General features: G+C 72.9%; 35 protein-coding genes (1 of these 35 running past the window's edge). 17 read left to right on the plus strand and 18 right to left on the minus strand.

The features are described 5' to 3' along the window. The 12 genes from ACFYV1_RS31235 to ahcY form a co-directional block, all read left to right on the plus strand. Positions 1-2499: SDR family NAD(P)-dependent oxidoreductase (locus tag ACFYV1_RS31235; protein ID WP_389398992.1), on the plus strand; the 2499-nt coding region annotated here is incomplete at its 5' end. A gap of 3 nt (positions 2500-2502) precedes the next feature. Then, positions 2503-14364 (plus strand): SDR family NAD(P)-dependent oxidoreductase, encoded by an 11862-nt coding sequence (locus ACFYV1_RS31240; RefSeq protein WP_389398993.1) that lies wholly within the window; start codon positions 2503-2505, stop codon positions 14362-14364. Positions 14365-14366: 2 nt separating this feature from the next. Further along, positions 14367-15857, plus strand: coding sequence for an MFS transporter (locus ACFYV1_RS31245; RefSeq protein ID WP_389398994.1), 1491 nt, complete (start codon positions 14367-14369; stop codon positions 15855-15857). 142 nt (positions 15858-15999) lie between these two features. Further along, positions 16000-16188: a DUF5302 domain-containing protein gene (locus tag ACFYV1_RS31250; RefSeq protein WP_389398995.1), complete on the plus strand. Its 189-nt coding sequence runs from the start codon at positions 16000-16002 to the stop codon at positions 16186-16188. A gap of 296 nt (positions 16189-16484) precedes the next feature. Next, the gene (locus ACFYV1_RS31255) at positions 16485-18335 is read left to right on the plus strand and encodes an acyl-CoA dehydrogenase (RefSeq protein WP_389398996.1); all 1851 of its coding nucleotides are present in this window, start codon (positions 16485-16487) and stop codon (positions 18333-18335) included. Between the two features lie 38 nt (positions 18336-18373). Continuing rightward, positions 18374-19204 carry a 4'-phosphopantetheinyl transferase family protein gene (locus ACFYV1_RS31260; RefSeq protein ID WP_389398997.1) on the plus strand — a complete coding sequence of 277 codons (831 nt, stop codon included), beginning with the start codon at positions 18374-18376 and terminating at the stop codon, positions 19202-19204. 673 nt (positions 19205-19877) lie between these two features. Then, positions 19878-22016, plus strand: a complete 2139-nt coding sequence (locus ACFYV1_RS31265; RefSeq protein ID WP_389398998.1) for a condensation domain-containing protein — start codon at positions 19878-19880, stop codon at positions 22014-22016. A gap of 62 nt (positions 22017-22078) precedes the next feature. Further along, positions 22079-23287, plus strand: coding sequence for a methionine adenosyltransferase (gene metK / locus ACFYV1_RS31270; RefSeq protein WP_389398999.1), 1209 nt, complete (start codon positions 22079-22081; stop codon positions 23285-23287). 30 nt (positions 23288-23317) lie between these two features. Next, a complete protein-coding gene (locus ACFYV1_RS31275) occupies positions 23318-24304 on the plus strand; it encodes a carbohydrate kinase family protein (protein WP_389399000.1) in 987 nt (328 codons plus the stop codon). Then, the gene (gene metH, locus ACFYV1_RS31280) at positions 24301-27804 is read left to right on the plus strand and encodes a methionine synthase (RefSeq protein ID WP_389399001.1); all 3504 of its coding nucleotides are present in this window, start codon (positions 24301-24303) and stop codon (positions 27802-27804) included. Before ACFYV1_RS31275 ends, metH begins: the two co-directional genes overlap by 4 nt. Then, positions 27801-28703, plus strand: a complete 903-nt coding sequence (gene metF / locus ACFYV1_RS31285) for a methylenetetrahydrofolate reductase [NAD(P)H] (RefSeq protein WP_389399002.1) — start codon at positions 27801-27803, stop codon at positions 28701-28703. The genes metH and metF overlap by 4 nt, the downstream gene beginning before the upstream one ends. Further along, complete coding sequence (gene ahcY, locus ACFYV1_RS31290; protein WP_389399003.1) at positions 28681-30099, plus strand: adenosylhomocysteinase; 1419 nt, start codon at positions 28681-28683, stop codon at positions 30097-30099. The genes metF and ahcY overlap by 23 nt, the downstream gene beginning before the upstream one ends. 269 nt (positions 30100-30368) lie before the next feature. On the opposite strand, the gene ACFYV1_RS31295 is transcribed toward ahcY, so the two are convergent. Continuing rightward, on the minus strand, positions 30369-30905 hold the full coding sequence (locus tag ACFYV1_RS31295) for a hypothetical protein (RefSeq protein ID WP_389399004.1): 537 nt from the start codon (positions 30903-30905) through the stop codon (positions 30369-30371). Between the two features lie 86 nt (positions 30906-30991). On the opposite strand from ACFYV1_RS31295, the gene ACFYV1_RS31300 reads away from it, so the two are divergent. Next, positions 30992-31669: a TetR/AcrR family transcriptional regulator gene (locus ACFYV1_RS31300; protein ID WP_389399005.1), complete on the plus strand. Its 678-nt coding sequence runs from the start codon at positions 30992-30994 to the stop codon at positions 31667-31669. A gap of 198 nt (positions 31670-31867) precedes the next feature. On the opposite strand, the gene ACFYV1_RS31305 is transcribed toward ACFYV1_RS31300, so the two are convergent. From ACFYV1_RS31305 to ACFYV1_RS31385, 17 genes are all read right to left on the minus strand, one after another. Beyond that, positions 31868-33481 carry an amino acid adenylation domain-containing protein gene (locus tag ACFYV1_RS31305; RefSeq protein WP_389399006.1) on the minus strand — a complete coding sequence of 538 codons (1614 nt, stop codon included), beginning with the start codon at positions 33479-33481 and terminating at the stop codon, positions 31868-31870. A 35-nt stretch (positions 33482-33516) separates the two neighbouring features. Continuing rightward, complete coding sequence (locus ACFYV1_RS31310) at positions 33517-34341, minus strand: OAM dimerization domain-containing protein (RefSeq protein WP_389399007.1); 825 nt, start codon at positions 34339-34341, stop codon at positions 33517-33519. After that, a complete protein-coding gene (locus ACFYV1_RS31315; RefSeq protein WP_389399008.1) occupies positions 34338-35957 on the minus strand; it encodes a lysine 5,6-aminomutase subunit alpha in 1620 nt (539 codons plus the stop codon). The genes ACFYV1_RS31310 and ACFYV1_RS31315 overlap by 4 nt, the downstream gene beginning before the upstream one ends. After that, positions 35954-37123, minus strand: a complete 1170-nt coding sequence (locus tag ACFYV1_RS31320; protein WP_389399009.1) for an L-erythro-3,5-diaminohexanoate dehydrogenase — start codon at positions 37121-37123, stop codon at positions 35954-35956. Before ACFYV1_RS31320 ends, ACFYV1_RS31315 begins: the two co-directional genes overlap by 4 nt. Then, the gene (locus ACFYV1_RS31325; RefSeq protein WP_389399010.1) at positions 37120-38532 is read right to left on the minus strand and encodes a KamA family radical SAM protein; all 1413 of its coding nucleotides are present in this window, start codon (positions 38530-38532) and stop codon (positions 37120-37122) included. Before ACFYV1_RS31325 ends, ACFYV1_RS31320 begins: the two co-directional genes overlap by 4 nt. A 61-nt stretch (positions 38533-38593) precedes the next feature. Continuing rightward, positions 38594-39283: a GNAT family N-acetyltransferase gene (locus tag ACFYV1_RS31330; RefSeq protein ID WP_389399011.1), complete on the minus strand. Its 690-nt coding sequence runs from the start codon at positions 39281-39283 to the stop codon at positions 38594-38596. Between the two features lie 41 nt (positions 39284-39324). Continuing rightward, positions 39325-40353, minus strand: a complete 1029-nt coding sequence (locus ACFYV1_RS31335) for a pyridoxal phosphate-dependent aminotransferase (protein ID WP_389399012.1) — start codon at positions 40351-40353, stop codon at positions 39325-39327. Then, positions 40350-40721, minus strand: coding sequence for a cupin domain-containing protein (locus ACFYV1_RS31340; protein WP_389399013.1), 372 nt, complete (start codon positions 40719-40721; stop codon positions 40350-40352). The genes ACFYV1_RS31335 and ACFYV1_RS31340 overlap by 4 nt, the downstream gene beginning before the upstream one ends. Positions 40722-40867: 146 nt before the next feature. Then, on the minus strand, positions 40868-42184 hold the full coding sequence (locus tag ACFYV1_RS31345) for an ATP-grasp domain-containing protein (RefSeq protein WP_389399014.1): 1317 nt from the start codon (positions 42182-42184) through the stop codon (positions 40868-40870). 79 nt (positions 42185-42263) lie between these two features. Next, positions 42264-43022 carry a GNAT family N-acetyltransferase gene (locus ACFYV1_RS31350; protein ID WP_389399015.1) on the minus strand — a complete coding sequence of 253 codons (759 nt, stop codon included), beginning with the start codon at positions 43020-43022 and terminating at the stop codon, positions 42264-42266. Between the two features lie 66 nt (positions 43023-43088). Then, positions 43089-44603, minus strand: a complete 1515-nt coding sequence (locus tag ACFYV1_RS31355) for an MFS transporter (RefSeq protein WP_389399016.1) — start codon at positions 44601-44603, stop codon at positions 43089-43091. Beyond that, the gene (locus ACFYV1_RS31360) at positions 44600-45670 is read right to left on the minus strand and encodes an SAM-dependent methyltransferase (RefSeq protein WP_389399017.1); all 1071 of its coding nucleotides are present in this window, start codon (positions 45668-45670) and stop codon (positions 44600-44602) included. The genes ACFYV1_RS31355 and ACFYV1_RS31360 overlap by 4 nt, the downstream gene beginning before the upstream one ends. A gap of 136 nt (positions 45671-45806) precedes the next feature. Further along, positions 45807-47345, minus strand: coding sequence for a hypothetical protein (locus ACFYV1_RS31365; RefSeq protein ID WP_389399018.1), 1539 nt, complete (start codon positions 47343-47345; stop codon positions 45807-45809). An 8-nt stretch (positions 47346-47353) separates the two neighbouring features. After that, entirely contained in the window at positions 47354-51997 is a 4644-nt protein-coding gene (locus tag ACFYV1_RS31370) for an amino acid adenylation domain-containing protein (RefSeq protein WP_389399019.1), read from the minus strand. Next, the gene (locus ACFYV1_RS31375; protein ID WP_389399020.1) at positions 51994-52320 is read right to left on the minus strand and encodes an acyl carrier protein; all 327 of its coding nucleotides are present in this window, start codon (positions 52318-52320) and stop codon (positions 51994-51996) included. The genes ACFYV1_RS31370 and ACFYV1_RS31375 overlap by 4 nt, the downstream gene beginning before the upstream one ends. Positions 52321-52342: 22 nt before the next feature. After that, positions 52343-53260 (minus strand): hypothetical protein, encoded by a 918-nt coding sequence (locus ACFYV1_RS31380; protein WP_389399021.1) that lies wholly within the window; start codon positions 53258-53260, stop codon positions 52343-52345. A gap of 32 nt (positions 53261-53292) precedes the next feature. After that, a complete protein-coding gene (locus ACFYV1_RS31385; protein WP_389399022.1) occupies positions 53293-54621 on the minus strand; it encodes a tryptophan 2,3-dioxygenase in 1329 nt (442 codons plus the stop codon). Between the two features lie 327 nt (positions 54622-54948). Here ACFYV1_RS31385 and ACFYV1_RS31390 point away from each other — a divergent pair, with 327 nt between their 5' ends. The 4 genes from ACFYV1_RS31390 to ACFYV1_RS31405 form a co-directional block, all read left to right on the plus strand. Then, positions 54949-55788 carry an NmrA family NAD(P)-binding protein gene (locus tag ACFYV1_RS31390; RefSeq protein ID WP_389399023.1) on the plus strand — a complete coding sequence of 280 codons (840 nt, stop codon included), beginning with the start codon at positions 54949-54951 and terminating at the stop codon, positions 55786-55788. A 106-nt stretch (positions 55789-55894) separates the two neighbouring features. Then, on the plus strand, positions 55895-56539 hold the full coding sequence (locus ACFYV1_RS31395; RefSeq protein ID WP_389399024.1) for a hemerythrin domain-containing protein: 645 nt from the start codon (positions 55895-55897) through the stop codon (positions 56537-56539). A 99-nt stretch (positions 56540-56638) separates the two neighbouring features. Then, entirely contained in the window at positions 56639-57127 is a 489-nt protein-coding gene (locus ACFYV1_RS31400; RefSeq protein ID WP_389399025.1) for a DUF1772 domain-containing protein, read from the plus strand. Positions 57128-57223: 96 nt separating this feature from the next. After that, positions 57224-57671, plus strand: partial view of an AraC family transcriptional regulator gene (locus tag ACFYV1_RS31405; protein ID WP_389399026.1) — the beginning only. 548 nt of this gene lie beyond the right edge of the window; 448 of the gene's 996 nt are visible here — the first part of the coding sequence; the start codon lies at positions 57224-57226; its stop codon lies off the right edge, out of view.

Raw genomic sequence — 57671 nt, forward strand, 5'->3', positions numbered from 1 at the left:
CTGGCCTTGTCTGCAGGCTATTTCGTGGGTGCGGGGCGGGTGGAGGAACTGACTCTCCTGGAGGCCCTGGTTGTTCCGGAGGAGGGCGAACTGCGGCTCCAGGCGACGGTGGGTGCACCCGCACCTGATGGGCGTCGTCCGTTTGCGCTCTACAGTCGGCGTGGTGATGACGGTGAGTGGACCCGGCATGCGGCCGGTGAGTTGAGCGAGGCACCGGTCCTCGCCTCGGACGGGTTCGAGGCGTTGGCGCAGTGGCCGGTGGCCGGCGCCCAACGGGTGGGCCTGGACGGCTTCTACGAGCGTCTGGACACCATCGGCATCGAATACGGGCCCGCGTTCCGGGGCCTGAGTGAACTGTGGCGTGACGGCGGCACCGCCTACGGTCTGGTTCATCTTCCCGAAGACGCCTCGACCGACGGTTACGGAATCCACCCCGCACTCCTCGACACCGCCCTGCACGTGATCAAGGCCTCCATGACGGAGTCGAGTCCTACGGACGGAGTGCTGCTGCCGTTCGAGTGGGCGGGGGTGAGCCTGGAGGCGGTGGCGGGCTCCGTGCTGCGGGTCCGGGCCGAGATGGACAGCGAGACCTCGACGGCCCGGATCCAGGTGGCCGACGAAGCCGGTGTCCCCGTCGCGGTGGTGGAAGGGCTGCTGCTGAGGAAAGCCACGGCGGAACAGATCCGCGCCGCCGCTTCGGTGTCCGTGGACCACCTGTATCGGCTGGAGTTCCAGCCGGTCACGGCCGGTTCGCCGCCGGCGCGTGACGCAGACCGGCTGGTCGTGGATGCACGGGGCTGGTCGGGTTCGGTGACGGAGGTCGCCGGACGGGGTCTGACCGAACTGCAGCAAGCCCTGTCCGGCGACACAGCCGAGATCGTGCTGGTGACGTGTGGTGCGGTCGGCGAGGACGCCACGAACGTGGGCCAGGCGTCGTTGTGGGGTCTGGTGCGTTCGGCGCGCAGTGAGCACCCGGAGCGGGTGATCCGCCTGATCGACACCGACACCGACACCGACGAGAGTCTGACGTCGGCCCTGTCCGTGGCGGACGAGCCCGAACTGATGGTCCGCGCAGGCCGCATCCTGGCCGCCCGCCTGGTCCGGGCATCCGCTGACGTCGACACACAGGCCCGTGCCCTCGATCCTGCCGGGACGGTACTCATCACGGGCGGTACGGGGGAGTTGGGCCAGGCCCTGGCCCGCCACCTGGTCCGTGTGCATGGCGTGCGGCGTCTCGTGCTGACGTCCCGCCGGGGTGCTGACGCTCCCGGTGTGTCCGACCTGGTGGGGGAGTTGACCGGGGCGGGTGCCGACAGTGTGGAGGTCGTCGCGTGTGATGTGGCCGACCGTGCGCAGGTCCGCGCCCTGCTCACCGGCGTGGACCCGGCCCACCCGTGGACGGGCTTGTTCCACCTCGCAGGAGTTCTGGACGACGGTCTCCTGCAAGGGCAGGACCCCGACCGTCTGACCGTTGTCCTCGCTCCCAAGACCGAGGGTGCGTTGCACCTGCACGATCTCACCCGTGAGCTCGGTTTTGATCTGGCGGCGTTCGTGTTGTTCTCGTCCGCGTCCGGTGTGCTGGGCACGGCCGGCCAGAGCACCTACGCTGCGGCGAACACGGCCCTGGACACGCTCGCCACCCACCGCCGCGGCCAGGGGCTTGCCGCCACCAGCCTGTCGTGGGGTTTGTGGCAGCAGGCCGGGATCGGGTTGACCGCGGCGTTGGGTCAGGCGGACGTGGCCCGGATGCGGCGTCAGGGTTTCGGGGCTCTGACCCAGCAGCAGGCGCTCGCCGCATTGGACGCGGCTCTGCTCCAGCCGCACGCCCACCTCGTGCCGATCCGGCTCGAGACGGCGCGGGTCGAGGACCCGCCCGCCCTGCTGCGGGCACTGGTGCGCAGGAAGCGCACCCGCCCCACTGCCGGTGCCGCCACCTCCGGCGGCCGGGCGACGGCGTTGCGTGAGCTGCTCGCGGGGATGCCGGAGGCGGAACGTCTTCCGCATCTGGTGCAGTTGGTGCGTGAGGAGGCGTCGGTCGTGCTGGGCGCGTCCAGTTCGGAGGGCGTCGGCGACCACCAGGCGTTCAAGGAGCTCGGCCTGGACTCGCTGATGGCGGTCGAACTGCGCCGTCGCCTGTCGGCCCGGACCGGCTCCGCCCTGCCCGCCACCCTCGCCTTCGACTACCCCACCCCCGCCGCCGTCGCCGGCCTCCTCCTCGACCGTCACACCTCCGAGGCGTCGGCGCAGGCCGCTGACGCCCGGACCGCCGCCTCCACGGCCGCTGGTTCACACGTCACGAAGACACAGATCGACAACCTGGTGGACCTCCTGCGTGCCGCGACTCCGCAACAACTCGAGAAGCAGGGACTGGTTTCCCGCCTCCTGGAGCTCAAGGACGGACTCGCACGGACCGTCGTCCCTGACGTGCCGGAGATCGAGATCGAAGCCGGCAGCACAGAAGACCTTCTCCAGTTCCTCGACCGCAAGCTTGGAGTGTGACGCATGACCGCGTCCGAAGTTGAGAAGCTCGAGTCCTACCTCCGTCGCGCCACCACTGCCCTGGTCGAGACCGAGAAGGAACTCAGCACGGAGCGTGCGGCGCGCACGGAGCCGATCGCCGTCGTGTCGATGGCGTGCCGTCTGCCGGGCGGCATCGACACCCCCGAAGGCTTCTGGGAGCTCCTCTCCTCGGGCGGCGACGCCATCGGCCCGTTCCCCTCCCGCTGGGAGAACCTGGATCTGTACGACCCGGACCCGGAAGCGGTCGGCAAGAGCTACGCCCGTGAGGGCGGATTCGTCGACGGGGTCGAGGACTTCGACGCCGCGTTCTTCGGCATCAGTCCGCGTGAGGCGCAGTCGATGGACCCGCAGCAGCGCCTGGTCCTGGAAGCGTCCTGGGAGGCGCTGGAGCGCGCCGGTATCCGCCCCGACTCGCTGCGGGAGAGCCGTACTGGTGTCTACCTCGGTGCGATGAGTGCCGACTACGGCAATCAGCAGGGCCATGATCTCGAGGCGCTCGACGGATACGTCAGCACCGGCAACGCGAGCAGTGTGGTGTCCGGCCGCGTGTCGTACGCGCTGGGCCTGCAGGGCCCGGCAGTCACCGTCGACACCGCCTGCTCCTCCTCCCTCGTCGCCCTGCACCTGGCGGCCACGGCGCTGCGACAGGGTGAGTGCGACCTCGCCCTCGTCGGCGGTGTCACCGTGATGTCGACGCCGTCGACCTTCGTGGAGTTCAGCCGCCTCAAGGGAGCTTCTGCCGACGGGCGTTCCAAGAGCTTCTCCGGCCAGGCCGACGGGACCGGGCTGTCCGAGGGTGCGGGCGTTCTGGTGCTGAAGCGGCTGTCGGCGGCCGAGCGGGACGGCGACCGTGTCCTGGCCGTCATTCGCGGCTCCGCGGTCAACCAGGACGGCGCCAGCAACGGACTGACCGCCCCCAACGGACCCTCCCAGCAGCGCGTCATCCACGACGCACTCGCGTTTTCCCAGCTCACCCCCGCCGACATCGACGCGATCGAGGCACACGGCACCGGCACATCCCTCGGCGACCCGATCGAGGCCGGCGCACTCGCCGAAGTCTTCGGCGAACACCGGGTGTTCCTCGGATCCGCCAAGTCGAACCTCGGCCACACCCAGGCTGCCGCCGGGGTCGTCGGCGTCATGAAGATGATCCTCGCCCTCCAGCACGAGACACTGCCCCGGACCCTGCACGCCGACGAACCCAGCCCCCACATCGACTGGGACAGCAGCGGCCTGACCCTCCTCCAACACGATCAGCCCTGGCACAAGGGCGAGCGCACCCGCCGCGCCGGCATCTCCTCCTTCGGCCTGAGCGGCACCAACGCCCACGTGGTGCTGGAGGAGGCTCCGGCGGTGGTACCCGCGGAGCCCTCGCAGAACCGGGACCGTCGGCTGCCCGCACTCCCGGTGGTGGTGTCGGGTCGTGACGAGGGTGCGTTGCGGGACAACGCTGCCCGCCTCGCCGACTGGCTGGAGTCCCGTGGCGGCGCGGAGCCGGATCTCGCCGATGTGGCGTTCTCCGCTGCGCGACGGACCCGTTTCGAACGCCGCGCGGGTGTGGTCGCCGCTTCGGTGGCAGAGACGGTCGCGGGGTTGCGGGCCGTGGGGGAGGGGCGCTCCGCCACGGGTGTGGTCACCGCTACCGCCACCCCCTCGACGGCCGGTGGCGTGGCGTTCCTGTTCCCCGGCCAGGGAAGCCAGAGGGCAGGGATGGGGCGGGAGTTGTACGACGCGTTTCGGGTGTTCGCCGAGGCGTTCGACCAGATCTGCGCCGTGGTGGACGGCCTTTTGGGCCGTTCGCTGAAGGACGTGGTGTTTGGCTCCGACGCGACCGCACTGGAACGGACGGAGTTCGCCCAGCCCGGGCTGTTCGCGTTCGAGGTGGCGCTGTTCCGGCTGTGGGAGTCCTGGGGACTGTCCGCATCCGTGGTGGCGGGACACTCGGTGGGAGAACTGGCGGCGGCACACGTCGCAGGCGTCCTGTCCCTCGAGGACGCTGCGCGTCTTGTCGTGGCACGCGGCAGGCTGATGCAGACCTGCGAACCAGGTGGTGTGATGGCCTCGGTGGAGGCCGCGGAAGCCGAGGTCGTGGCCGTCCTGCAGTCCGTGCCCGGACAGGTGTCGGTAGCAGGGGTCAACGGTCCGGCCCAGGTGGTGGTGAGCGGCGACGCCGCATCCGTGGAACAGGTGGAACAGCACTTCGCCGGCGAGGGGCGGCGCACACGGCGCCTCGAAGTGTCACACGCGTTCCACAGCGCACACATGGACACCATGCTGGACGAGTTCGCCGAGATCGCCACCGGATGCCGGTTCGCCGAACCCCGGATCCCTCTCGTGTCGTCGGTGACCGGCGCCTGGATGGGAAGGGACCTCGCGGCGAGCGAGGGCATGCGCTCGCCCGCCTACTGGGTGACCCAGGTACGTGAAGCGGTGCGCTTCTGGGACGCCGTACGCACCCTGGAGGACGCCGGACCGGGCCGCTACGTCGAATGCGGTCCGCGGGCCGTGCTGACGGCCATGGGCAGCGAGGGCGTGGCGGAAGAGTCCGCCGGCCGGTTCGTCGCCAGTGCCCGGCGGGGTGCGGGTGAGGTCGCCGGGGTGTTGAACGCACTGACGGAACTGCACGTACTCGGCCAGGACATCGACTGGACCCCCCTGTTCGAGGGAACCGGCGCCACCCGCATCGACCTGCCCACCTACGCCTTCCAACGCGAACGCTTCTGGCAGCAGGTGTCCACCTCGGGCGACGTCGCCTCGGTGGGGTTGGAGGCGGCGGGGCATCCGTGGCTGGGTGCGGTGACCGCGCTGGCCGACGGTGAGGGCCATGTGTTCAGTGGTCGTGTCTCGCTGCGTGTGTTTCCGTGGTTGGCCGATCATGCGGTGTTCGGCACGGTGATCGTTCCCGGCACCGCGTTGCTCGAACTCGCCCTGTCTGCAGGTTATTTCGTGGGTGCGGGCCGGGTGGAGGAACTGACTCTCCTGGAGGCCCTGGTCGTTCCGGAGGAGGGCGAACTGCGTCTCCAGGCGACGGTGGGTGCACCCGCACCTGATGGGCGTCGTCCGTTTGCGCTCTACAGTCGGCGTGGTGATGACGGTGAGTGGACCCGGCATGCGGCCGGTGAGTTGAGCGAGACACCGGTCCTCGCCTCGGACGGCTTCGAGGCGTTGGCGCAGTGGCCGGTGCCCGGTGCGCAGCGGGTGGACCTGGACGGTTTCTACGAGCGTCTGGACACCATCGGCATCGAATACGGGCTCGCGTTCCGGGGCCTGAGCGAACTGTGGCGTGACGGCGACACCGCCTACGGTCTGGTTCATCTTCCCGAAGACGTCTCCACCGACGGTTACGGCATCCACCCCGCACTCCTCGACACCGCCCTGCACACCCTCATCGCAGCGGCGGGCGAACAGAGCGCGGGAGACAGCGTGCTGCTGCCGTTCGAGTGGGCGGGGGTGAGCCTGGAGGCGGTGGCGGGCTCCGTGCTGCGGGTACGTGCCGAGATGGACAGCGAGACCTCGACGGCCCGGATCCAGGTGGCCGACGAGAACGGCAGCCCCGTCGCCCGGATCGAGGGCCTCCAGGTGCGGCAGGCCACGTCGGAGCAGATCCGCGCGGCTGCGACCTCGGTGGATCACCTGTATCGGGTGGAGTTCCGGCCGGTCACGGCCGGTTCGCCGCCGGCGCGTGACGCAGACCGGCTGGTGATCGACGCACGCGGCTGGTCGGGTTCGGTGACGGAGGTCGCCGGACGTGGCCTGGCCGAACTGCAGCAGGCGTTGGCTGATGAGGCCGTGTCCGAGATCGTGCTGGTGACGTGTGGCGCGGTCGGCGAGGACGCCACGAACGTGGGCCAGGCGTCGTTGTGGGGTCTGGTGCGTTCGGCACGCAGTGAGCACCCGGAGCGGATGATCCGCCTGATCGACACCGACACCGATGACCTGACAGCGGCCCTGCACATCGCGGACGAGCCCGAACTGGTCGTGCGCGACGGTCAGGTGCTGTCCGCCCGCCTGGTCCGGGCATCCGCTGACGCCGACACACAGGCCCGTGCCCTCGATCCTGCCGGGACGGTACTCATCACCGGCGGAACGGGGGAGTTGGGCCAGGCTCTGGCCCGCCACCTGGTCCGCGAGCACGGCGTGCGGCGTCTCGTGCTGACCTCCCGCCGGGGCGCTGACGCTCCCGGTGTGTCCGACCTGGTGGGGGAGTTGACCGCAGCGGGTGCCGACAGCGTGGAGGTCGTCGCGTGCGACGTGGCCGACCGTGCCCAGGTCCGCAACCTGCTCACCAGCACGGACACCGCTCACCCATGGACCGGCGTGTTCCACCTCGCCGCCGTCCTCGACGACGGACTCCTCGCCGACCAGAACCCCGACCGTCTCACCGGTGTCCTCGCCCCCAAGACCGAGAGCGCACTCCACCTCCACCACCTCACCCGTGAACTCGGCTTCGACCTTGCCGCGTTCGTCCTCTACTCCTCCGCCTCCGGCGTCCTCGGCAGCCCCGGCCAGAGCACCTACGCCGCCGCGAACACGGCCCTGGACACGCTCGCCACCCACCGCCGCGGCCAAGGGCTTGCCGCCACCAGCCTGTCGTGGGGTTTGTGGCAGCAGGCCGGGATCGGGTTGACCGCGGCGTTGGGGCAGGCGGACGTGGCCCGGATGCGGCGTCAGGGTTTCGGGGCGCTGACCCAGCAGCAGGCGCTCGCCGCGCTGGACGCGGCTCTGCTCCAGCCGCACGCCCACCTCGTCCCGATCAAGCTCGAGACGGCGCGGGTCGAGGACCCGCCCGCCCTGCTGCGGGCACTGGTGCGCAGGAAGCGCACCCGCCCCACCGCTGGTGCCGCCACCTCCGGCGGCCGGGCGACGGCGTTGCGTGACCTGCTGGTGGCGCTTCCGGAGGCGGAACGTCTTCCGCATCTGGTGCAGTTGGTGCGTGAGGAGGCGTCGGTCGTGCTGGGCGCGTCCAGTGCGGAGGGCGTCGGCGACCACCAGGCGTTCAAGGAGCTCGGCCTGGACTCGCTGATGGCGGTCGAACTGCGCCGCCGGCTGTCCGCGGCGACCGAGGTCGCCCTGCCCGCCACCCTCGCCTTCGACTACCCCACCCCCGCCGCCGTCGCCGGCCTCCTCCTCGACCGTCTCGACCTGGCCACCGTGACCGTGGCGGCGAGTCGCCCGTCGGCAACCCCCGCGCTCGGGCACGGCACGGCCGACGACCCGATCGCCGTCGTGTCGATGGCCTGCCGCCTGCCGGGCGGCATCGACACCCCCGAAGGCTTCTGGGACCTCCTCTCCTCGGGCGGCGACGCCATCGGCCCGTTCCCCTCCCGCTGGGAGAACCTGGATCTGTACGACCCGGACCCGGAAGCGGTCGGCAAGAGCTACACCCGAGAGGGCGGATTCCTCGACGGTGTCGAGGACTTCGACGCAGCGTTCTTCGGCATCAGCCCGCGTGAGGCGCAGTCGATGGACCCCCAGCAGCGCCTGGTCCTGGAAGCGTCCTGGGAGGCGCTGGAGCGCGCCGGTATCCGCCCCGACTCGCTACGGGAGAGCCGTACCGGCGTCTACCTCGGCGCGATGAGCTCGGACTACGACCGTCAGGGCCAGGGCCTCGACGCCCTCGACGGCTACATGAGCACCGGCAACGCCAGCAGTGTGATTTCCGGCCGTATCTCCTACGCGCTGGGCCTGCAGGGCCCGGCCGTCACCATCGACACCGCCTGCTCCTCCTCCCTCGTCGCCCTGCACCTGGCGGCGGGCGCCCTGCGGCAGGGTGAGTGCGATCTGGCCCTCGTCGGCGGTGTCACCGTGATGTCGACGCCGTCGACCTTCGTGGAGTTCAGCCGGTTGAAGGGGACGGCCAAGGACGGGCGGTGCAAGAGCTTCTCCGCCCGGGCCGACGGCGCCATCTGGGCCGAGGGTGCGGGCGTTCTGGTGCTGAAGCGGCTTTCGGCGGCCGAGCGGGACGGCGACCGTGTCCTGGCCGTCATTCGCGGCTCCTCGGTCAACCAGGACGGCGCCAGCAACGGACTGACCGCCCCGAACGGGCCCTCCCAGCAGCGCGTCATCCACGACGCACTCGCGGCCGCCCGCCTCGCCCCCGCCGACATCGACGCGATCGAGGCACACGGCACCGGCACCTCTCTCGGCGACCCGATCGAGGCCGGCGCACTCGCCGAAGTCTTCGGTGAACAGCGGGTGTTCCTCGGGTCGGCCAAGTCGAACCTCGGCCACACCCAGGCCGCCGCCGGGGTCGTCGGCGTCATGAAGATGATCCTCGCCCTCCAGCACGAGACACTGCCCCGGACCCTGCACGCCGACGAACCCAGCCCCCACATCGAATGGGACAGAAGCGGCCTGACCCTCCTCCAACACGATCAGCCCTGGCAGAAGAGCGAGCGCACCCGCCGCGCCGGCATCTCCTCCTTCGGCCTGAGCGGCACCAACGCCCACGTCCTCATCGAAGAAGCACCCACCGCCACACATGCCCCCGCGTCCGCCGCGACGGTCGAGCCCTCGGCGCCGGCGGTCGTGCCGCTGGTCGTGTCGGGCACCGACGAGGACGCGCTGCGGGCACAGGCCGGACGCTGGGCCGACTGGCTGATCGCCCACCCCGACACACCGCTGCGGGACGTCGCCGCCACCGCCGCCACCCGCCGCACCCACCTGGAGCACCGTGCGGGGGCCGTCGCGGAGACCGCCGCCGAGGCGGTCGCGGCCCTGCGAGCCCTGGTGGACGGCGTGTCGCATCCTCAGTTGGTGACCGGCACGGCGCGCGACCGGGGCAAGGCCGTCTTCGTCTTCCCCGGGCAGGGCAGCCAGTGGCGCGGGATGGGCCGGCAACTGCTCGTGCAGTCACCGGTGTTCCGCGAGGCGGTGGAGGAGTGCGACGCCGCTCTGCTGCCCTGGACGGGATGGTCCGTGCTGGCGCTGCTCGCGGCACCGGAGAGCGGCCTGTCGGACGATGCGCTGCCGCCGTTCGACCGGATCGACGTGCTGCAGCCCGCGCTCTTCACGGTCATGATCGGCCTGGCGGCCCAGTGGCGTGCCCTGGGTGTCGAGCCGGCCGCTGTGGTCGGCAGCAGCCAGGGCGAGGTTCCCGCCGCGGTGGTCGCCGGGGCGCTGTCCCTCGAGGACGGTGCCCGTCTGGTGGCGCTGCGCAGCCAGGCGCTGCTGCGGGAGTGCAGCGGGCGCGGTGCGATGGCGTTGCTGGAGCTGCCGGTCGCCGAGGTCGAGGAGCTGATCGCACCGTACGGGGACGCGCTGTCCGTCGCGGTGGTCAACACGGCCACCTCCACGGTGGTCTCCGGCGACGCCGACGCCGTGGAGCGCCTGCTGACCGAGATGGAGGGGCGCGAGGTGTTCTGCCGCCGGGTCCAGTCCGACGCGGCCGGGCACAGCGCGCACATGGACCCGATCCTTCCCGCTCTGGCGGCCGACCTGGCCGGTCTCCGTCCGCGTGCCTGGTCCGTTCCGTTCTGCTCGACGGTCACCGGCACGGTCGTGGACGGCGACACGCTGGACGCCGCCTACTGGTGCCGCAACCTGCGGGAGACCGTCCGCCTCGACCGGGCCCTGCAGAGCCTCTCCGCAGCCGGGTTCGGGGTGTTCGTCGAGATCAGCCCGCACCCGGTGCTGGGAATGCCGCTGACCGACGCCTGCGCCGCGGGCGGCGGTGTCGTGGTCGGCAGCCTGGCACGCGAACGGGGTGACATGGCGCAGCTGTTGCGCTCGCTCGCCGTTCTGCACAGCGAGGGCCACCCGGTGGACTTCCGCGCGTTCCTTCCCGAGGCCGCCACGCCGGTGGAGCTGCCCACCTACGCCTTCCAGCGGCAGCGTTACTGGCCCGAGCCGGCGGCGGGCAGGGCGGCGGGCGCGGGCGACGCCGGTTCCCTGGGCCTGGTCGCCTCCGGGCACTCCTGGCTGGGGGCGGCCACCACGGTCGCCGACGGCGACGGGCATCTGCTCACCGGGCGGATCTCCACACAGGACCAGCCCTGGCTGGCCGACCATGCGATCACCGGAACGGTCCTCGTGCCCGGCACCGGGCTGCTCGACATGGCGCTCGCCGCGGCGCGGGCGGTCGGCGCGGCGCGGGTCGGTGAACTGACCCTGGCCCAGCCGCTGGTGCTGCACCCCGGCGTCCCGATGCGGTTGCAGGTGCGGGTCGGTGCCCCCGACGACCGGGGACGGCGTTCCCTGTCCGTGCACAGCCGGCCGGAGAACACGGCCGACACCGGTACGTGGACCCGGCACGCCACCGGCGAGCTCGACGACTCCACGAACAGCCCGGCGGCCGGGGCGCTCAGCGGCCCTGCCTGGCCGGCGGCCGGCGACGGCCGTATCGACCTCGGCGGCTTCTACGAACGCTGCCACGCGCAGGGGCTTCAGTACGGTCCGCTCTTCCAGGGGCTGACCGAGGCCTGGCGGTCGGGCGACGCCCTGTACGGGGTCGTACGACTGCCCGGCGCCGCCCCCGGGACGGACACCGCCTCCGCGAGCGCCGTCACGGCCGCCGCGTCCGACACGGTCGCCGGTCACGGCATCCACCCGGCGCTGCTGGACGCCGCCCTGCACCTGCTCGCGGCAGCCGGACCGGTCGACGCAGGCGACGGAAAGGACCCGGCGGAGGCCGGCAGCGTCCTGATGCCGTTCGCCTGGCGGGACGTCGAACTCCACGCCACCGGCGGCACCGAACTGCGTATACGGGCCGAACACACCGGCGAGAACACGGTGCGGCTCCTGGTCGCCGACACCACGGGCGAGCCGGTCCTCACCGTCGGCGGGCTCGAGGCCCGCCGGGCCGACACAGCCCGGCTGCGCGAGGCCGCCGCCGGGCAGAGCGGGTCCGAGGACCTCTACCGCATCCACTACCGGCAACTCGCCCTGGACACCGGCACCGGCACCGGAACCCCGGACACCGGCACCGGAACCCCGGACACCGGCACCGGAACCCCGGACACCGGAACCCCGGACACCGGGGGGACCGCGCTCGTCGGCACCGGCGGCATCGCCGGCGCATGGCTGGGCGTCACGCCGGCGGCCACCGGCAGCAGCCTGCCCGACTTCGGCGAAGTCCCCCCGTCCCGCATCGTCGTCGACCTGACCGGCACTCCGGCCGGCACTCCGGCCGGCACCCCCGACACGCCCGCCCCGGACGCGGCCCGGCCCGCCCCGGACGCGCAGGAGGCCCAGGACGCGGTGGTCCGGGCGCTGCACCAGGTGCAGAGCTTCCTGTCCGACCCGCTGCTGGACGACTGCGAGATCGTGTGGATCACCCGGGACGCCGTCGCCGCCCGGCCGGAGGACCCCGCGGCGTCGCTCACCCACGCGCCGCTGGCCGGACTGCTGCGCGCGGTGCGCGCCGAGCACCCCGCCCGGTCGCTGCGCCTGGTCGACGTCGGCTCCGACGTGAGCGACCCCGGTCTGCTCGCCCGGGCGCTCGCCGTCGTGGGGGAGCCGGAGCTGGTGCTGCGGGGCGAGACCGTCCTGGTGCCGCGGCTGCAGCGGACTCCGGCGCCCGACCCCCGGACAGCCCCGGAACCGGGCGGCGCACCGTGGCACCTCGACATCCGGGAACGCGGACGGCTGGACACCTTCGAGTTCCACCCCACCGGGAGCGAGCCGCTGCCGGCCGGCCACATCAGGGTGGCGGTCCGGGCCTCCGGCATGAACTTCCGGGACGTCCTCAACGCGCTCGACATCGTCTACTCGCCCCGGCTCGGCCTCGAATGCGCCGGTGTCGTCGTCGAGACGGCCCCCGACGTCACCGGCCTGCGCCCGGGCGACCGGGTGATGGGCCTGGCGACGGGCACGTTCGGCACCGAGGTGTGCGTGGACGCCCGCCTGATGGTGCCGATCCCGGCCGGCCTGTCGTTCGCGCGGGCGGCGACGGTGCCGCTGGTGTTCCTCACCGCCTACTACGGTCTGCACGACCTGGCCCGGCTGCGCGCCGGGGAACGACTGCTGGTGCACGCGGCCGCGGGCGGCGTCGGCATGGCCGCCCTGCAACTCGCCCGGCACTTCGGCGCCGAGGCGTACGGGACGGCCGGGCCGGGCAAGTGGGACATGCTGCGCCGGCTGGGACTGCCGGGCGACCGGATCGCCTCCTCACGGGACACCGCGTTCGAGGCACTGTTCCGCGACGCCACCCGAGGCCGCGGTGTCGACGTCGTACTCAACTCCCTCACCGGCACGTTCGTCGACGCGTCGCTGCGGCTGATGCCCGGCGGCGGACGCTTCCTGGAGATGGGCAAGACCGACATCAGGGACGCCGAGCAGGTCGCGGCCGACCACCCCGAAGTCATCTACCAGGCGTACGACCTGCGCGACAGCGGCGCCGACCGGATCCAGGAGATGCTGCGGGTCATCGCCGCACTGATGGAACAGGGCATCCTCGCACCGCTGCCGTACGAGGCGTTCGACGTGCGCGAGGCACCCGCGGCGTTCCGCCACATGGCGCAGGGCCGGCACGTGGGCAAGATCGTCCTCACCGTGCCGCGCGCCCTGGACACGGACGGCACCGCACTGCTCACCGGCGGCACCGGGGAACTGGGCCGGCTGGTGGCCCACCACCTGGTCGGCGAACACGGCATACGGCACCTGGTGCTGACCTCACGCCGCGGCCCAAACGCGCCGGGCACCGGCGAACTGGTCCGGCAGCTGAAGGAGGCGGGCGCCGAGTCCGTCACCGTCGCCGCCTGCGACGTCTCCCGCCGCGACGACGTCGCCTCGGTACTGGCCGCCGTCCCCGCCGACCGCCCGCTCACCGCCGTGCTGCACCTGGCGGCCGTGCTGGACGACGGCGTGGTGCACAACCAGAGCACCGAACGGTTCCGGCGGGTACTGGAACCCAAGGTGGCGGGCGCCCTCCATCTGCACGAACTGACCGAGGACCTCGACCTCGCCGCGTTCGTCCTGTTCTCCTCCGCGGCAGGCACCCTCGGCGCACCCGGCCAGAGCAACTACGCGGCCGCCAACGCCTTCCTGGACGCGCTCGCCGCCCACCGGCGCAAACGCGGCCTGCCCGCGGCCAGTCTCGCCTGGGGCCTGTGGGCCCAGGGCGGCACGGGGATGACCGCGCAGTTCGGCGACGTGGAACTGCGCCGGGTACGCCGGCGCGGCGCCCAGGCACTGACGACACAGGAGGGCATGGCCCTGCTGGACACGGCGCTGGCCCGGACGGAGACCCTGCTGGTCCCGCTGAAGCTGGACCTCACCTCACTGCGCGGAAACACCGGCGAGGCCGTGCCGCTGCTGCGCTCGCTGGTGCGGCCGCAACTGCGGCAGGTACGCGCGCAGGCCCCGCAGACGGAGTCGTTCGCCGAGCGTCTCGCCGGCCTGTCCCGCGACGAGCGCGTCGCGTCGCTGCTCACCACGGTGCAGAACGAGATCGCCGACGTGCTCGGCCTCGCCGACGCGGCCGCGGTGCCGGCCGACAAGCGGCTCAAGGACTTCGGCCTGGACTCGCTGATGGCGGTCGAAGTGCGCAACCGGCTGTCCAAGTACGTGCAGGCGGCGCTGCCCAGCACCATGGCGTTCGACTACCCCACCCCCCGGGCGATCGCCGACTTCCTGTACATACGGCTGGACTTCGACCGGGAACCCGAGCAGACCGGCCCGCCCGCCGACCCCGCCCAGGCTGCCCGGTGGGCGCTCGAGCGGGTGAGCGCGGAGCAACTGCAGCACAGCGGCGTACTCGCCCGGCTGCTGGAGATCGCCCAGCCGCGGCCCGCGGCACACGCGGCCGCCGACGCGGTGCGCACCGCCGCCGCGCTGCAGGCCGCGGAGGAACTGACCGCCGACGAGATGGACCAGGCGCTCGACGCCGTCCTGGGGAGTCTGTAGACGTGAGCGAAACCATCACCGGACCCGGACAGGGTTCACGCCGCCGCTGGCTGGCGCTGGCGATCGTCGGCGCGGCCATGTTCCTCGACACGCTCGACGCGTCCATCGTCACGGTCGTCCTGCCCACCATCCAGACCGAGCTCGACAGCGGCTACGCGATGGCGCAATGGACACTGGCCGGATACACCCTCGCATTCGGACTGCTGCTGATCACCGGAGGCCGGCTCGGTGACATTTTCGGCCGTAAACGCGTCTTCATGACCGGAGTCGCCGGATTCACCGCCGCCTCCGTGGTCTGCGGCGTCTCCGTCAGCGGCGAGATGCTGGTGGCCGGCCGGTTCGTGCAGGGACTCATGGCGGCCCTGATGGTGCCGCAGACCATGGCGGTCGTCGTCACCCTGTTCCGGCGCGAGGAATGGGCCAACGCCTTCACCCTCATCGGAGTCGGACTCATCGTCGGCAGTGTCAGCGGACCGCTGCTCGGCGGAGTGCTGACCGAACTGGACCTGCTGGGCCTCGGCTGGCGCGCGATCTTCCTGATCAACGTGCCCCTGGGACTGCTGACCCTGCTGCTGGCGGCGTTCTTCGTGCCCGAGAGCCGTTCCGACGAGCCGCTGCGCGTCGACGTGACCGGAGTCGTGCTGCTGGCCGCCGCCGCGCTCGGCCTGCTGTATCCGCTCGTCCAGGGCCGCGAGGAGGGCTGGCCGCTGTGGATGTTCGCCCTCATGGCGGCGGCGGTGGCCCTCCTGGTGCTGTTCGCGCTCCAGCAGCGGGCCCGCCACCGACGCGACGGTTCGGCGCTCATCCCCCCGCCGCTGTTCCGCCCGCCGTCGTTCCGGATCGGACTGACCCTCACCCTCCTGTTCTACACCGGCATCAGCTCCTTCTTCCTCGTCCTCACCTACCACCTGCAGTTCGGCCTCGGCTGGTCCGTCTGGCGCACCGCCCTGGCCACGGCCGCATGGCCGCTGGCCATCATCGCCGCCACACAGCTGTCCTGGCGGGTCAAGTCGGTGAGCGGACGCACCTGGGTGGGCGCCGGATCACTGGTCCTGGCCGGCGGTGTGCTCATCGCCATCGTGGCCGTACGGTCCTCGGGAACGGGACTGCAGCTGTGGCAGGTCGCCGCGGCCGGCGTCGTCATGGGCATCGGCATGGGCCTGTGCTCACCCGTCCTGACCGCTGTCGTCCTCGGCGACGTGCCCGCGAAGGACTCCGGCGTCGGCTCCGGCGTCGTCAACGCCTTCATGCAGCTCGGCTCGGCCGCCGGCATCGCCGTCGTCGGCATGGTCTTCTTCTCCCTCGCCGGCGACCACGGCACCGGCGACGCCGAACTGCTGGGCGGCGCACTGACCGGCACCCTGTGGTACAACGTCGGCGCCTTCCTGCTGACGGCCGCGCTCAGCCGCCTGCTGCCGGGGCCGGCCGCGGACACCGCCGATCCGAGCGGCGAACGGAAACCGGACACCACCGCGGAACTCGCCGCCCCCTGACACCACAACCCCCCGAAACAATTGCATGAGCAATTCACAATTCTGGCCCAGAGGTGCCGAATTGAGGGCGGAATCGTTACCTCGTCAGATTTCCCTTTCTGTGTCACGCTGGTTTGGCTGTTGATTAGCCGAGGAGGTTCGCATGGCCGATACGGATACGCCGCAGAACGATGCCGTGGAGGACGACGCCAGGCGCAAGTTCCGGGAGGCGCTCGAGCGCAAGGACCGCAAGGGTGCGTCCCGCCAGGCGCAGGGCGACATCCAGGCCCGGCTCCAGGGCGGCACCAACCCGGCAGGCGGCAAGCGGTACTTCCGCCGCAAGACCGGCTGACCCGCCGCGCCAGAGAAGGGCTGCGGCTTCCGAAGAGGAAGCCGCAGCCCTTCGCCGTGCCCGGAGCGCGGCCGAACGACCGCTCGAGAACCACTCGAATTTCCCTCGGGCACCCCTCGCGCCCCACTCGATCAGAAAACCGGTCCGGACCGCTGAACTGCGGATGTGATTTGCGGACAGCAACCCCGGAGCGAGGTCGGTCCACGAAACCAGGACCCCACGTCGACCGCCGGTCCACCGGTCCTCGACCGCCCTCGCCGAAAGTCCTGCGTACGTGCAGAGAAGGAGTGTTCGAGGTGCTGGATCAGAACGCTCACCCGCGGCATGCGAATGCCGTGGCCGCCCTGGCCCTCCCGGCGCACGCCGCGAGCCCGCCGGCCCGAGACCCTGACCGGGGCCCGGGCCGTGCAGCCGCCCGGACACCGGACCCGGAGGCGGACGCCGCCCGGCGGGCCGCCCGGCTCGAACTGCTCCTCGGCGACCCGTACGACCCCGCCAACCCCCACGGACTGCGCGCCCTGTTCGCCGCCGACGACCGGCGCACCCCACCCGCGGAGACCGAGAGCCTGCTCACCCGGGCAGGCCTGGGCGCCGAGTTCGTCCCCGCCGAACTCGGCGGCCGGCTCACCCGGGCCGACCTCCTCGCACGCGTCCTGCGCCCCCTGTTCCGCCGCGACGTCGCCCTCGGCTTCGGCTCCGGCATCACCTCACTGTTCGCCGCCGGCGCCGTATGGGCGGCAGGCACCGGCCCGCAGCGCCGCCACCTCGCCGACCTGCTCCTGAGCGGCGGACGGGCCACGATCCTGCACCACGAACTCGCCCACTCCAACGCGATCCTGCGGCACGAGTTCACCGCCCGCACCGCACCGGACGGCGACTACCGCCTCGACGGCCGCAAGGACGTCATCATCAACGCCGCACGCGCCGACACCCAGATCGTCTACGCACGCACCGCCCCGGCCCGCGGACCGCGCAGCCACTCCGTCCTCCTCATCGACCCCCACCGCGCCCCCCAACAGGCACCGGCCGTACGCCACCTGGCGCGCGTCCCCACCCCCGGCATGCGCGGAGCGCTCTTCTCAGGACTCGAGTTCACCGACTACACCGTCCCCGCCGACGCCCTCGTCGGCAGCACCGGCGACGGCGTCGCCCTGGCCCTGCGCACCTTCCAGGTCAACCGCAGCCTCATCTGCGGCGTGGTCACCGCGGCCGCCGACACCGTCCTGCACTCCGCCGTACGGGCCGCCACCACCGGCCGCAGCGGCCCCGTCGCCCGCCGCTGGCACAAACCCCTGACCGGCGTCTTCGCCGACCTGCTGGCCTGCGACAGCATGGCCACCACCGCCCTGCGGGCCCTCAGCCTGCTGCCCGACCGGGCCCACATCCTCGCCGCCACCGTCAAATACGTGGTCCCCAACCTGCTGCGGGAAAACCTCGAAGAACTCGCCACCGTCCTCGGCGCACGCGGCTACGAACACGACAGCCCCGAGTACGGCGCCCTCGACAAACTCGTACGCGACCTGCCGGTCGCCGGCCTCGGCCACGCCGGCACCGCCTCCTGCCAGGCCGTGATCGTCCCCCACCTGCGCACCCTGGCCGAACGCTCCTGGTTCACCGACGAGGAACCGCCGCCCGAACTGTTCCGCCGCGGCGCCCCCCTGACCCCGCTGCACTACCCCTCGCTCGGCATCGCCGGCGGCGGGGACTTCATGGCCGCCTCCCTCGTCGGCACCGCCGCCCGCCTCGGCGCCACCCGCGGCGTCGGCGGCCACATCACCGCCCTCGCCGACCTGGCCGAAGGATTCGTCACCGAACTGCGCGCCCTGCGCGAACAATGCCGCCGGCTGCCCGCCTACGGCACAACCACCGCCCTCGCCGACCCCGCCGTATGCGTACTGAGCGACCGCTACAGCCTCATCCTCGCCGCCGCCGCGGTGCTCGGCGTCTGGGAAGGCCAGGACGGCACCGACCCCTTCCTCGCCGACCCCGCCTGGGCCGTACTCGCCCTGTCCCGGCTCGGCGAACGGCTCGGCATCCCGGTACCCCGCCTGCCCGACAGCTGCCCCGAACACGTACTGGACGAACTGGTCCGCCGCTACCGGACAGGCCGCAGCTGCGACCTGGACGCGACCGCCCTCGCCCAGTGAGACGCACACGGGCGGCGACACAGGGAAGGACCGGCCCCTTGACCCGAACCTGGACCGACGCCGAACGCATCACCGAACCCATCCACGTCAGCGGCCCCGACGGACCGTGGGACCGGGTACGTGAAGGCATGGACCTGCGCGGCAACGCCGTGGTGCACACCACCTGGGGCGAATGGCTCACCGGCGCCGTCGCCGACCCCTCGCTGCGCCCGCTGCTCGGCCGCGACTGGCAGCGCTACCGGCACACCTCGGACCCCACCATCCGCTACCGCTTCGTCGCCTCCCGGCTCGCCACCAAGTTCACGGCCGCCGCCGCGCTCGGCACCGCCCCCGCCGAACTCGACCTCGCCTACCAGATCGGCGGACGGCCCTACCTGCGCGGCCTCGACCAGATCGACGTCAGCCTCACCCACACCGACGACCTGATCGCCGTCGGCATCAGCCGCAACGGCCGCATCGGCGTCGATGCCGAACCCGCCGACCGGCACATGTCCTTCGACCTGCTCCAGAGCCACGTGTGCACCCCCGCCGAACGCGCGGAACTCGAAGCGCTGCCGGACGACGAACGCAGAGCCGGCATGCTGCGGCTGTGGACCCTCAAGGAGGCCTACACCAAGGCGCTCGGGCAGGGACTGCGGCTCGGCTTCACCGAGTTCGGCTTCGGCGTCGACACGGGCGGACTGTACGCACCGGACGGCGCGCCGGCCGCCCGCGGCGAATGGGCCTTCGCCACCCACCACGTGCTCGGCCGCTACCTGATCAGCGTGGCCTGCCACGACGCCGGCCTCGACACCTCCCGCGACACCGCGGCCGGGACCATGCTCGACGAAGGCTTCATGGGCGCCGTCGCCGACCTCCTCCACTCCTGACGCTTCGCCCCCGACCCGGCTCACGCCCCGGGTGCGGCCGGGTCGGTGCTGCCTGCCACCCGTGGCCGACCCCCCCCGCACCACCTCGGGAGTGCCCGCCCGAACGCCGACGAGCCCGCCTGCGCGAGCCCGCCTGCGTGAGCCCGCCTGCGTGAGCCGGCCTGCGTGAGCCGGCCTGCGTGAGCCGGCCTGCGTGAGCCGGCCTGCGTGAGCCGGCCTGCGTGAGCCGGCCTGCGTGAGCCGGCCTGCGTGAGCCGGCCTGCGCGAGCCCGCCTGCGCGAGCCCGCCTGCGCGAGCCCGCCTGCGCGAGCCCGCCTGCGCGAGCCCGCCTGCGCGAGTGGGCCGTCGACAGCGCCCATTGCTGCCATGGCGGACACTGCGGTCACTCGCCGGCACGGGACTCGCACGGAGCCCGGAGCCGACCACCGGTCGGAACCGACTCCGCAGGCGAGAGGGGCACCTCCGGAGGCCCCGCACCCCGCCACCCACCGGACACAGGCCCGCCGGGCCCCGGCCCGGCGGGGGACACCACGCACCCCGCCCCGGCCCGGCAGGGCCGCCACGCGCGTCCGACCGCGGTGTCAGCGCCGTATCAGGCCCGTATGGGCGGTCCCTCGCATACTCGGTTCGTGCTCGCAGAGAGGGGAGGGAGGGGGCGTGCCCCGGACGCATCATGACGACCAATCACTCCTCACCCATGTCCCGGGAGTCGCCGGACCAGCCGATGACCGTGATCCTCGACCCCGGAAAACCCCCCTACGACGCCCCGCCCGTCCTGGAGCTGCGCGGCCCGCTGGACACCGGCCGCATCGAGGCCGCCCTTGAACGGATCGCCGCCCGCAGCCCGGACACCCCGCCCTGGCGCCACCGGCTCCAGCACCTGGGACCCGGGCTGCACGCACTGAGCATCACCCCCAAATCCGCGGGCGACTTCCCCGCCGGGCTGCTGGCCGACCTGCTCACGGACGCGAGCACCGACCGCGCACCCCTGCCCACTGTCGCGGCCGGCCCGCTCCAGCACGACCTGCTCGCCGACGCCGACGCCCACCCCGGCACCGGCCGCCACGTCGAACAGCTCACCTGCACCTGGCACGGACCGCTCGACCCCGACCGTTTCACGGCCGCCTGGCAGTCCCTCTTCGAACGGGACAGCGTGCTGCGCGCCGCCTTCGACGACGGACCCGAACCCCGGATCGTGCTGCACGACCACGTCACCCCCGACATCGTCCGGCCGGCGCACACCGACGACTGGGACCGGATCGTCGCACGCGACCGGCGCCGCGGCCTCGACCCGCGCCGCCCCGGACCGCTGCGCATCACCGTGCGAGGCGGCCCGCCCGCCGCCCCCGGCCAGCCCGCGCGCCTGCTGCTGACCTACCATCAGGCCCTGCTCGACGAGTGGAGCGTACGGCTGCTGATGCGGGAGTTCTGCCGCGCCTACCTGGCCGGCGGCCGGCTCCCGGGCGGCGAACGCCGCCCCGATCTGGGCGACCACGCGGCCTGGCTGGCCCGCCAGGACACCACCGCGGCCCAGGAGTTCTTCACCGGCACCGCGGCGCCGCCCGACGCCGCCCACTGGCCCGAGCCACCCGCCACCGGTCTCTCCGCCGCCGGCAGCCCCTCCACGGCCCCCGCCGGGCCTGCCCCCGCCGGACCTGCCCCCGCCGGGCCTGCCGGCACCGGCCGTGCCCGGCTGCGACTCACCCCGGCCCGCACCGCCCGGCTCGCCGACTGGGCCGCCTGCTGGGGCAGCACGGAAAGCGGCGCGCTGCAGGCCGTGTGGGCCATGCTGCTGTACGCGGCCACCGGCTCGGCCGACCCGGCACCGGTCCGCTTCAGCGTCACCGTCTCCGGACGCGGCATCCTCCTCGAAGGCGTCGAACAGCTCCCCGGCGCCCTGCGCAACCCCCTGCCGGTGACCGTCACCGTCGACCCCCGCGCCTGCGTGCCGCACCTGCTGGCCCAACTGCGCGACCGGGCACTGGACCTGTCGGCGTACGAATGGGTCTCGGCCGGCCAGATCCGTACCTGGACCGGGGACCCGGCCCGGCCGCCGGCCCACCCGGGCACCCTCGTCGTCTTCGACAGCGGCCGCCCGTCCCTGGACCCGCCGGCCGCCGAACTCGCCGCCCAGTCCGTCCGCGTCGGCCCGCTCGAACCCCAGGGCGCCCACACCGCCTTCCCCCTCACCCTCGCCGCCCACCACGACAGCGACGGCGCCCTCGTCGTGACCGCCACCTACGACCGTGCCCGGCTCACCGGCATCACCGACGTCCTGGCACACGCCGCGCACCTGCTGCACGAACTGCCCCGCGGCACCGACGAGTCCCTGACCGTCGCCGACGCACTGGCCCTGCCGCCCGGCACCGGACCGCACACCGGCGCGACGGTCCTCACCCTCGACACACCGGCCGGACACACCCCCGACGGCGGCACACCCCCCGCCCTCACCGTCCTGCGCCCCGCCCGGGACACCCGCACCGGCACCGTCTGCCTCCTCGCCGCACACGGAACCCCACGCGCCTGCTACGAGCAGCTCGCCCGCTCCTACGACGGCCCCCAGGCACTGGTGCTGCTGGACCCGGTCCCCGACGACCCGCACGCCCGGTACACGGCGCTGCGGCCGCTGACCGACACCGGCGGGCCCCTCGTACTCGGCGGGTTCTCCGGCTGCGGACTCGCCGCCCACGAGATCGCCCGCCTCGTCGCCGCGGACGGCGGCCGGCCGCCCCTCGTGGTGCTCACCGGCCCCACCACCGCCGCCGGCGACCTCGCCCGCCTCCTCGAAACCGTCGCCGGCCGGGCCGGGTGACCACCGGGCGGTGACCGAGCCGACGATCAAACGTCCGACCGACCGCACACACCTGGAGAGTCATGTCCCGTCGTCTGTTCACCTCGGAGTCCGTGACCGAGGGCCACCCCGACAAGATCGCCGACCAGATCAGCGACACCGTCCTCGACGCCCTGCTCCGCGAGGACCCCACCTCCCGGGTCGCGGTGGAGACCCTGATCACCACCGGCCAGGTGCACATCGCCGGCGAGGTCACCACCAAGGCGTACGCGCCCATCGCGCAACTGGTGCGCGACACGATCCTCGCCATCGGCTACGACTCCTCCGCCAAGGGCTTCGACGGCGCCTCCTGCGGCGTCTCCGTCTCCATCGGCGCCCAGTCCCCGGACATCGCGCAGGGCGTCGACACCGCCTACGAGACCCGCGTCGAGGGCGAGGACGACGAACTCGACCAGCAGGGCGCCGGCGACCAGGGCCTGATGTTCGGCTACGCCACCAACGAGACACCCTCGCTGATGCCGCTGCCCATCGAACTGGCCCACCGCCTCTCCCGCCGGCTGACCGAGGTCCGCAAGGACGGCACCGTCCCCTACCTGCGCCCCGACGGTAAGACCCAGGTCACCATCGAATACCAGGGCAGCCGCCCCGTCCGGCTCGACACCGTCGTCGTCTCCTCCCAGCACGCCGCCGACATCGACCTCGGCTCCCTGCTGACCCCCGACATCCGCGAGCACGTCGTCGAACACGTCCTGGCCGCTCTCGCCGAGGACGGCATCAAGCTCGAGACGGACAACTACCGCCTCCTGGTCAACCCGACCGGCCGCTTCGAGATCGGCGGCCCCATGGGCGACGCCGGCCTCACCGGCCGCAAGATCATCATCGACACGTACGGCGGCATGGCCCGCCACGGCGGCGGCGCGTTCTCCGGCAAGGACCCCTCCAAGGTCGACCGCTCCGCCGCCTACGCCACGCGCTGGGTCGCCAAGAACGTCGTCGCCGCCGGCCTCGCCGAACGCTGCGAGGTCCAGGTCGCCTACGCCATCGGCAAGGCCGAGCCCGTCGGCCTGTTCGTCGAGACGTTCGGCACCGCGACCGTCGCCCAGGACCGCATCGAGAAGGCCATCGCCGAGGTCTTCGACCTGCGCCCCGCCGCCATCATCCGCGACCTCGACCTGCTGCGGCCCATCTACGCCGCCACCGCCGCCTACGGCCACTTCGGCCGTGAACTGCCCGACTTCACCTGGGAGCGGACCGACCGCGCCCACCGGCTCAGGGCCGCGGCCGGCCTCTGAGGCCCGCCGGACCCGTGAGGAGATCCTGACGTGCGCATCGCTGTCACCGGTTCCATCGCCACCGACCACCTGATGGTCTTCCCCGGCCGGTTCGCGGATCAGCTGATCCCCGACCAGCTCGCCCATGTCTCGCTCTCCTTCCTGGTCGACAACCTCGAGGTGCGCCGGGGCGGAGTGGCGGCCAACGTCGCCTTCGGCCTCGGCAGCCTCGGCCTGACCCCGCTGCTGGTCGGCGCCGTCGGCAGCGACTTCGCCGAGTACGAGATCTGGCTCAAGGAACACGGCGTCGACACCGGCCCCGTCCTCGTCTCCACCGAGCACCGGACCGCCCGGTTCATGTGCATCACCGACCAGGACGCCAACCAGATCGCCTCGTTCTACGCGGGCGCCATGCAAGAGGCCCGCGACATCGACCTGTGGCACCTGACCACCGGCGGCGCCGCCCGGCCCGACCTCGTCCTGATCTGCCCCAACGACCCGGCCGCGATGCTGCGCCACACGGGGGAGTGCCGCGACCTGGGCCTGCCGTTCGCCGCCGACCCCTCCCAGCAACTCGCCCGCCTGGAAGGCTCCGAGGCACGCGACCTGGTCGACGGCGCCCGCTGGCTGTTCACCAACGAGTACGAGGCCGCCCTGCTGCTGGAACGCACCGGCTGGGACCACGCCGACGTCCTCGGCAAGGTCGGCACCTGGATCACCACCCTCGGCGCCGCCGGCGTACGCATCGACCGCGCCGGCCACGCACCCCTGACCGTCCCCGCCGTCCCCGACGCACCCGCCACCGACCCCACCGGCGTCGGCGACGCCTTCCGGGCCGGTTTCCTGGCCGCCACCGGCCGCGGCCTGGACCTCACCGACGCCGCCCGCCTCGGCTGCGTCCTGGCCGCCGAGGCCCTCGGCGCCGTCGGCTCGCAGTCCTACCACATCGACCGGACCCGCCTGCTGACCACCGCGGAACGCGCCTACGGCCCCGACGCCGCCCGCCTGCTCGCCCCCGGACTGGGGGAGCAGCTGTGACCGGCACCCGTATCGACGCCCTGCGCGAAGCGCTCGCCACCCGGGTGGTGGTGGCCGACGGGGCGATGGGCACCATGCTCCAGGCCCAGGACCCCACCCTTGAGGACTTCGAGAACCTCGAGGGATGCAACGAGGTCCTCAACATCACCCGCCCCGACATCGTCCGCTCCGTCCACGAGGCGTACTTCGACGTCGGCGTCGACTGCGTGGAGACCAACACCTTCGGCGCCAACCACGCCGCACTGGGCGAGTACGACATCCCCGAGCGGGTCCACGAACTGTCCCAGGCGGGCGCCCGGATCGCCCGCGAGGTAGCCGACGCGTACACGGCCTCCACCGGGCAGCAGCGCTGGGTGCTGGGCTCCATCGGCCCCGGCACCAAGCTCCCCACCCTCGGCCACGCCCCCTACACCGTGCTGCGCGACGCCTACCAGGCGAACGCCGAGGGCCTGATCGCCGGCGGCGCGGACGCGCTGCTGGTGGAGACGACGCAGGACCTGCTGCAGACCAAGGCCGCCATCATCGGCGCCCGCCGCGCCATGGACGCCACCGGCAGCCGCCCGCCACTGATCTGCTCGGTGACGGTCGAGACGACCGGCACCATGCTGCTCGGTTCCGAGATCGGCGCGGCCCTCACCGCGCTCGAACCGCTCGGCATCGACATGATCGGCCTCAACTGCGCCACCGGCCCGGCCGAGATGAACGAGCACCTGCGCCATCTCGCCCGCCACTCCCGTATCCCGCTGTCCTGCATGCCCAACGCCGGACTGCCCGTCCTCGGCAAGGACGGCGCCCACTACCCCCTCACCCCCGCCGAACTCGCCGACGCCCAGGAACAGTTCGTGGCGGACTACGGCCTGTCCCTGGTCGGCGGCTGCTGCGGCACCACCCCGGAGCACCTGCGCCGCATCGTCGAACGCGTCCGTGATCTGACCCCACCGGCCCGCGACCCGCGCCCGGAGCCGGGAGCGGCGTCGCTGTACCAGACCGTGCCGTTCCGTCAGGACACCGCTTACATGGCGATCGGTGAGCGGACGAACGCGAACGGGTCGAAGAAGTTCCGTGAGGCGATGCTCGAGGGCCGCTGGGACGACTGTGTGGAGATGGCCCGTGACCAGATCCGCGAGGGCGCGCACATGCTCGACCTGTGCGTGGACTACGTGGGTCGTGACGGTGTCGCGGACATGGCCGAGTTGGCCGGCCGGTTCGCGACCGCCTCCACCCTGCCGATCGTGCTGGACTCCACCGAGGTCCCCGTGATCCGGGCGGGTCTGGAGAAGCTCGGCGGCCGCGCGGTCATCAACTCGGTCAACTACGAGGACGGCGACGGCCCCCAGTCGCGTTTCGCGAAGGTCACCGCATTGGCGAAGGAGCACGGTGCCGCGCTGATCGCGCTGACGATCGACGAGGAGGGCCAGGCGCGCACCGCCGAGCACAAGGTCGCCATCGCCGAGCGGATCATCGCCGACCTGACCGGCAACTGGGGCATCCACGAGTCGGACATCCTCATCGACACCCTGACCTTCACCATCTGCACCGGTCAGGAGGAATCCCGCAAGGACGGCGTCAACACCATCGAAGCCATCCGGGAGCTGAAGCGCCGTCACCCCGAGGTGCAGACCACGCTGGGCCTGTCCAACATCTCCTTCGGCCTCAACCCGGCCGCCCGTATCCTGCTCAACTCCGTCTTCCTCGACGAGTGCGTCAAGGCCGGCCTGGACTCGGCGATCGTCCACGCCTCGAAGATCCTGCCCATCGCCCGGTTCGACGAGGAGCAGGTCACCACCGCCCTGGACCTCATCCACGACCGCCGCCGCGAGGGATACGACCCGCTGCAGAAACTGATGCAGCTGTTCGAGGGCGCCACCACCAAATCCCTGAAGGCGGGCAAGGCGGAGGAACTGGCGGCCCTGCCGCTGGAGGAACGCCTGCAGCGCCGCATCATCGACGGTGAGAAGAACGGCCTCCAGGCGGACCTCGACGAGGCCCTGAAGGACCGTCCCGCGCTCGACATCGTCAACGACACCCTCCTGGCGGGCATGAAGGTCGTCGGCGAGCTGTTCGGCTCCGGGCAGATGCAGCTGCCGTTCGTGCTCCAGTCCGCCGAGGTGATGAAGCTCGCCGTCGCCCACCTCGAGCCGCACATGGAGAAAACCGCGGACGGCGAAGAAGATGCGGGCAAGGGCACGATCGTGCTGGCCACCGTCCGCGGGGACGTCCACGACATCGGCAAGAACCTCGTGGACATCATCCTGTCCAACAACGGCTACAACGTCGTCAACCTCGGCATCAAGCAGCCCGTCTCCGCCATCCTCGACGCCGCCAGGGAACACCGCGCCGACGTCATCGGCATGTCCGGCCTCCTGGTCAAATCCACCGTGATCATGAAGGAGAACCTGGAAGAACTGAACATGAGGGGCCTCGCGTCTCAATTCCCCGTCATCCTCGGCGGCGCGGCCCTCACCCGCGCCTACGTCGAACAGGACCTCCACGAAATCTACGACGGCGAAGTCCGCTACGCCCGCGACGCGTTCGAGGGCCTGCGCCTGATGGACGCGCTCATCGGCATCAAACGCGGTGTCCCCGGCGCGACCCTGCCCCCGCTCAAGCAGCGCAGGGTCACCGCCACCACCACGGTTGCCGACGAACGCCCCGCCGAGGCCCCCACCCGCTCCGACGCGGCCACCGACAACCCGGTCCCGGCGCCGCCGTTCTGGGGCAGCCGCGTCGTCAAGGGCATCCCGCTGGGGGACTACGCCTCCTGGCTCGACGAGAGCGCCCTGTTCAAGGGCCAGTGGGGACTCAAGGCCGCCCGCGACACCGGCCCCACCTACGAGGAACTCGTCGAGAGCGAGGGCCGGCCCCGACTGCGCGGCCTCCTGGACCGCTTCCAAACCGACAACCTTCTCGAAGCCGCCGTCGTCCACGGCTACTTCCCCTGCGTCTCCAAGGGCGACGACCTGATCATCCTCGGCGACGACGGCCTCGAGCGCACCCGCTTCACCTTCCCCCGCCAGAGCCGCGGCCGCTACCTGTGCCTCGCCGACTTCTTCCGCCCCGAGGAATCCGGCGAGACGGACGTCGTCGCCCTCCAGGTCGTCACCGTCGGCTCCCGCATCGGCGAGGAGACCGCCAAGCTCTTCGAGGCCAACTCCTACCGCGACTACCTCGAACTCCACGGCCTGTCCGTCCAACTGGCAGAAGCCCTCGCCGAGTACTGGCACGCCCGCGTACGCGCCGAACTCTCCATCGCCTCCGCCGACCCCGACGCCCTCGACGGCATGCTTCGCACCGACTACCAGGGCTGCCGCTACTCACTCGGCTACCCCGCCTGCCCCGACCTCGAGGACCGCGCCAAGATCGCCGCCCTGCTCGCACCCGAACGCATCGGCGTCCACCTCTCCGAGGAGTTCCAGCTCCACCCCGAGCAGTCCACCGACGCCATCGTCGTCCACCACCCGGAGGCCGGCTACTTCAACGCCGGAGGAGGCCGTCCATGAGCACCCTGCGCGACACCCTCGCGACCGGGCGGCCCTCGTTCTCCTTCGAGTTCTTCCCACCGAAGACCGCCCAGGGCGAACGCACCCTGTGGAACGCGATCCGCCGTATCGAGGCCCTCGCCCCGACGTTCGTGTCCGTCACCTACGGAGCCGGCGGCTCCTCACGCGACCGCACCGTCGCCGTCACCAAACGCATCGCCGCCGAGACCACCCTGCGCCCCGTCGCCCACCTCACCGCGGTGGGCCACTCGGTCGCCGAACTGCGCCACATCATCGGCCAGTACGCCGACGCCGGAGTGCACGACGTCCTCGCCCTGCGCGGCGACCCGCCCGGCGACCCGAACGCCCCCTGGACACCGCACCCCGACGGCTTCACCCACGCCCACGAACTCGTCACCCTGGTACGCCGGTCGGGCGACTTCAGCGTCGGCGTCGCCGCCTTCCCCGAACGCCACCCCCGCTCGAGCGACTGGGACGACGACATCCGCCACTTCGTCGCCAAATGCAGGGCCGGCGCCGACTACGCCATCACCCAGATGTTCTTCCGCACCGAGGACTACCTGCGGCTGCGCGACAGGGTCGCGGCCGCCGGCTGCGACACCCCGATCATCCCCGAGATCATGCCGGCCACCGACGTGAAGCAGATCGCCCGCTTCGCCCAGCTGTCCGGCGCCGCCTTCCCCGCCCACCTCGCCGACCGCCTCGACGCGGCCCGCGACAACCCGGCCGACAGCCACCGCATCGGCGTCGAACACGCCACCGCCATGGCCGAACGCCTCCTCGCGGAAGGCGCCCCCGGACTGCACTACATCACCCTCAACCGCTCCACCGCGACGCTCGAGATCCACCAGAACATCCAGAACTCAAGGAGTGCACATGCCCTCGCAGCCGGCCGCTGACTTCTGCGACTTCAAGGTCGCCGACCTTTCCCTCGCCGCCTTCGGCCGCAAGGAGATCACCCTCGCCGAGCACGAGATGCCCGGCCTGATGTCGATCCGCAAGGAGTACGCGGAGGCCCAGCCGCTCGCCGGCGCGCGCATCACCGGCTCCCTGCACATGACCGTGCAGACCGCCGTCCTCATCGAGACCCTGGTCGCGCTCGGCGCAGAGGTCCGCTGGGTGTCCTGCAACATCTTCTCCACCCAGGACCACGCCGCCGCCGCCATCGCCGCCGCCGGCATCCCCGTCTTCGCCTGGAAGGGCGAGACGCTCGAGGAGTACTGGTGGTGCACCGAGCAGGCCCTGACCTGGCCCGGCCACGCAGGCCCCAACATGATCCTCGACGACGGCGGTGACGCCACCCTCCTGGTCCACAAGGGCGTCGAGTTCACCAAGGCCGGCACCGTCCCCGACCCGTCCACCGCCGACAACGACGAATACCGCGTCATCCTCGAACTCCTGCACCGCTCCACACTCGACTGGCCCGCCCTCGCCGCCGGCATCCGCGGTGTGACGGAGGAGACCACCACCGGTGTCCACCGTCTCTACGAGATGCACCGTGACGGCACGCTGCTCTTCCCGGCGATCAATGTGAACGACGCCGTCACCAAGTCGAAGTTCGACAACAAGTACGGCTGCCGGCACTCGCTGATCGACGGGATCAACCGGGCTACCGATGTCCTCATCGGCGGCAAGACGGCGGTCGTCTGCGGCTACGGCGACGTGGGCAAGGGCTGTGCGGAGTCGCTGCGCGGCCAGGGCGCGCGGGTGATCATCACGGAGATCGACCCGATCTGCGCGCTGCAGGCGGCGATGGACGGCTACCAGGTCACCACGCTGGACGAGGTCGTGGAGAGCGCGGACATCTTCGTGACCACGACGGGCAACAAGGACATCATCATGGCCTCGGACATGGCCCGGATGAAGCACCAGGCGATCGTGGGCAACATCGGCCACTTCGACAACGAGATCGACATGGCCGGCCTCGCCGCGATCGACGGCGTCGTCAAGGACGAGGTCAAGCCCCAGGTCCACACCTGGACGTTCCCCGACGGCAAGGTCCTCATCGTGCTGTCCGAGGGCCGTCTGTTGAACCTGGGCAACGCGACGGGCCACCCCTCCTTCGTGATGTCCAACTCGTTCGCGGACCAGACGCTGGCCCAGATCGAGCTGTTCACCAAGCCCCAGGACTACCCGACCGACGTGTACGTGCTCCCCAAGCACCTCGACGAGAAGGTCGCCCGCCTCCACCTCGACGCGCTGGGCGTCAAGCTCACCACCCTGCGCCCCGAGCAGGCCTCCTACATCGGCGTCGAGGTCGACGGCCCCTACAAGCCCGACCACTACCGCTACTGACCACCCGCCGCACCCGCGAAGGAGGGGGCCCGCGCCGACGCGGGCCCCTTCCTTCACGGCCCGTAGGACGCCCGCGGGCGTCCGGGAAGCCGGACGCCCGCAACGGCCCCGTTCACGCGGACAGGGTCACCGGCATGATCTTCTGGCTGAACGGGACCTTCGGCGCCGGCAAGACGACACCTTTCGCCCGCCCAAGTCGCGCAGACCATCGCCGGCGCATCCCGGCTGAGCGGTGAACTCCTCGACCGCCGGGACGCCGTAACACGGCACTACTGGCGGCTCGGGCGCGGCTGTTGGACCCTGTGTGCGTCGCGCAACAGATCGGGCGCCACTTGGCGGTGCTTCTTGGCCAGTGGCGGCCAGATGCGTGATGCCACGGGGCGGTCGTAGTGGATGAACGTGGCGAGGGAGACGTGTGCGTCATCGGCCCGGACGACGAGGTGGCCGGTCAGAAACCAGGAACAGGCCTCGAGCCTGATCCAGTCATCGCCGCGGTCCGCGATCTGCCATCCGGCCACCCGGTGGGGTGATGCCGTGAGGCGCAGGCCGAGAAGTATGCGCCAGATGAACTGCCCCGCGCGGCCCGCCACGTCTTCGAACAGCACCCTGGCCCACTGCTCGGGTGACCTCCCCGGAACCCCGCCGGTCATGGTGAAGACGTCGACGTAGCTGGGGTCGGTCATGGTGCTGAGGGCGCGGATCTGCTCGGGAACCGGCTGCTGTCGGCTGACGGCCGGCACGGAGGCCGCCATCTCCTTCGAGTCACCCGGGCGCACGCCACGGCCTGTTCCTGGTTCGACGTTCACTACGCCCTCCCTTTGCAGTCCGTCCGCGCGACGGCACATCCCGATGTTAACCTACATGCATGTATGTATGTGAGATGGGATGACCAATGGCCGGGAAACCGGAGGGTGTTCGCCGGGCGCAGGCGGACCGACGTGCCCTGACCAGGAGTGCCCTGCTGGAGGCCGCAGCGCGGGGCCTGTCCACGTACGGATACGCCAATCTGGTGCTGGAGCGCGTGGCCGGCGAGGCGGGTTATACGCGCGGCGCCCTGTATCACCTGTTCGCCAACAAGGAAGACCTCGCGCTGGCCGTCGTGAAGTGGGTCGAGGAGACGTGGGAGGCCGAAGTGGGCCGTCTCGTCGCCGCGGAAGCCGACCCTGTCGATGCGCTGACAGCGCTGGCTCGGAACCATGCCGTCTACTGCCGCCGCGACGTGGCCAACGTCATGATGACGCTGAGAGTCGAGTTCGCCGGTCAGGACCATCCGGTCGGCCGGGCGATCGCGGATATCGTAGACCGGCTCGAAGCCGACTGCGCCGGTCTGATCGAGGCCGGACGCAGCAGCGGCGCGATCCCGCCGGGGCCACCGCCTGCCGAGACGGCATCGGCCTACCTCGGCATCGTCGAGGCGGTCGGGGTCCAGCTCGCCGGCCACGCTCCCTACGACGTCGAACTCGCCGACAGGGCCGTCCGGGGCTTGCTCGGCCTGCCGCCCCTCCCGGCCGAACCCCGGAGCGTTGGAGCTTCCCCGCGCGCGCACACGACCGCGGAGGCCGGCGAATGAAGTTGCCGAACAGTGCGCACACGTCGCGTCCCTGCCGAATCCACGAGGTCACTCCCGGCTTCAGGGTCGAGGATGTGTGGGCGCTGCCTACATGAGTGCCGTCAAGCCGTTCCGGTCCCTGATCGTGACTCCGGCACCCATGAGAAGCATCGAACGCGGGTGGAGGGCGAGCGCGGACGGCGCGGCCCCCCGCCGCGGCTAATCCGGCAGTGCCGCCCGGTCGAGCTTTCCGTGCGCGGTCACCGGCAGGCGGTCCAGGTGACGCACCAGCTGGGGGACCATGTGGGCCGGGAGGCGGGCGGCGAGGGCCGTGCGGACCGTGGTCGCCGGGACGTCGGTGCGGTCGGCGACGACGTACGCGGCGAGTGACTGGCTGCCGTGGCCGTCGGTGACGACCCGGCAGGCCGCGCCTGCCACACCGTCGATCTGCCGCAGCTCGGCCTCGATCTCACCCAGCTCGATACGGAAACCGCGCAGTTTGACCTGCCCGTCCTGGCGGCCTGCATAGGCGAGTTGCCCGTCGGCGTCCGCGACGGCCCAGTCGCCGCTGCGGTAGAAGCGGCCCTCGTCGGTGTCGATGAACCGGTCGGCGGTCAGCTCGGGCCGCCCGAGGTAGCCGTGGCCGACGCCGGTGCCGCCGACCTGGATCTCGCCGGGCTCGCCCGCCGCCACCGGCCGGCCCTGCGCATCGCGCAGACGGACCGTCAGGTGCGGCAGGGGCCGGCCGATCGGGGTGCGTCCGGCGGCCGCGGCCGCCAGCACGTCCTCGGTGAGCGGGCAGTAGGTGACGTGCACGGTGGTCTCCGTGATGCCGTACATGTTGACCAGCTGTGCGCCGGGCGCGATGCCGGCCCGCCACCAGCGCTCGACGTCGGCCGCCACCAGTGCCTCGCCGCCGAAGACGACGCGGCGCAGGGCGGGCAGGCGCAGGTTCTCCGCGACGGCTTCCGCGGTCAGGTTCGAGAACGCGGAGGGGACCTGGTTGAGGACGGTGACGCCCCGGTCGGCGAGCAGGCGGCCGAACTCCAGCGGGTCGGTGGCCGCTTCACGGTCGACGGCGACCAGCCGGCCGCCGGACAGCAGCGGGCCGAACAGTTCCCACACGCTGAAGTCGAAGCTCAGCGAGTGGAACAGCGTCCACACGTCGTCGGGTCCGGCCTCCAGCAGCGGCACGGCCGCGTCGAGGAGGGCCAGGACCTGGGCGTGGCCGACCATGCAGCCCTTGGGGGCGCCGGTGGAGCCGGAGGTGTAGATGACGTAGGCGGTGTCCTCGTGGACGGAGGGCGGCGCGTCCGTCCCGGTGGCAGTGGCGGAGGGGCGGGTGGCGAGGACGAAGGGGCCCGCCTTGGCGAGCGGTGTCTCGCCGTCGAGCAGTTCACCGTCGGACAGGACCAGTTCGGTGCCCGAGTCCTCGAGCAGGTACTCCTGACGGGCGGCCGGGTAGGCGGGGTCGACGGGCAGGTAGGCGGCGCCGGAGCGCAGGACGCCCAGCACGGCGGCGGGTGCCCAGCGGCTGCGCGCGAGGCGCAGGGCCACCAGCCGGCCCGGCCCGGTGCGGCCCTCGAGCCGACGGGCGATGTCGTCGGCGAGGCAGTCGAGTTCGAGGTAGGTGACGTCGCCGTCCGCGTCGACGGTCGCGGTGCGTGCGGCGTGGCGGGCGGCGGTGGTGGCGAAGCGGGTGTCGATGCGGTCGGCCGGCGGTTCGGTGCCGGTCTCGGTCAGGCCCAGGACGTCCAGCAGGGCGCCCACGTCACCGGCGAGCCGGTCGAGGTCGGGCGGTGTGCCGTGTGCGTCGCCGGTGTAGGCGTTCAATGGACCCTCCTCAAGGGGCGGTTGGGGCCGACGGTTCACCCGATGCCCTGGAGAACAGCGGAGCCGGCAGGAACAGCAGAGCCAGCAGGAACAACAGGACCGTGCGGTGGGGCGGGGGTCAGGGCGTGGATGAGGTAGCTGGCGACGTCCCCCGGGGTGGTGCCGCGGCCGAAGACACGGTCCGCGCCCAGCGACGGCGCGGACCGTGCGTCGAACCGCGGCCCGCCCACCACCAGCAGCGGCCGCTCGTCCTCGGCGAACTCGGCCCGCAGCTCCGCGCTCAGCTCCCGCACATTGGTCAGATGGGCGTCCCGCTGGGTGACCGCCTGCGACACCAGCACCGCGTCGGCCTGTTCGGCGCGCGCCGCGCGCACCAGCTCGCCGACCGGGACCTGCGCGCCCAGGTTGATCACACGCATCTGCTTGTAGTACTCCAGGCCCTTCTCGCCCGCGAAGCCCTTGATGTTGAGGATCGCGTCGATGCCGACGGTGTGCGCGTCGGTGCCGATGCAGGCGCCGATCACCACCAGCGGGCGGCCCAGCCGGTCGGTCACCGCCTGGTCGGCTTCCTTGGCCGACAGCAGCGGATAGTCACGCTCGGCCACGGTGACGTCGGCCAGGTCCACCGCGTGGGTGACGGCCCCGTAGACGACGAAGAAGCTGAAGTCGGTGCCGCCGACCGCGGTGCTGTGCACCACCAGCGGGCGCTCCATGCCCATACGGCCGGCCAGTTGCAGGGCCGCGCCCTCGGCGCGCGGGCCGTGCGGCAGGGGCAGGGTGAACGACAGCTGCACCATGCCGTCGTCGGGGGTGTCGCCGTAGGGCCGGACGGTGCCGGCGGCCGGGAACGGTGTGCTCATGTCGCCTCGCTCGTGTCGCCGTCGGTCTCTTGCGGTTCTTCCAGGAGTTCCAGGGCCGGGTTGCGGTAGCCGTCCGCGCGGGCGACCACACCGTCGGCGCCGCGCCCGCCGCCGGCCGGGCGGCGCATCCCGCCGAACGTGCCCTGCCCGATCGCCTCCAGCAGGCCCTTGTCGCAGATCCGCTCCAGCAGCCGCACGGCCTCGTCGAGGACCTGGTGGGCGCGCCGGGCGATGAACCCGTCGGCGGCGGGGCGGAAGTCCTCGGCCAGCGAACCCGCCGCCCCCAGCACGTAGCGCACATTGCGCAGCGCCAGGTCGCGGTCGGCGATCAGCGGCGTGACGACGGCCTCCGTCATCATTCCCACCAGCAGGATGCTCTGCCCGGTCAGTGCCCCGGCCAGGTTGAAGAAGCCGTTGAGGAGATAGCCGCGGAACACGTCGCCGCTCATGTGCCGGGTGGGCGGCATCCACTTGAGCGGCGCGTCGGGAAACACCTCACGGGCCAGCAGGGCGTGCGCCAGCTCCAGCCGGAACGAGTCCGGCCGCTCCGGGTCGATCTCGAAGGCGTGCCCCAGGCCCAGCTGCCCGTCGGCGAGCCCCGCCTCCTTGGCGAAGAACTCGTTCAGCAGCTGACTGGCCGTCACCGTGTGCGCGGCGTCGACCGCGTCGGCGGTGGTGAGGTAGTTGTCCTCGCCGGTGTTGATGACGATGCCCGCCCGGGCGTGCAGCTGCCGGGAGAACCGCTGGTCGACGAACGTGCGCACCGGGTTGATGTCGCGGAACAGGATCCCGTACATCGAGTCGTTGAGCATCATGTCGAGCCGTTCCAGGCCCGCCAGCGCCGCGATCTCCGGCATGCACAGCCCGGACGCGTAGTTCGTCAGCCGGATGTAGCGGCCCAGTTCGGCCGACACCTCGTCCAGCGCGGCGCGCATCAGCCGGAAGTTCTCCCGGGTGGCGTACGTGCCGGCGAACCCTTCACGGGTGGCGCCCTGGGGGACGTAGTCAAGCAGGGACTGGCCCGTGGAGCGGATCACCGCGATCACGTCCGCGCCGCCGCGGGCCGCGGCCTTCGCCTGCCGCACGTCCTCGTGGATGTCGCCGGTCGCCACGATCAGATAGATCCACGGCGCGGGCGGATCGCCCCACCGGCCCGCCATCCGCTCCCGCTCCGCGCGCCGGGCGTCGACGACGCCGATCCCGCCGGCCACCGCGCGGCGCGCCGCACCGGCCGCCGCCCGCGCGGCCGCTCCCCGGGGGAGGCGGAAGGGCACCGTACGGGCGGCCGCGCAGGCCGCCAGGTCGGTCAGGTCCCGGTACCGTCCGCCGCTCAGCGCGTCCCACACCGGCAGGCACACCCCGTGTTCCAGGCCCACGGTGTCGGCCACCGCGTCGACGAGCCGGTTCACCCACGGGATGCCCTCGGCGTCCGCGCCGTCCAGCCCGGCCAGCCGCAGCGTGGCACGCTCCACCGACACGGTGGTGTGGGTGCGGGCGAGTTCGACGACGGGCCCGCCGGCGCGGGCCGCCAGCTCACGCGCACGGGCGACCGTACGGGCGTCCAGGCCCAGCTTCCCCGCCGCGGCGGCGGGCAGCACCGAGGCCGCAGAGGTCATCGCACGGCCCCCGCCCCGGCCCGTCCGGCCCCCGCCCCGGCCCGTCCGGCCCCCGCCCCGGCCCGTCCGGCCCCCGCCCCGGCCCGTCCGGCCCCCGCCCCGGCCCGCGCGGGGCCGTGCGAGCGGTCGAACAGGGCCCGTACGCCCGGTTCCTGGCGCACCAGGTCCAGCGCGAGGGTGTGGTGACCGGGCTGGTAGCCGTTGCCGATCAGCATCGTCACATCACGGGCCATGCCCTCGGCGCCGAGCGCCGCCGCGCTGAACGAGGTGGCCATCGAGAAGAAGACCACCGAACCGCCGTCCGCCGTGGCCCAGATCGCCGCGTGCTCGCAGCCGGCCACATCGGTGCACACGACGGTCACATCGGCCTCCCCGCCGTGCGCCTCCAGCGCCGTGCGCACGGCCACCGCGTCCCTGGCGTCGGCCCGCACCACCGCGTCGGCGAGGCCGGCGGCCGCCAGCGCCGCCTCCTCGGCCGCGTCGGGCACCACCCCGGCCACATGCCCCGCCCCGGCCCGCCGGGCCGCCGCCAGCGACAGCGACCCGGACTTGCCGGACGCGCCGAGCACCAGCACAGAAGGGGCCCGGCCGCGCCGCGCGTACGAGGCGACGACCCGGCCGGTCAGCGCGGGCGCGCCGCACACGTCCAGCACCGACAGGGCCAGCCGGTCGGGCAGGTCCCCCGGCAGCCGGGCGGCGATCGACCGGCCGAACAGGATCGCGTGGCCGCGGGCCGGCACCCGCTCGCTCAGGCCGTCCCAGTCCCGCAGCCCGTCGGTGATCACCAGCGGGGTCAGCGTCAAGGACACCAGGGTCGCCACCCGGTCGCCCACCCGCAGCCCCAGCGGCGAGTCGGGCCCGCACGCGGCGACGGTGCCGATCAGCATGCCGCCCGAGCCGGTCACCGGGTTGTGAATCTTGCCGCGCTCACGCACCAGTTCGCACACCCGCGCCCGCACCGCGTCGCCGTCGCCGCGGTGCGCCTCACGCAGCTGACGCAGCGAGGCGGCGTCGAGGTTCAGGCACTCCACCTCGACCCGCACCTCGTCCGCGGCCAGGCGCGGATCGGTGTCCAGCCGCAGCGCCGCCTGCGGCAGCACCCCGAGCGGCTCGCGCACCCGGTGCAGCCCGATCGGCGAAGGAGCCTGCTCCCGGCGGCCGTTCACGACGCCCCGCAGATCAGGGTCCGGGCACTCGTCCACCACTGCCGGCCGCTCTCGGGCAGCGTGTGCACCGGGTCGTAGTAGTGGTGCACCCGCTCCAGACCGCTCGGATCGTCCTGGTCGAGCGTCGTGCGGTAGTTCTTCGTCCACGACGAGATGCCGCGCTCACGGTCGTAGCCGTCCACCTGGTCCACCCACCGCTTGCCGACGTACGGCACGTCGCACACCAGCCGCGGGGTGGCGAACCCCGGCAGATAGCCCATGATCGAACGCTGCAGTGCCTGGGTGCGCTCCAGCGGCAGCCGCCAGTGCTCGGCGCCGGGGATCATGTCGCAGAGGTAGAAGTAGTACGGCATGATCTGCGCCGAATCCAGCAGCGCGAAGCACAGGTCGAGCAGCGCCCGCGGGGTGGCGTTGACCCCGTCCAGCAGCACGCCCTGATTGCGCACGTCCCGCAGACCGGCACCGAGCAGCGCCCGCGACGCCTCCGCGACCAGCGGTGTGACCTGCTGGGCGGCGTTCGCATGGGTGTGCAGGGCCAGCGACACACCGCGCGCCCGGGCCTTGGCCGACAGGACGGCGACACCGTCGAGGACCTGACCGGCCAGCCAGTGCTGCGGCAGGCCCACCAGCCCCTTGCTCGCCAGCCGGATGTCGCGCACCGAGTCCAGCTCCAGGAGCCGGTCGACGAACGACGCCAGGCGCGGCCAGGGCACGTTGGCCACATCACCGCCGGAGACGACCACGTCCCGCACCGAGGGCGTCGCCCGCAGATACTCGATCATGCGGTCCAGCCGGTCCGCCGGACGCAGCACGAACCGGTACTTGGTGATCTGCGGCGTGGAGGTGCCCACCAGATCCATCCGGGTGCAGTGCCCGCAGTACTGCGGGCAGGTGGTCACCAGCTCGGCCAGGACCTTCGTCGGATAGCGGTGGGTGAGCCCCTCCACCGCCCACATCTCCGCCTCGTGCAGCGAGTCGCGCGACGCCAGCGGATGGCTCGGCCACAGCGGATGACGGTCGGAGGCCAGCGGCAGCATGTAGCGGCGCACCGGGTCCTCGTACCAGGCGGCCGTGTCCACGCCCGTGTGCGGCGCCATCGTGTTCAGCACATGCGGCGTCAGCAGGACGGGCATCGTCGCGTGTTCACGCTGGTCGGCCGCCAGATCGGCGTAGAACGCCTCGTCCAGGCCGCCGCCGGCGACCGCGGCCAGCTCCTTGACGCCCTTGACGCAGTGCGCCCGCTGCCACTGCGGATCGCGCCACTGCTCCACGGTGACGTCCCGCCAGCCCGGGAACCGGCGCCAGTCGGGCTCCACCGGCTCGTGCCGGGCATAGGCGTACGGCTGGGGGAGGGGCTCGGCGGCGGTGTCCGCGGTGACGGATCCGGTGCTCTGTGGACGGGACACCATGCTCCTCGGGTGTGTGCCAGCGGTTCGACGAAACGTCACAAAGCGGCGCCGGAGCGCCGGTTCAGCGGGAGAGCCGGAAGACGAGCAGCCCTTCGGCGTCGCGCCCCTCGAGCAGCTCGAAGCCCGCCCGCCGCATCACCTGCTGCGAGGCGGTGTTGTCCTCGGTGGTCGTGGCGACCACCGTGTCCACGCCGCCGCGCCGCAGCGCCCAGGCGGACAGCTCGCCCAGCGCCTCGGTGGCGTAGCCGCGGCCGCGGGCCTGCTCGGCCAGGTCGAAACCGATCTCCACGCCGCCGTCGGCGGGCGGCCCGTGGAAACCCATCGCCCCCACGACCCGAGCGTCCTCGGTCCGGAACAGCAGATACATGCCCCAGCCCGGCACATGCGCGCCCGCACCGGCGGCCGCGTCGAGCATCCGGGCCGCGACACGGGTCTGCGCACTCGGCCCGCCGCCCGCCCAGTTGAGCCCGGCGTCCGCGCCCGCGGCGATCTGCCGCGCCTCCTCGGGCAGCACCTCGCGCAGCCACAGCCGCGCCGTGGCCAGCAGCTGCACGGCGGGCCGCAGCGCGTCCTCGGTGGCGGCCCGCCGCACCGGGGCGGGGCGGCCGTCGGTCCACAGCTCGGCGATCCGGTCCAGACAGGCCCGCTCACCCCCCGACCAGCCGGTTGCCTGCCAGCCGTCCGGCAGGCCCGTGCCGCTGGGCCACACGGCGTACTGCTGCCGGTCGTTGACGATCACTGCATGGGTCACGAGGTGCTCCTGTGAGGTGGTACGGGTGCCTGCGGCCCCGGTCACCGGACCGGGTCGATCACGTCGAGGGCGTCCAGCAGCCGGGTGAGGTCGGCGACGGGCCCGAGGGAGACCCGCAGGTGCCCGGCGAAGCCGAACCGTCCGGCGTCGCGGACGAGGATGTCGTGCTCGGCGGCCAGCCGCCGCTCCACGGCGGCACAGTCACCGGCCGCGACAGCCACGAAGTTGGTCGCCGACGGCAGCGACGAACGCCCGCGCGAGCGGAGCTCGCCCCGGAACCAGGCGCGGCGCAGCGCGTTCTGCCGGCGCACCTCGTCCAGATGGGACCGGTCGGCGAGCGCGGCCACCGCGGCCGCCTGCGCGACGGAGTTGGCACTGAACGGCATGGCGGCCTGGGCCGAACGCAGCGCGGCGACCAGATCGGGCGAGCCCACCGCGTAGCCGATCCGCAGCGCGGCCAGACCGTACGCCTTGGAGAACGTGCGCAGCGACAGCAGCGGCGCGCCGCTGCCCAGGTAGTCCCGCACCTGCGGGGTGCCCGCCGGGGCGAACTCCAGATAGGCCTCGTCGACCACCAGGGGTGTGCCCGTCACCGCCGCCCGCTCGACCAGCAGGTCGAACCCGTCCCGGTCCAGGACACCGCCGGTCGGGTTGTGCGGGTGGCACACGTAGGCGATGCCCGCGTCCTCCGTCGCGGCGGCGATCGCCCCCGCGTCCACCTCCGCCCCGAGCAGCGGGATCTCCCGGCAGCCACGCCCGGCGGCCGTCAGACAGACGCGGTAGCCGGGGAACGTCCCGGCCGAGGTCACGCCCGGCCGGCCGCGGTCACCGAGCGCCAGAGCGGTCAGCAGCACCAGTTCGTCGCTGCCGTTGGCGACGGCCACCTGCGCCTCGCCGACACCGACCCGCTCCGCGATCGCCGCCACCGGCGCCACGCGGCCCGGGTCGGGATAGACGGAAACGGTGTCGAGGGCCTCGTGCGCGGCGCGCACGGCCAGCGGGCTGGGGCCGTAGGCGTTCTCGCTCAGATGCAGCCGGGCGGGTGCGGTGCGGGCCGGCGCCGTGGTCACGCCGCGTCCCCCAGCAGGATGCCGAAGCAGTAACTGCCCGGCTCCGCCTCCAGTGTGAGGAACCGGTGCTCGGCCCCGGCCGGCACGTGCAGCAGCGCCGGGGAGGCCAACTGCTGCGACTCGCCGTCGACCGTCACCTCGATCCGGGCGCCACCGGGGGTGGGGGAGACCAGGAAGTAGATCTCGGCCACCTCGTGCCGGTGCGGGTCGGCGACCGGCCGGCCCACCAGATGGTCGATCGGGCCGCCCGCCACCTGGACCGGCACCCCGCCGAACATGTCGGCCGTCAGATAGAAGGGCGCGGGCTCGTGATGACCGGCGACCGGCAGGAACTGCGGTACGTCGGTACGGATCTCAGCGGCTGCCACGGGGCCACCTTCCCTTCCGGCTACGGTCCTCGACGGTGCAGAGAATTCACGACCCGGCTCGAGCGGGGCTGGAGCTGCGATCCGGCCGCACCGGCCCCTGCGACGACCGGGACCAAAGCGCGGACAGCGCCGTGCGCGGCGGCCGCTCACCGGCCCGGCACCGGCAGGGCGCCGTGCGCCGCGGACACCGTCTCCGGTACGCCGCCGGGGCCGGCGACCGTGAACGACAGCGCCCCCAGAGCCCGGTCCGCGGCCTCGAACATCGCGTCGTGGTCGGCCACCCGGCCCTCCACCCACGCCAGTTCACCGGTGTTCACCCCGGCCGGCAGCACGGTGCCGGGAGCGTGCCTCGCCTGCACACTCACCACACCGTCCACGGCCAGCGCCGCACGCAGGCCCGACATCCCCAGATAGGTGCCGCCGCCGGCCGGGGAGGGCATCGACCGGGTGAACACCACCGGCCCGGCAGGGGCCCGCAGCCGCGACACGTCCTCGCCGAGCGCGACCCGCCCGGCCAGCGTCACCGCGTCGAAACCGCCGCGCAGACGCGCCAGTTGCACCTGGAACCCGCCCAGACGCCCGTTGACCTCGATGATCCTCGGCCCGTCCGGCGTCAGCTTGACCTCGGTGTGCGTGACGCCCCTCGTCACCTCCAGCGCCCGCAGCGCACCGCCCACCAGCCGGCACACCTGCTCCAGCTCGGCGTCCTCCAGCGGCGCCGGCCACATGTGCCCCGTCTCGCGGAACGGCGGAGCCAGCGGGAACTTCCCCGTCACCGCCCAGTGCGAGACACGGCCGCCGGACACCGCCGACTCCACCGAGACATGGTCGCCGAACCGCCCGCAGTCCCGGCCGCGCAGATACTCCTCCAGCACCAGCGCACTCTCACCCGCCGCGCCCCGCTCACCCTCCGCCGCGGACTCCGGCAGCAGACGGGCGGCCAGTTCGGCCCCCAGGGACGCCTCGGTGACCAGATGCGTACTGCGGCTGCCCTCACCGCGCGCGGGCTTGAGGACCGCGGGCAGGCCCACGGCCGCCAGCGCCGCCGGCCAGTCACCGGCCTGCCGCAGCAGGAACGACCGCACCCCCTCCGTGCCCCGCTCCCGCAGCCTGGTGCGCTGCGCGTACTTGTCGCGCAGCAGCTCCACGGTCCCCGGCGAGTGGTAGGGCAGCCCCAGCCGCACGGCCAGCTCCGCCGTCTCTGGCAGCCGGGACTCGCTGAACGTGAGGATCGCGTCCGGGGACAGCTCCGCCAGCCGCGCGGCCGACGCGTCCAGGTCCGCCGGGTCCAGCCGCACCACACGGGCCAGTTCCCCGGCCAGCGGCGCCGCCTCGTCCGTGTGCGCGGACGGGCACAGCACCAGGACCACCTCGCCCAGCACCTCCAGCCCCTCCACGATGTGCAGGGGGGAGGCCGAGCCCCGGTCGTAGACGACGGCGATGACAGGGCGACGCTGGGCCATGGGAAGTCCTTCGCTTCAGGGGACAGGGGACAGGGGACAGGGGACAGGGGACAGCGGACAGGGACAGGGAAAGGGCGGTTCAGGCGGCGCTCTGGTCGGACTCCTCCGCGTAACGCACCCCGGAGAGCACGCTCGCGAGCGGCACACCCGCCACCGCACCCGGCGGAGCGGCCTGCGGGGCCGGCAGGGCCTCGGCGGCATCCGCGCCGAAGAACGGCAGCGCCGCCGCCACGCCGCGCACCTCGGCGTCGATGCGCCGGTGCGCCTGCCAGCGCGCGCGGGTCAGCCGGAAACGGTCGCTCACCACCTGCTCGCCGCGGACCGCGTTGACCTGGCTGCCGTCCCGCTCGAACCCGAACTTGCGGCACACGCCCTGCGAGGCGTCGTTGCCGCGGCGTACGACGGAGAACGCCTGCTCGGCGCCCAGCCCCGTGAACGCCAGCTCCAGCGCCGCGGCCCGGGCGTGCCCGCCGAGCCCCTCGCCCTGCCGGCCCAGCGCCAGCCACGACGTCAGCAGCACCTCACGGGTGACGCCGAAGTCCCGGCCGCCCAGGCTCTGCGAGCCCACCACCTGCCCGTCGGCGACGACGACCAGATACAGCGTCCAGTCCTCGGGTGTCCAGGACGCCATCGCCCGCCAGTGACGCTGCAGCACACGCTGGGCGACCTGGGCTGGCGTGCCGTCCGTCCACTGCGAGAAGAACGGCATGAAACCCGGTGCGTGCACGCCGTCGACGGCCCGGTCCGCGAGCGCGTCGAGATCCTCGGGCGTGGGCCAGCGCAGCTCGACGCGCCCGGTGCGCACCGTGACACCGGTGAGCGGCCAGTTGTTCAACATTCAGCACCTCGTCGGGAACAGGAGGACGGAAAAAGAGGGGGCCGCACCCGGCCGGGCACGGGCCGGTCACACGGGGGAGACGGCACTCTTCACGGACCGGGCCGCACCGGCCGGCAGGGGCTGCTCCGGACGCGGCGGCGCCTCGGGCAGCGGCCGCACCGACCGCGGCTTCCCGGCCCCGGCCCCGGCCTCGACCTCGACCTCGACCTCGACCTCAGCGTCGACCTCGACCTCGACCTCGACCTCGACCTCAGCCTCAGCCTCAGCCTCAGCCCCGGTCCCGGTCCCGGTCCCGGTCCCGGTCCCGGTCCCGGTGTCGGTGTCGGGCTGCGGTGCGGGCAGGTCCACCTGCGCGCTCAGCGTCGTACGCAGCCGCACCGCCACCGCGACGACCGCCGCGCAGCCACCCAGCAGGGCCGCCATCAGCGCGATGCCGTTCGCCCATGGCAGCGTGGCGCCGGCGAGCGCCGGGCCGGCAACCGAGCCGGTCGAGATCGCCACCGACAGCAGCGCGTTGACCCGGCCCCGCACCTCCTCTGCCGCCAGATCGTTCAGCAGCGACGTCACCACGGGGAAGACCAGCGCCTCACCCACCGACAGCAGCACCACACCCGCCAGGGCGAGCGTCAGCGCCCCAGAACCCTTGCCGAACCCGGCGACCGTCACCATCGCCCAGGCCGCCGCCCACACCGCGCCGGAGACGGCGAGCACCGTGGAGCGGCGGATCCTCTGGATCCGCTCGGCCAGCAGGAACTGCGCCCCGACCGCGACCACGATGTTGAGGGCGAACGCGCCGGAGATGCCCTCGGGCCCCAGCGCACCGCCCTGCGTCAGATAACCCGGCAGACCCGAGCGGAACTGTCCGTACGAGACGAGCGAGCAGATCACCAGCGCACCCAGCAGCGCCGCGAGGTGACGCTGCCTCAGCACCTCGCGGTAGCCGGCCCGCGGCCTCTTCGCGCCGCCCTCGTCCCCGCCCGCGGGGATCACCCTCGGCAGCAGCCAGAACAGTGCCGCCCCGGCGACCAGGAACGTCGCCCCGTCCGCCAGGTACAGGGCGGCGAAACGGGCCGCCCGCGACCCGGCGTCCATCGACGCCACCACACCGCCGACCAGGACACCCACTCCGGTCATCGCGTTGAACACCGCGTAGTCGGCGCTGTAGGCGAGGCCGCGCTCCCGTGCGGAGGCGGCCCCCGCGTACAGGAAACGCAGCACCGTGCCCACACCGCTGATGCCGAAGCCGTACACCAGCGCCGCGACCAGCGCCGAGGGCGCCCCGTCCGCCTGCGCGTACAGTGCCGTGCCCGCGCCCGCCACGGCCATCACCAGCGGCACCGTGGTACGGGGTGGGAACCGGTCGAGCAGCGCCCCCCACAGCAGCCCGCCGGCGACGGCGGTCGCCGCCTGGACGGCCAGCGTCACGGCCGGCACCCAGGCGGGCAGCCCGTGCACATCGCTCAGATAGATCCACAGGAACGGCAGGACGAGACCGCCGCCGAAGGAGTTGACGGCGTTGACCGCCAGGACGACACGCGTACGCGGTGAGAACTCGCGCAGCAGGGCGAGGGGACTGGTCACTTCGCCTCCAGCACGTACAGCCACGAGTGGGGGGTGCCGAACGGCACCGTGCGGCGCGGCACCAGACCGGCCGCGGCGAACAGCTCCTCGTACGTCTCCTTGGTGTGCAGCGGCACGCCCATGAGCGCGTGGGCCAGTTCGTAGCCGAGTGAGAACACCGGCAGGGTCTGCGCGCCGTCCGTGTCCGGGCGCAGCATCGTGTCGGCGAACACGAAGGTGCGGGCCGCCGGGAACGCCTCGCGCAGCCGGGTGAAGGTGTGCGGGCGGGTCACCGGGTCGGCCAGCAGGTCGTGCAGCAGGAAGAAGCTCATCACCGTGTCGACCTCGGCGAGCTTGTCGTGGTGCGCGGCCCGGTGGCACACGTCGAGCACGTCGGTCCTGATCGCCTCGACCCGGTCGCTCAGACCGGCCTCCGCGATCGTGCGATGGCCGAGCTCGGTGGCCGGGCCGCTGATGTCCAGGCCCAGGCCGCGGGTGCCGGGGCGGTTGCCGACCACGCGGCTGACCCGGGCGGAGATCCCGCTGCCGAGGTCGGCGAGGGTGGAGAAGTCGACATCGGCCAGGACCTCGTCGAGGGTGCCGGCCATGAAGGAGCGGTCGTTCTGGCCGGAGCCGAGGGCCACCATCGCCTCGTCGCGCAGCACGCCGGCGCCGAACTCCGCCTCACCGGACGCGATCCGGTGCGCCTGGGCGAACACCTCGGCGTAGCCGCCGACGCCCCAGGTGAAGTAGCCGCGCATGCGGATCATCTCCTGGCCGGCGGTGGTCAGCAGTGCCGTGTCGCCGTCCTCCTGCAGCCGCACCCAGCCGCAGCCGGCGGCGGCACGCACCACCTCGCGCAGCACCCGCTCACGCAGGGCCGGTCCCTTCTCGGCGGCGAGGGCACGCAGGTCCAGCAGCGGGTCGCGCTCCAGCCGGTCCCAGATGCCGAGCCGGTCCAGGGTGTGGACGACGGTGGCGGCGACATAGCCGTTGAAGGCCTGGTCGACCCCTATCGGGGCGGGCGCGGCACCTGCCCAGTCGGCGGGTACGGCGAGCGGTGCGGCATGTTCGAGAGCGGCGGTCATGGCGGGTCCCTTTCGGCGGGGCGGGCGGGTCAGGCGGGCGGGGTCAGGCGGGTGGGGTCAGGCGGGTGGGGTCGTCAGGCGGGCGGGGGAGAGGGGCCGGTTCAAACGGGGACGGGTCGGGCGGCGGAGCGCGGGGTCAGGCGGGTGCGGCGGCCGGCAGCGCGGCGGCGCCGGCGAGTTCGGCCCACTGGGCGAGCAGTTCGCCCGCGGAGGCGGACCCGGCGACGGGGGCGTACGCGGCGAGTGCCACCGCCCAGCCGTCGCCCGCCGGGGCGAGGGCAACCCGCACCAGGGGCACGTCGGCCGCGGCGAAGGTCGCGCCGGCCGCCGCGGTCCTCACCCGTTCGACCGGGTCGGCGCCGTCGTCCGGGGCCAGTACGGTCACCGGCACGGCCTTCGTGGAGAGGCGGGCGTACCAGCGTCCGGCGTGCCGGGTGAAGACGGTGCGCAGCGCGGGGCGGGCGTCCAGCAGGGCACCGAGCGCGGTCTCCGCGGACGGGACGGGCCGCGGCAGGAGCGCCGTGGCGCACAGCGTGTGCTCGGCGGCGCTGCCGGAGCGCACCAGGTCGTGGAAGAGCCAGCGCTGCTCGTGCGGGGTCAGGGCCCGCAGCCCGGCCGGCGGCGCGAGGGCGGCCGCGGTGCGCGAGCGCTGGAACGGATAGCCGGGCAGCCTCACCCGCCGCCCCGCCCGCCCCAGCGTGCAGTCCACGTCGAAGCCGTGCTCCCACAGAGCGGCGAACACCCGCGCGTAGGAGGCGGGGTCGGAGGTGTCCAGTGCGAACACCGACCCGTCCGCCTTCCGGAACCCCCCACCTGCCCGGCCGGCTCCGCCGATCCGGCGGGATCCACCGGCCTCGACGGTCCCACCGTCTCCGGTGGCCCCGAGGCGCTCGCCGGGGTCAAGGGCCCTGCCGGGCCGGCTGGTCCCGCTGTCTTCGCCGGTCCGGTCGGCCTCGCCGAGCCGACCGGTCAGGGCGGCCCCGTCGGTCCCGGCCGCCGGTGCCCGGCCCGCAGCTCCGACGGCGCCGTCCCTGCGGCGGTCCGCGGCCCGGTCACCGGCCGGGACGCCGACACGGAGTACCACCGCCCCCTCCGGCAGCGGGCCCGCCGCCGGTACCTGTGCGCCGGTCGCCGCGGCCCGCAGCGCGTCCGCCAGGGGCAGTTCGCCGCGCAGGGCCGCCGCGGCGGCCGCGCCCGCGCCCCGGCCCAGGACCGTGTCCGGGCGCAGCCCGTGGGCGGCCAAGTGGGACGCCGTGCCGTGCAGTGCCGCCGCCGTGCAGGCCGCGAGGCGGTCCGCACCGGCGGGCAGATCGAGGTCGCCCGCCACGGCCAGCGCCTGTGCGACCTGCGGCAGGTTCGGGCCGCCGTGCGCCGCCGAGCCGTCCCCCAGGTCCAGGACCAGGGCCGGCGCCGGGCCGGCCGGGCGGGGCCCGGCAGCCGACTCGCGCAGCGCGGCCGCCAGTTCGTGCAGGCTGGTGCCCGTCACCGCGTGCCGTACGGGAAACCGCTCCCGCCCGTGCGCGAGGGTGGCCGCCACGTCGTCCGCCGTGAGCGCCGGGTCGTGCGCCAGCCGCTGTGCGAGCCGCAGGCACGCGGCCGCGGCGGTCTCGGCGTCCCGCGCCGAGACGGCCAGGACGCGCGGGGCGTCCGGCCCCGTCCAGAACGTCGTCGTCATCGCCGCGTTCACACCCTTTCGCTTACGTGTTCCTGGACGACCACATGGGCGTTGGTGCCGCCGACACCGAAGGAGCTGACGCCCGCGGTCCGCGGCCGGCCGGCCGGCACGTCCCACGTACGGCTCTCGGTCGGCAGCGTGAACCGGCCGCCCAGCCGGGCCAGTTCGTCGATCGGCTCGCCCACGTTGGGGGTGGCGGGCAGCACGCCGTGGCGCACGGCGAGCACCGCCTTGATCAGCCCGGCGATGCCGGCGGCCGTGTTGCAGTGGCCGACGGACGCCTTCACCGAGCCCACCGCGACCTCGGGGCCCGCCGTGCCCAGCGCCTCGCCGAGCGCGGTGGCCTCGATGGCGTCGCCGAGCCTGGTGCCGGTGCCGTGGGCCTCCACGTAGCCGACCGCGTCCGGGCCGATGCCCGCCGCGGCGAGCGCGGCACGGATCACCCGCGCCTGGCCCTCGACGCCGGGCGCCGAGTAACCGACCCGCGCCCGCCCGTCGTTGTTGACGGCGCTGCCGCGGATCACGGCGTGCACCGGGTCCCCGTCCCGTTCGGCGTCGCTCAGCCGGCGCAGCAGCAGCGCACCCGCGCCGAACCCGCCGACCGTGCCGGAGGCGCGCCGGTCGAAGGGCCGGCACATCCCGTCGTCGGCGTACAGGAATCCGGGCCGGTAGGTGTAGGCGCCGTCGAAGGCGCCGTCCAGGGACACCGCCCCGGCCAGTGCGTACTCGCTCTCGCCGCGCAGCAGCGCACGGCAGGCCAGATGGACCGCGTACAGGCCGGTGGAACAGGCGGTGTCCAGCATCAGCGCCTCGCCCCACAGATCGTGCAGATAGGCGAAGCGGGAGGCGACGAACGTGGGATCGAGGCTCACGACGTCGTCGACCCGCGCCTCGCCGTCGGTGCGCACCACCCTGGGGCAGCCCGCGTACAGGCTGGTGCGGCGGGAGATGTCGGACAGCCGAAGTGAGGCGTCCTCGACGGCCGCCCACAGCACCTCGTGCAGCACGCCCTGCTGCGGGTCGCCGCCCTCGACGTCGTCGGGGGTGAAGCCGAGCAGGCCCGCGTCGTAGCCGGTGCCGTCGGCGAGCATGCCCCAGCGGGCGATCCGCCGGGTGCCGTCGGGGTGTTCGGTGACCAGCGGCCCCGGGCCCTGACGGAAGCAGTCACGGCCGGCGGCGAGGTTGTCCCAGTACGCGTCGAGGTCGACGGCGCCGGCGAACCGGGCACCCATGCCGATCACGGCGATCGCCTCACCGTCCCCCTCACTGCCACTGCCGCTGCCGACGGCCGGGGTGCGCGCGGTGACCCTCGCTGTCGCCGTTGTTGTCGGCGTCGTGTCCTGCCCGGCGGCCGTGTCGCCGCCGAGCAGCCGGGCCTGCGCCCGCACGGACGTGTGCCGCATCAGGTCGGCGACGGACGGCCCGGTGCCGGTGGCCGCGCGCAGCGCGTCCTGGAGCTTGACCAGCAGCAGCGAATGGCCGCCCGCGTCGAAGAAGTTGGTGTCCGGGCCGATGACGGCGCCGGGCAGCACCTCGCGCCATGCCCGCATCACCGCGCCGACCGCGCCACCGTCCGCCCGGGCGGTCACCCGAGCCGTCCCTGCGGCGCCCGCCCCGCTCGGCACGGCGGGCGGCGGGGCCGGCTGCGTCGCGGCGGGCGCCCCGGCCGCGTCCGGCGGCGCCGGCAGCCGCTTACGGTCGATCTTGCCGTTCGCGGTCAGCGGCAGCTCGTCGACCGCCAGCAGATGCGCGGGCACCGCGAACGAAGGCAGCACGGTCCGCAGATGGGCCCGTACGGCATCCAGCGCGGCCGGCCGGCCGAGCACCGCGTACCCGACGATCTCCTTCTCGCCCCGCCCGTTGACCCGGCCGGTGACGAACGCGCCGCGCACCTCCGCATGGGCCCGCAGCGCCGCCTCCACCTCACCCAGCTCGACCCGCTGACTGCGGATCTTGACCTGGTTGTCGGCCCGGCCGATGAACTCCAGCTGCCCCTCGGCCGTCCAGCGCACCCGGTCACCCGTGCGGTACAGACGCGCGCCCGGCTCACCGCTGAACGGGTCGGGCACGAACCGCTCGGCCGTGCGGCGCGGATCCCCCAGGTAGCCGCGGGCCACACCCGAGCCGCCCAGGAGCAGTTCGCCCGGCACGTAGGCGGGGGCGGGCACCAGCGTGCCCTCCAGGACCACGTGGAGACGGGTGCCGGGAACCGCCCGCCCGATCGGCACGGTCCGCGCACCGTCGGGCACCTCCTCGATCGGGTGCCAGGAGGAGGTGAAGGAGTTCTCAGTCGGCCCGTAGCTGTGCAGCAGGGTGCCGGGCCGTGCCCAGCGCAGTGCCTTGCGGATGTGCGGCACGGAGACGATCTCGCCGCCGAAGTAGACGCGGTGCAGCGACTGCAGCAGATCCGGGGCGTCCTCGATCAGCCGGTTCAGCAGCGGGGTGGTGACCAGCAGCGTGGTCACCGCCGACTCGCGCAGCGCGGTGCGCAGTTCACGCGGGCTGAGGACCAGCTCCTTGTCCAGCACGGCCAGCCGCGCACCGTGGGTCAGCGCACCCCAGATCTCGTACGTGGCCCCGTCGAAGTTGAGCGGGGAAAGGTGCGAGACGGTGTCGCCGGGGCCCAGTGGTACGAACTCGGGCCGGTGCATCATCCGCAGCACGCCGCCGTGGTGCAGCACCACACCCTTGGGGCGGCCGGTGGAGCCGGAGGTGTAGAGCACGTTGAACGCCGTGTCGGGTCCGGCCGAGGTGAGCGGCGCGGACACCGGCAGCACGGCCGACGCCGCCCGCACGGCCTGCGGCGTGTGCACGGGCAGCCCCCGCACCCGCCCCTGCTCGCCCTCCTCGGCGATCAGCAGCCTCGGCCGCGCGTCGGCGACCACCATCTCCAGCTGGGCGTCGGGATAGGCCGGATCCAGCGGCAGATAGGCCGCCCCGGCCAGGGCGACGGCGAGCATCACCGTCACGGTGTCCGTGCCCGGCCGCAGCACCAGCGCCACGATGTCGTCGGTGCGCACTCCCTGGATCCGCAGCCAGTGCGCCATCCGCGCGGCGTCCCGCACCAGTTCGCCGTAGGTCAGGCGCTGTCCGTTGTGCTCGACGGCGACCGCGTCCGGCGCACGCCGCGCCTGCTCGACGACCAGCTCCGCCACACTCCCGCCCGCGACGCCTGTGTCCGCGATGCTTCCGTCCGCGATGCTTCCGTCCGCGACACTCCCGCCCGCGACGCCTGCGCCCGCGATGCTTCCGTCCGTGACGTTGCCGCCCGTGACGCCTGCGTCCGCGACGTGTCCGTCCGCGACGTGTCCGTCGGCGACGGACGCCGTCCCGACCCGGCTCCCCGCCTGGTTCCCCGCCTCGTGGGTGGGGGACGCCGCCGACGCCTCGGGCGCGTGCGGCCGCTGGGCCATCGCGGCCAGCAGCTCACGACAGGTGGCGTCCGGCCGGGACACCGCGGCCGCGAGCAGCGCGTCGGCCTGCTCGACCATCAGCCGCGCCGTGGCGGGCGTGTACAGGGCCCGGTCGTAGTCGATGCGCAGCACCAGCCGGTCGTCGCCCTCCACGGCCGCGAACGCCAGGTCGTACTTGGCCACCGCGCTCTGCGGGTGCAGCAGGCGCACCTCGGTGTCCGGCAGCTGCCAGGACGCCGTGCGCCGGGGCTGGTGCAGGAAGACCGCGGAGAAGACCGGCGCGGTGCCGGGCGGCGGATCGCCCGCCTCGGCGTGCGCCTCCATCGAGGTGAGAACCTGGTCGCCGAGCTGTGCCGCGTGGTCGGCGAAGGACCGCGCCGCCTCGCACACGGTGCGTACCGGCAGGACGCGGGTGAACAGGCCCACCGCGTCCTCCGTGTCCTCGTCGCGGCCCGCGAACGGCATGCCCAGCAGCCCGTCGTCCTCGCCCGACCAGGCGTGCAGCAGCAGGCTCCACACCGACAGCAGCGCCACGGCCGGACTGAAACCCCCCGCGGCGGCCAGTGCCCGTACCTGCGCCGGCCGTTGCGCCGGCAGCTCCCGCTCGCAGAACCCGGCCGGTCCGCGCAGGCCGTCCTCACGGCGCACCAGGTCCGGCAGCGGCGCCAGCAGCGCAGGGTCGCCCTCCAGCAGCCGCGCCCAGTACGGGTCCGGCGCGGTGGCCGCCGGCAGCGGCTCGGGCACCGGCACCGGCGCGAAACCGGGGTACCGGCCCGCGGCCCTGGCCCGGTAGGCGGTGACCAGGTCCTCGGCCAGCACGTCGGCCGAACGCCCGTCCGCCACGATGTGATGCACCGTCACAGTCAGCAGCGCCCCGTCGTCGTGACGCAGCACCTCCGCGCGCAGCAGCGGCGCCGTCCCCGGGTCCAGCGGCCGCGCGGCGGCACGGGAGGCGTCTGCCAGGGCCGCCTCACGGTCGTAGCGCCCGGCCCGCTCCACGATCCGCAGCGGCACCACCGCGGAGGGCTGCGCGACATGCAGCAGCGTGCCCCGCGCCGTCTCGAACCGCCCCGCCAACGCCGGATGCCGCTCCAGCACATCGGCGAGCGCGGCACGCAGCGCCCGCTCGTCCGGACAGGGGGTGAACTCCAGGCACAGCGGGATGTTGTAGCGCCCGGACTCCGGCTCGCACCGGTCGGCGAGCCAGATCTCCAGCTGCGCGGAGGAGGCCGTGCTCACGCCCCGACCCCCGAACCGGCCTGCCCGCCCCCAGCACCACCGACCCGGGCGCCGACCGCGCCGAGGGCACCGGCCAGGTGGGCCGCCAGATCGCTCACGGTCGGATTCGCCAGGAACTGGCGCACCGTCAGCGCGATGCCCAGCCGGTCCTTCAGCACCCGCACGATCCGCACGGCGCACATGGAGTGCCCGCCGACCGCGAAGAAGTTGTCGTCGTCGTGGAACTCGTCGTGCCCCAGGCCCTCGGCCCAGGCGGTGCGCACCAGCGCCACCACTGCGGCCGGGTCGTGCGGGGTGGACGGTGTCTCGGGCATCGGTGTCATGGCGGTGCGGGCTCCTTCGTGGTCAGGACGTCTCGTCGGCGGACGCGACGGGTGCGGCGGATACGAAACGCCGGTAGACGGCGTCCACGGAGTCCCACAGCTGCGGGAACAGCGTGCGCTCGGACATCGTCATCAGGCTCTGCGTGGACTGCCCGCGCAGGCTCGTGGGCAGGCCGTCGGTGCCCTCGCCCCGGTGGGCGTCCGCGTCCCGCGGCGCATGAGGACACGACGGACCCCCCGCGGGGCGGTGCGCCGCCGCCTCGGGATGACCCCCCAACTGGCCCCACACCATCCGCAGATGCAGCTGCTTCCAGTCCCCGACCGCTCCGTCCAGACGCATCAGGGACTGGCGCACCAGGGCGAGTTCGACCGCGTCCCGCTCGGCCTTCGCCGGCCGGGCCGTGCGGCCCTGCACCCGGATCAGCTCCTCCATGGCGAGCCCGGCCCGCTCCAGCGCCCGGGTGAACGCCTGCCACAAGGGCTGCGCCGCACGGCGCAGGTTCCGCGCGCCGGGGGAGTCCAGGCCGGTGGTGTTCTCAGGGAACGTCTCACGCATGGTCAGCAGACCGGTCTGCGGCAGGAACTCGGTCAGCACAGCCAGCGCCTGCACCGGAATCCGGCCCAGCGACGCGGCCCGCTCCACCACCTGGGCGGCCAGCAGTGGGTCGCCGTCGTCGAGCAGCGCGACGGCCCGGCCCATCTCGAAGTGCATCGCCGCCCACGCGTACTCGGTGATCAGATGCACGGACTGGAACAACCGCTGGTCGGGATGGACCAGTTCACCCTCCGGCAGCAGGGCCGACAGCGCCTGCGTCAGCCGCGTGTCCTGCTCGTAGTTGCTGCCGCGGTCGTACTCGTAGACGAGCCGGTGGTCGGCCGCGTCCGGGTTCAGTGTGCGGCGGGCGGCCCCGGGGCGTCCGGTCCTGGCACGTTTGCTCATCGGCTTCGGTGTCCTCCGGTCGGGATCGGGCATCAGCCGCCTGCCGGCTGCTGCTCCATGGCGGGGAAGAGACGGCCCGAGATCACCGATTCCAGATACGGCACACCCTCGGTGGACCCGGTTCCGGTGCGGGTGCCGATCATCCGCACCGCCAGCCGGTAGTGCGTCTGCTTCCACCGCTGGTGCACCGCCTCGAGCTGCCGGGCGGCCGCCCGCACCGCGGCGGCGTCCGGTTCGGCGAGCCAGCCACTCGAGATCACGTCCTCCCACGTGCCCTGGACGGTCTCCCGCCCGGCCAGCACCGCGCCACGCACCCTTGGCACCGAGGTGAACGCGGCCGAGTCCAGCCGCGCTCGCGCCGGGGTGGAGCAGTAGCTCTCGAACCGCTTGTAGCCCTCGGACTGGATCGCGCTCGCCCCGTCGGTGAACTGCCGGAAACTCTGGAACGACGCCGGCTGCATGGTCGCCAGCAGCGAGAACAGCGGCAGCGACTCGCGCAGCACGTCGGCGACCTCCGCGATCAGCGCGGCCGCGTCCCCGGGACATTCGCCGCGCAGCACCGACACCGCCGTACGCAGCGTCGCCGACATGAACGTGAACGTCGCCTCGAAACACTGCAGGACACGCAGGAACAGATACTCGTCGTGCAGCACGTGCACCGGCTGCACACTGGCGCGCAGCAGCAGCCGCTCCCGCTCGCCCGCCGTCGCCAGCACGGCGTCCGCCAGCTCACGGGCCGGGGTGCGGCCGGGCGTCACGGCCAGCGCGACCGGATCGACCGACCCCTCCAGCACCCGCAGCGCGGCGGGCTCCATCACCCTCACCGCCAGCCGCAGCCGCTTGCTCAGCAGCAGCGGCGGGGGAAGCATGCCCCGCGGGTCGGCGGGAGTGCCGTCCAGGACCAGGGACTCGAATCCGATCAGATCGGCGAGCAGCAGCAGGACCATGCGGTCACGCCGGTCACACAGCCCCTGCCCGCCCTCAGCCGCGTCCCCCGTCACGGCGTCCGTCACGTTCGCGGCCTCGCCCACCGCCCCGTCCGCCGCCCCGCTCGACGCCTCGCCCCATCCGTGCAGCAGCAGCGGCAGAGCCGTATAGCTGGGGTAGTCGTAGCGGTCGTCGAACTTGTCCAGCAGCACATCGAGGAACCGGCCGAGAAAAGCATCCGGAAAAACCGCCGAATTCCGTTCACGGTTCAGCGAACGGCACGCCGCGAGAAGCTCCAGGAGTTCCTCCCCGAGAAAATGCTTTCCCACTGCACGCAGATGATCGACGGTGCTGTCGTAAGGAAAAGGCGCTTCACCGTCCAAGGCGCGCCAGACGGCAAGTTCACGCCGCAGCGGCTCGTCGGTGCCGTCCATATCGGTTCTCCTTCACCGGTGAATGGGACGAGATTCACCAAGGACCCTGGAGAACCGCTCAAGTACCGCTCTACGGCGGGCCGTTGCCGACCGGACACAGCGCGCCCGAAGCCGGCACGCCCCCGCTCCGGCCGAACGCCTGGAGCAGCGCTCGCAGCCCGCTCGAGAACCGGCCCGGAGCCATGGCCACCCCGGCGCCCCGCTGCCTACCCTGACCCGGGCACCGCACCGCACCGCACCGGGCCGCGCTCCTCCTGAGACGCACGCTTATGGAGTTGAGCGCTTGGACTATGGCTCGTCTCACCGCACTGGAGTTGACTCATCACCATGACGAACACACAGAACACGCAGACGACCGGAACGAAGACCACGCTGGTGATCGGCGGCACCGGCAAGACCGGCCGCCGGGTCGCCGAGCGGCTCACCGCACAAGGCCTCCCGGTGCGCGTCGGATCACGATCCGGCGAGCCGCCCTTCGTATGGGAGGACTCCTCCACCTGGGAGGCGGCCCTCGAAGGCGTCGGCGCCGTCTACGTCACCTACTACCCCGACCTCGCCTTCCCCGGAGCCGACGAGCACATCGCCGCCTTCTCCAAGCTCGCCGTCGCCAAGGGCGCCACCCGCCTGGTGCTGCTCTCCGGCCGCGGCGAGGAGGGCGCCGTCATCGGCGAGAACAAGCTCAAGGAGTCCGGCGCCGACTGGACGATCGTGCGCTCCAGCTTCTTCAACCAGAACTTCGACGAGAGCTTCTTCCTCGAGCCCGTCCTGGCCGGCGAGATCGCCCTGCCGACCGGCGACGCCGTCGAGGCGTTCGTCGACGCCGACGACATCGCCGATGTCGTCGTCGCGGCCCTCACCGACCCGGGGCACATCGGCAAGACCTACGAGCTCTCCGGCCCGCGCCTGCTGAGCTTCCGTGACGTCGCCGACGAACTGACCAAGGCCACCGGCCGCCAGATCCAGTACATCCCCATCACCAAGGACGAGTACCGGGCCGCCCTGGTGGAGCACGGCCTGCCGGCCGAGTTCGCCGAACTGTTCGAAAACGTCCTCGACGGGCGCAACGCCCACCTGGTGCACGGCGTCGAGGAGGCCCTCGGCCGCAAGCCGAAGGACTTCGCCGACTACGCGCGCCAGGCCGCCGCCACCGGCGTCTGGAACGTCTGAACCCACCCGAGAAGCCCCCGGTGCCACGGCCGCGGACCCATCGGACGCACCCGCGGCCGCGGCACCGGACCAGCCCTGCACAGAAGCCACCCCCGAGGAGGCGGCCATGAGCAGCACCCCCATGTCGAGCGAACGGCTCGACACCCTGCCCGGCCACTTCCACGGCTTCGCCCTGATGCACGTCGCCATGCGCCGCGACGCCGCCCGCCTGACCGCCGCCGCCCCCCGCATCACCGCCCACGGCGCCGGCCCCGCCGCCCAGTGGTGGCAGCGCCTGCGCGACGTCATCGACTGGCACCACCGCAGCGAGGACGACTTCCTGTGGCCCGAACTGCTGCGCCGCCTCCCGCAGTTCAAACCCCAGGCCGACGAGATCGCCGGCGACCACACCGAACTCGACCACGCCATGGACCAGGTCACCACCGCCCTCGCCGGCCCGACCGCCCTGCCCGCCGCTGCCGCACACTTCCGCCAGGTCCTGACCCACCACCTCGCGGACGAGGAGAAGACCGTCTTCCCGATCTTCGCCCAACTCCCCGAACGCGACTACCTCGCCCTCGAACAGCGCCTGGTGCGCACCGCACCCCCCGGCGTCCTGACCTACCTGCCGCCGTGGATGTTCGACGACGCGGACAAGCGGTCCGCCGACCTGGTCGCCGCCACCATGCCGCCGCCCGTACGGCTGCTGGGCCGCACCGTCCTGCGCCGCCGCTACGAACGCGGCCTCGGCGCGATCCTCGACCCCCGCTGACCCGCGCCACCTCTGCCCCGCTGCCCCGCGCCCGTCACCCGCCGCCCGCCGACCCGCGCCTGTCACCCGCCGCCCGCCGCCCGCCGGAAGGAAGAGCCGATGTCCACGGCCCAGCCCGCGCTCCACGCCGCCACCATCGCCATGGGCCTGAGCGCCGGCCTCTACTTCTCCTTCGACGTCTCCGTCATGCCCGGCCTCGACCGCGGCGACGACCACACCTACGTGGCCGCCATGCAGAACATCAACGAGGCCATCGAGAACGGGCTGTTCGGACTCGTCTTCTTCGGCGCCTTCCTCGCCACCGGCATCGCCGCGAGCCGCCTCACCCGCATCGGGCAGCACACCGCGGCCCGCTGGACCTGGGCCGCGCTCGCCCTCTACACCACCGCCGTGATCCTCACCCTGCGGATCAACGTCCCCCTCAACAAACGCCTCGCCGCAGCCGGCCTGCCCCGGGCAGCGGGCGAACTCGCCGCCCTGCGCCACACGTACAAGAAGACCTGGGTGCCCTCCAACGCCGCCCGCACCCTCGCCTGCACGGCCGCCCTGCTCTGCCTCGGCCGGGCACTGTCGACGCAGCGCCACTGATCCGGCGCCGCGTCCCCACAAGCTGCGCCCGTCCTGCCGGACGTCCCCCGCACGGCAGGACGGGCGCACCGTCTCCAGCCGATAGGTACCGACACAGTGGATGCACTCACCGGACTGCTCGAAGGCCCCAAGGCACGCGGCGCGTTCCTGATCAAGTCGGTCTTCAGCCCGCCGTGGGCACTGCGCGTCGAGGACCGCGCCCCCATCTCCCTGGTCACCATGGTCCGCGGCAACGCCTGGGTGCTGCCCGACCGCTCCACCCCCGCCCTGCTGCGCCCCGGCGACGTCGCCGTACTGCGCGGACCCGACCCGTACACCATCGCCGACGAGCAGGACACCGGCGTGCAGATCGTCGTCGGCCCCGAACAGCGCTGCAACACCACCGCGGGCGAGGACGTCACCGACACCATGGCGCTCGGCGTGCGCACCTGGGGCGACACACTCGGCCACGGCTCCTCCGTCATGCTCAGCGGCACCTACCAGGCCCCCAGCGAGATCGGCCGCCGGCTGCTCAACGCCCTGCCCACCCTGCTGATCCGGCCCG

Source organism: Streptomyces sp. NPDC003023, assembly GCF_042888225.1.
Taxonomy (GTDB): Bacteria; Actinomycetota; Actinomycetes; order Streptomycetales; family Streptomycetaceae; genus Streptomyces.

Coding starts and splice junctions, on each gene's coding strand:
- metK (WP_389398999.1), top strand. CDS start 22,079: ATGTCCCGTCGTCTGTTCACCTCGGAGTCCGTGACCGAGGGCCACCCC.
- ACFYV1_RS31345 (WP_389399014.1), bottom strand. CDS start 42,184: ATGGCCCAGCGTCGCCCTGTCATCGCCGTCGTCTACGACCGGGGCTCG.
- ACFYV1_RS31360 (WP_389399017.1), bottom strand. CDS start 45,670: ATGACCGCCGCTCTCGAACATGCCGCACCGCTCGCCGTACCCGCCGAC.
- metF (WP_389399002.1), top strand. CDS start 27,801: ATGAGCACCCTGCGCGACACCCTCGCGACCGGGCGGCCCTCGTTCTCC.
- ACFYV1_RS31250 (WP_389398995.1), top strand. CDS start 16,000: ATGGCCGATACGGATACGCCGCAGAACGATGCCGTGGAGGACGACGCC.
- ACFYV1_RS31315 (WP_389399008.1), bottom strand. CDS start 35,957: ATGACCTCTGCGGCCTCGGTGCTGCCCGCCGCCGCGGCGGGGAAGCTG.
- ACFYV1_RS31240 (WP_389398993.1), top strand. CDS start 2,503: ATGACCGCGTCCGAAGTTGAGAAGCTCGAGTCCTACCTCCGTCGCGCC.
- ahcY (WP_389399003.1), top strand. CDS start 28,681: ATGCCCTCGCAGCCGGCCGCTGACTTCTGCGACTTCAAGGTCGCCGAC.
- ACFYV1_RS31310 (WP_389399007.1), bottom strand. CDS start 34,341: ATGAGCACACCGTTCCCGGCCGCCGGCACCGTCCGGCCCTACGGCGAC.
- ACFYV1_RS31375 (WP_389399020.1), bottom strand. CDS start 52,320: ATGACACCGATGCCCGAGACACCGTCCACCCCGCACGACCCGGCCGCA.
- ACFYV1_RS31395 (WP_389399024.1), top strand. CDS start 55,895: ATGAGCAGCACCCCCATGTCGAGCGAACGGCTCGACACCCTGCCCGGC.
- ACFYV1_RS31265 (WP_389398998.1), top strand. CDS start 19,878: ATGACGACCAATCACTCCTCACCCATGTCCCGGGAGTCGCCGGACCAG.
- ACFYV1_RS31350 (WP_389399015.1), bottom strand. CDS start 43,022: ATGTTGAACAACTGGCCGCTCACCGGTGTCACGGTGCGCACCGGGCGC.
- ACFYV1_RS31365 (WP_389399018.1), bottom strand. CDS start 47,345: ATGACGACGACGTTCTGGACGGGGCCGGACGCCCCGCGCGTCCTGGCC.
- ACFYV1_RS31400 (WP_389399025.1), top strand. CDS start 56,639: ATGTCCACGGCCCAGCCCGCGCTCCACGCCGCCACCATCGCCATGGGC.
- ACFYV1_RS31300 (WP_389399005.1), top strand. CDS start 30,992: ATGGCCGGGAAACCGGAGGGTGTTCGCCGGGCGCAGGCGGACCGACGT.
- ACFYV1_RS31385 (WP_389399022.1), bottom strand. CDS start 54,621: ATGGACGGCACCGACGAGCCGCTGCGGCGTGAACTTGCCGTCTGGCGC.
- ACFYV1_RS31380 (WP_389399021.1), bottom strand. CDS start 53,260: ATGAGCAAACGTGCCAGGACCGGACGCCCCGGGGCCGCCCGCCGCACA.
- ACFYV1_RS31325 (WP_389399010.1), bottom strand. CDS start 38,532: ATGGTGTCCCGTCCACAGAGCACCGGATCCGTCACCGCGGACACCGCC.
- ACFYV1_RS31390 (WP_389399023.1), top strand. CDS start 54,949: ATGACGAACACACAGAACACGCAGACGACCGGAACGAAGACCACGCTG.